Source organism: Streptomyces bicolor (assembly GCF_000719285.1).
GTDB lineage: Bacteria > Actinomycetota > Actinomycetes > Streptomycetales > Streptomycetaceae > Streptomyces > Streptomyces bicolor.
In genome coordinates this window covers 1-55519 of record NZ_JOFS01000038.1, presented here as the reverse complement: position 1 = coordinate 55519, position 55519 = coordinate 1, and the positions used below count along the sequence as shown (strand labels likewise).

Genomic DNA, 55519 nt, shown 5'->3' with positions numbered 1-55519 from the left:
CACGGAGTGGCAGCAGTACGGCGCAGGGAGCACAGACAGCAGTGGCAGTTCAGCAGGCGGCGGGCGCGGACCCGTACTTCCCGGAGCACGGCGACCCCCGGTACCGGGTGCACCGGTATGAGCTGGTGCTGGACTACCGCCCCGGCCCCAACCGGCTGTCGGGGATGGCCCGGATCAACGCCATAGCGGGGCGCTCGCCGCTCACCGAGTTCGTGCTGAACCTGGCCGACTTCAAGATCGGGCGGGTCCGCGTCGACGGGCGGCAGCCGCACTACACCCACCGCGGCGGGCGGCTGCGCGTGCGCCCCGCCAAGCCGGTCCGCGCCGGGGCGGCCTTCACGGTCGAGGTGCACTGGTCGGGCAATCCCAAGCCGGTGAACAGCCCCTGGGGCGGTCTCGGTTGGGAGGAGCTGGAGGACGGGGCGCTGGTGGCGAGCCAGCCGATCGGGGCGCCGTCGTGGTACCCGTGCAACGACCGGCCCGCCGACAAGGCGTCGTACCAGATCTCGATCACCACACCGTCGGCGTACGCGGTGGTGGCGGGCGGGCGGCTGCTGACGCGGACGACGAAGGCTTCGACCACGACCTGGGTGTACGAGCAGTCGGCGCCGACCTCCAGCTATCTGGTCGGGTTGGCGATCGGCAAGTACCAGACCGTGGTGCTGGCCGACCCGGGTCTGGGCGGGGTGCCGCAGCACGCGCACATTCCGGCGCACCTGCTGCCGGAGTTCTCGCGGGACTTCGCGCGGCAGCCCCAGATGATGCATCTCTTCCAGCAGCTGTTCGGACCGTACCCCTTCGACGAGTACGCGGTCGTGGTGACCGAGGAGGAGCTCGATGTGCCCGTCGAGGCACAGGGGTTGTCGCTGTTCGGCGCCAACCACGTGGACGGGGCGCGCGGTTCGGAGCGGCTCGTCGCGCACGAGCTCGCCCACCAGTGGTTCGGCAACAGCGTCTCCATCGCTGACTGGCGGAACATCTGGCTGAACGAGGGGCTCGCGAAGTACGCCGAGTGGCTGTGGTCGGAGCGGTCCGGCGGCCGTAGCGCGCAGCAACTCGCCGCCTCCGCACACCGGTTGCTGTCCACTCTGCCGCAGGATCTGCGACTGGCTGATCCGGGGCGCAAGTCGATGTTCGACGACCGGCTGTACGAGCGCGGCGGACTCACCGTGCACGCGTTGCGCTGCGCGCTCGGCGACGACGCCTTCTTCCACATGCTGCGGGCCTGGGCGGGGCTGCACCGGAACGGGACGGTGACGACGTCGGCGTTCGTCTCGCATGTGGCGCGGTTCGCGGCCGAGCCCGTGGACGAGTTGTTCGAGGCGTGGGTGTACGGGGCGGCACTGCCGCCGCTGCCCGGGGCCGAGACGCGGGCGGCCGTCTAGCAGAATGGCGGGCATGAGCACGCGTTCCTGCCCGTGCGGGCTGCCCAAGGCGTACGGCGAGTGCTGCGGCCGCTATCACAGCGGCTCCGCCGCCGCGCCCACCGCCGAGGCGCTCATGCGGTCGCGTTACAGCGCCTTCGTCAAGGGCGACGTGGCATATCTGCTGCGCACCTGGCATCCGCGGACGCGGCCGGCGCGGCTGGACCTCGACCCGGGGATGCGGTGGACCGGGCTGGAGATCCTGGAGACGGCGGACGGTTCGGCGTTCCACGCCACGGGGTCGGTGACCTTCCGGGCCTCGTTCCGGGGCGGGTCGCTGCATGAGCGGAGCCGGTTCGAGCGGGTCGACGGGGCCTGGGTGTACGTCGACGGGGAGTTCCTGGACCAGTAGGTCTGCCAGGTCTACGGCGCCAGGATGTCCAGCTCCTGGAGGGCGCCGACCGTGATCTCCCGGGTCAGGTGTTCCGCCCGGGCCGCGTCGCCCGCGCGGACCGCCTCGGCGACCTGGACGTGCAGGGTGACGGCGGCCGGGTCGGGGTCCTCGAACATGACCTCGTGGTGGGTGCGGCCCGCGAGCACCTCGGCGACGACGTCGCCCAGGCGGGCGAACATCTCGTTGCCGGAGGCGTTCAGGATGACGCGGTGGAAGGCGATGTCGTGGACGAGGTAGCCCTCCAGCTGGTGGCCGCGTGAGTGGGCGACCATGCCGAGGGCGCACTCGGTGAGTTCGGCGCACTGCTCGGCGGTGGCGTGCTTGGCGGCCAGGGCTGCCGCCGCCGGCTCGATCGCCGAGCGCAGCACCGTGAGTGAGCGCAGCTGCTGGGGGCGGTCGGCGCCGGCCAGGCGCCAGCGGATGACTTGGGGGTCGTAGACGTTCCACTCGGACTTGGCGCGCACCGTCACGCCCACGCGGCGGCGGGACTCGACGAGGTGCATGGACTCCAGGACCCGCACCGCCTCGCGCATCACCGAACGCGACACGTCGAAGCGCTGCGCCAGCTCGTCCGTCCGTAGGACGCTGCCCGGCGGGTACTCACCCGCGGTGATCGCGGGGCCGAGGGTTTCCAGTACGTGGCCGTGCAGCCCCCGGCCCGGTGTGCTCATGCACTCAGCGTACGTGGCAGATCACGGGGACAAAAAGTCAGACTTATTCATCACAGAGTCTTGAATTCGTCGTATCTAATGAGCTTCAGTTGCGTCGACATCACGTGTCGACGAAGACAGCAGACAGTGAGGCAGCGATGAACACCCCCCATGTCGTCGTGGTCATGGGCGTCGCGGGCACCGGCAAGACCACCATCGGTCCCCTGCTCGCCGCCCGGCTCGGCGTCCCGTACGCCGAGGGCGACGACTTCCATCCGCAGGCCAACATCGCCAAGATGTCGGCCGGCACCCCGCTCGACGACGCGGACAGGTGGCCCTGGCTCGACGCCATCGGCGCCTGGGCGGACGGGCGGACCGGGCTCGGCGGGGTGGTCAGCTGCTCGGCGCTGAAGCGGTCGTACCGCGACCGGCTGCGGGCCGCCGCGCCCGGCGTGGTCTTCGTGCATCTCACGGGCGACCGCGCGCTCATCGAGGACCGGATGTCGCACCGGCAGGGGCACTTCATGCCCACGGCGCTGCTCGACTCCCAGTTCGCCACGCTCCAGCCGCTGGAGCCGGACGAGGCGGGCGTCGAGGTGGACGTCACGGGCAGCCCCGAGGAGATCACCGGTCGGGCCGCGACGGCCCTGAAGGCGCTCCCCGAGCCGACCCCCTGAGGCCTCCTGGCACCTTCCAGGGCCTTGTGCAGCCCCCCTTCCCCATCCCCGTATCTGCAAGGGAACCCCCGTGACCAGACTCAGCGTCGAGATGCTGGCAGCGGACACCGTCGAGCCCATCACCTCGGCCGGCCACGCTCAGCTGGGCATCGCCGTCCTGGCGGGCATCGCCGTCATCGTCCTGCTCATCACCCACTTCAAGCTCCACGCCTTCCTGTCGCTGACCCTCGGGTCGCTGGTGCTCGGCGCGATCGCCGGGGCGCCGCTCGACAAGGCCATCGCCAGTTTCTCCACCGGGCTCGGCACCACGGTCGCCGGCGTGGGCGTGCTCATCGCCCTCGGCGCGATCCTCGGCAAGATGCTCGCCGACTCCGGCGGCGCCGACCAGATCGTCGACACGATCCTCGCCAAGGCCGGCGGCCGTTCGATGCCGTGGGCGATGGTGCTGATCGCCTCGGTGATCGGGCTGCCGCTGTTCTTCGAGGTCGGCGTCGTGCTGCTGATCCCGGTCGTGCTGATGGTCGCCAAGCGCGGCAACTACTCGCTGATGCGCATCGGTATCCCGGCACTCGCCGGTCTGTCCGTGATGCACGGCCTGGTGCCGCCGCACCCCGGCCCGCTGGTCGCGATCGACGCGGTGGGGGCCAACCTGGGCGTGACCCTGGCGCTCGGCGTCCTCGTCGCCATACCGACGGTGATCATCGCCGGCCCGCTGTTCTCGCGGTACGCGGCCCGCTGGGTGGACGTCCCCGCACCCGAGCGCATGATCCCTCAGCGCGTCTCCGAGGACCTGGACAAGCGCCCCGGCTTCGGCCCGACGCTCGCCACCATCCTCCTCCCGGTCGTCCTGATGCTCTCCAAGGCGCTGGTCGACATCGTCATCGACGACCCCGAGAACACCGTCCAGCGGGTCTTCGACGTCATCGGCTCCCCGATGATCGCGCTCCTCGCCTCCGTACTCGTCGGCATCTTCACGCTGCTGCGACCCGCCGGGTTCGGCAAGGAGCGCATCTCGCCACTGGTCGAGAAGAGCCTCGCCCCGATCGCGGGCATCCTGCTGATCGTCGGCGCGGGCGGCGGGTTCAAGCAGACGCTGATCGACACGGGCGTGGGCCAGATGGTCCTCGACATCTCCGAGGACTGGTCGATCCCGGCACTCCTGCTGGCCTGGCTGATCGCGGTGGCGATCCGTCTCGCCACGGGTTCGGCGACGGTGGCCACGGTCTCGGCGGCCGGTCTGGTCGCCCCGCTCGCGGCCGACATGTCGACGACCCACGCGGCTCTGCTCGTCCTGGCCATCGGCGCCGGCTCGCTGTTCTTCAGCCACGTCAACGACGCCGGGTTCTGGATGGTGAAGGAGTACTTCGGCCTGAGCGTCGGCCAGAACATCAAGACCTGGTCGGTCATGGAGACGATCATCTCGGTCGTCGCCGGCGGTGTGGTCCTGCTGTTGTCCCTGGTCATATAGCGCCCACAGGAGTGGTACGACGATGACGGCTCACCCTCTCTTCGACATCGCCGGCCGCACGGCCCTGGTCACCGGCTCCAGCCGGGGCATCGGACTCGCCCTGGCCCGGGGCCTCGCCGAGGCCGGCTGCACGGTGGTCCTCAACGGACGGGACGGCGAACGCCTCGGCAAGGCCGCCGCCGAGTTCGAGGCCGCCGCCGAGGTGCCCGGTGACCGGATCCACACGGCCATGTTCGACGTGACCGACGGCGCCTCGGTGGCCGCCGGGATCGCGGAGGTCGAGGAGCGGGTGGGCCCGCTCGACATCCTGGTCAACAACGCGGGCATGCAACTGCGTGCCCCGCTCCTGGAGTTCACCGACTCCGACTGGCACCGCATCCTGGACACCAACCTGACCAGTGCCTTCCTGGTCGGCCGGGAGGCGGCCCGGCGGATGACGGAACGCGGCCACGGCAAGATCGTCAACATCTGCTCGCTGCAGAGCGAGGTGGTCCGCCCCGGCATCGCGCCCTACGCCGCCACCAAGGGCGCGCTGAAGATGCTCACCAAGGGCATGTGCGCGGACTGGGGCCCGTACGGCGTCCAGGTCAACGGTCTCGGCCCCGGCTACATCGAGACCGAGCTGACCCAACCCCTCGTCAAGGACGAGGAGTTCAGCGCGTGGGTGCGGCGGCGCACCCCGGCCGGCCGCTGGGGCCGTACCGAGGACCTGGTGGGCGGGGTGCTGTTCCTCGCCTCTCCGGCCGCGGACTTCGTCAGTGGGCAGGTGCTGTACGTCGACGGCGGCATGACGAGCGTGCTGTGAAGGAGGTCTCGCGGATGTTCGGTTGTGTGATCCACGGTCAGGGCGACCTGCGGGTCGAGGAGCTGGCCGCGCCGGTTCCCGGCCCCGGGCAGGCCCTGGTGGCCGTGCGGTACGGCGGGGTCTGCGGCTCCGATCTGCACTACTGGCGGCACGGCGGGGTCGGGGACTTCCGGCTGAAGGAGCCGATGGTGCTCGGGCACGAGGTGGTCGGGACGGTCGTCGGGTACGGTGACGGCGCTTCAGGTCCCCTTTCCGGTACTGCCGTCGCGGTGCACCCGGCCACGCCCTGCGGGGTGTGCCCCGAGTGCGCCGACGGGCGACGCAACGTCTGCCGGGACACCCGTTACCTCGGCAGCGCGGCGCGCTTCCCGCATGTGCAGGGTGGTTTCGCGGCCCAGGTGGCCGTCCCCGCGGACCAGTTGCGGCCCCTCCCGGCCGGCCTGGACCTGCGGCGGGCGGCGCTCGCCGAGCCGCTGTCCGTCGCGCTGCACGCGGTGCGGCGGGCCGGGGAGGTGGCCGGAAGGCACGTCCTGGTCACCGGTGCCGGGCCCATCGGGTGTCTGGTGGTCGCGGCGGCGAGGGCGGCGGGGGCCGCGTCGGTCACGGTGACCGACCTGCTGCCGGCAGCCCTGGAGTACGCGCGGATCGCCGGCGCCGACACCGTTGTACGGGCCGACGATCCGGAGGATGCCGGGTGGCCTGCCGAGGTGGACGTGGCGATCGAGGCGTCCGGGGTCGCCGCGGGGTTGGACACCTGTCTGCGGCTGGTGCGGCGCGGGAGTGTCGTCGTGCAGCTCGGGATGCTGCCGCCGGGGCACAGCCCGTTCGCGGGAAACCTCGTCGTGAGCCGGGAGATCGAGTTGCGCGGGGCGTTCCGCTTCGACACGGAGTTCGACGCCGCGCTGGAACTGCTCGCCGCCGAGGCGTCGTTCGACGGGTTGGTCAGCGCGGTGGTGCCGGTGCGGGAGGCGGAGTCGGCGCTCGCGCTGGCGGCGGACCGGAGCACGTCCTGCAAGGTGCTGCTGGACTTCGCAGGCTGAACAGCCGCCGTCCCGCCGGGATTCCGGTTCGCCGGGCGGGGCGGTTCCATGTGCCTGAACTCGCGCTGACGATCACACGAAGCGGCTTCCCCAAGAGGGCCGCGAGCCCGATGATGAGTGGGCCCCCGAAGGCTTCCGCGGCTCTCGGGGGCCGGAACATCGGGGGGCGTCATGGCGGTTTCCCTCGGGATGCGTATCTCGGGGCTGCTCGTCGCAGGGGCGGTGGCGGTGGCCGCCGTGGCCTTCACCAGTGACGGGGGTGGCTCTGTGGACGGCCGGGGCGGCGGGGGCACCGTCGTCACCGCCGAGCCCTCCGACGGCACCCGGAGTCTGCCGGCCGGACCGTCCGTCAACTCCGCTCCTCCGCTACGGCCGTCGCCCGACGGCCACATCGGCGCGCCGGCGGTCACCGACACACCGCGGGCATCCCGGAGCACAACGGTGAGCGAGCCCCCGGCCGCCCCCTCCCCCAGCCCCTCCATGAGCCGCAAGCTCCTCGAAGTCCCGGACTGGCTCCCGCCCGGCCCCGACTCACCGAACACCGACGGCATTCCCGACCCGTCGAGCGTGTACGACCTGCTCCGCTCCCCCGCCGAGTGCCGGAACGCCCTGAGCGCCGTCCCCCGTACGCCGGACAACCCCGAGTGGGCGCTGCTGCGCGGGCTGGCCACTGCCTGTCTGGCGGTGCAGGGCGAGGGTGGCGGCTGGCAGCAGGCGGTCCGGGACCATGCCGCGTCGGCGGGCAGGACCGACACCTGCAAGGGGCGTGCCGCGTACGCCGTCCTGGGCGGGCTGCTCGACTTCCATCGGCGGCATCCCGGCGCCACCGCACGGCTGAGGCCCACGTCGAGCGGCATACCGGCGGCCTGCGGTTTCCGGATCGCCGGGGTGGACACGGGCGGTGACGGGGAGGCCCGGCCCGGCGACACCGTCGGGATCGAGCTGGTGGACGCGTACGTCGACCATGCCGAGCTGGTGTCGGGCGCGAGCGTGAGCATCGGTGGGCAGGACGTGCCAGGGGTGCCCGTGCTGAAGCCTGGGTCGGGCGACCGGCTGGTGCTGTCCGTCGTCGTACCCGCTCTGGAGCCGGGCTCGGCCGACGTGACGGTCCGGTATGCCGATACCGAGGTCGGCCTGCCGGCCGCCTTCGGTGTGGCCGCTCCCGACGTGGTCCCGGATCCGGGCGCGGCCCCGGGGGCACCTGACGCATCGGCGTCAGTGCTGGACGCGTCGGTGTCAGTGCCGCCACAGCGAGTGCTCCCGGTCCGCCCACTCCCGGCTCACCACGCCGGTCCGCATCCCCCGGCGGGCCTCCGGATCCCCCAGCGCCATGCCGATGTGCCCGGCGAGGACGATCCCGATGGTGAGCGCCAGCCAGTCGTGGACGAAGGTCGCGCTGGTGCGCCACACCAGGGGTGTGAGATGGGTGAACCACATCATCAGGCCGGTCCCGAGCATCACCAGCGTCGCGCCGGCGATCCACGCCGCGTAGATCTTCTGCCCGGCGTTGAACTTGCCCGCGGGACGGGACGCGGCCCGCTTGTCACGGCGGAACGCGGCGCGCAGCCACACGCGGTCGTGCCGGCCGAAGCGGTTGAGGAAACCCAGGTCTGCGCGGAACGCACGGGAGGCGAGACCGGCCAGCACCGGAACGGGCAGGGCCAGACCGGCCCACTCGTGGATGCGGACCACCAACTCGCGGCGGCCGACGAGTTCGGCGAGCTGCGGGACGTACAGGCAGGCCGCCGTCACCACACACACGCCCATCAGCGCGGCCGTCGTACGGTGCACCCAGCGGGTGGCCGGGCCGAAGCGGCGCACGCTCGCGGCCCGGCCGGGGGCGTCAACTCGTAGGCTCATCGTCGCGTCCGTTCGAGCGGCCGACCCAGGCGTCCACGTCGTAGCCGCGTTCCTCCCAGTAGCCGGGCTTCACGTCCTCGGTGACGGTGATGCCGGAGAGCCACTTGGCGGACTTGTAGAAGTACATGGGTGCCACATAGAGCCGGGCCGGGCCGCCGTGGGCGTGGCTCAGGTCCTTGTCCTGCATGCGCAGGGCGACGAGGACGTCCGCGCGGCGGGCCTGGTCGAGGGTGAGGCTCTCGCTGTAGGTGCCGTCGAAGCAGGTGAAGCGGACCGCCCCGGCTCCTTGGCGCACTCCCGCGGCGTCGAGCAGCCGGGACAGGCGCACCCCTTCGAACGGGGTGTCGGGGACCCGCCAGCCGGTGACGCACTGCACGTCGCGCACCAGCCGGGTCTGCGGCAGGGAGCGCAGTTCGGCCAGCGAGTAGCTCGTGGGGCGGTCGACCAGGCCGTCGACGCTCAAGCGATAGTTCGTGGCGTTCTTGCGGGGTACGGAGGAGGCCACCGAGTAGTAGCGGAAGCCGCCGCCGTTGGGGAGCAGGCCGGTCAGGCCGGTGGGGTCCTTGTCGGAGGCGCTCGCGAGGAACGACTCCAGGCCGCGTTGCAGGGTGGGCGCGGTGACCACGCCGAGGGCGCCCAGGCCGAGGGTGCCGAGGAGGACGCGGCGGCCGATGGGTTTGCCCCGCTGCTCTTCCGGCTCTTCCTGCTCTTCCGGTTGTTCGGAGTTCACGTACTCATTCGAGCACCCGCGTCCCTCGCCGGGCCAGGGATCGCGGGTACTCGTCAGAGTTCGGTAACCCCTTACGACGCCTCCGTCGCCGCCTTCTCCAGCTGGAACGCCTCGTTGCCGAGCCCGATGCGTGCGTGCCGCTCGGGGGCGCGGGAGCGCAGGAGCAGGCCCTGGACCACGCCGGCGGCCAGGGCGAGGGCGATGACGGCGGGCAGCGCCCAGCTCAGGGCGGAGTCCGGGCCCGCCCCGATCAGGACGTCGAAGTCCTTGACGGTGTAGACGACGATGAAGAGCAGCGCGAGGACGGAGAGGCCTGAGGCGGCCAGTCGCCAGAACTGGGCGGCGACGGCCCCGCGGCGGACGAAGAAGACGATGACGGAGAGCGACGCCGCGGCCATCAGAGCGGCCACGCCGAGCGCGCCGAGGCTGCCCATCCAAGTGAACAGGTGCAGGACCGGTGCGGTCGGGTCGCCGGTCGGCTTGTCGTCGGTGAGCGCGAAGGCGGCGACGACCACGAGCGAGACGACGGTCTGCAGCAGCGAACCCGTGCCGGGGGCGCCGCTCGCGCCGCTGGTGCGGCCGAAGGCGCCGGGCAGCAGGCCCTCTCGGCCCATGGCGAAGGCGTAACGGGCGACGACGTTGTGGAAGCTGAGCATCGCGGCGAACATGCCGGTCACGAACAGCACGTGCAGGACGTCGGTGAAGCCGGTGCCGAGCAGGTCCTCGGTGAGGAAGAACAGCAGGCCGGCGCTCTGCTCCTGCGCGGTGCCGACGATCGCCGAGGGGCCGGCGGCGACGGTGTACGCCCAGCAGCTGATCGTGTAGAAGACGGCGATGCCGCCGATGGCCAGGTACATCACGCGGGGCACGAGGACATGCGGGCGGCTGGTCTCCTCGGCGTAGACGGGGGCCTGCTCGAAGCCGAGGAAGGCGGCCACGCAGAAGCACAGGGCGGTGCCTACACCCGCGCCGGTGAGCGTGTCCGGGTCGAAGGCGTGCAGCGACAGGCCCTCCTTGCCGGGGTCGGCGATCGCGGCGACGTCGAAGATGACCACGAGGGCGACCTCGATGATCAGCAGAACGCCGAGCACGCGCGCGTTGAGGTCGATCTTCAGCCAGCCGAGGGCGCCGACGAGGAGCACGGCCGCGAGCGCCGGTATCCACCAGGCGACCTCGGTGTCGAGGTAGGTGGCGAACAGCCCGGAGACCTCGAAGCCGAAGATGCCGTAGATGCCGACCTGGAGCGCGTTGTAGGCGACGAGCGCGACCATCGCGGCGCCGGCGCCGGCCGTGCCGCCGAGGCCGCGGGAGATGTACGCGTAGAAGGCGCCGGCGTTGTGGACGTGCCGGCTCATCTCGGCGTACCCGACGCTGAAGAGGGCGAGGACGAGGCCGAGGATCACGAAGAGCAGCGGCTGTCCCAGGACACCCATCACCCCGAAGGTCGTGGGCATGACACCCGCGACGACCATGAGGGGCGCGGTCGCGGCGAGCACGGACAGCAGCAGGCCCGTCGTGCCCAGCCGGTCGGCGCGCAGGGCGCGGTCCTGCCCCTTGAACGTACTGATACCGCCGCCGTCGGCGGTGGCCCTGCTCGTACTGGAACTGCCGGTCGTCATCGAAGGACCGTCCTTTGTCGGGTCGGGGGCGCTGGTGGTAGTCGAGTCGGGTCGGTCGGTGCTCCTACGCCGTGCCGAGTGCCGTGTCGCGTGCGGCGCTGAAGGCGGGGTACGGGTCGCGGTCCGGGTACGACCAGGGCGACGGGGTGGCGTGGTCGCCGATGCGGTGGAACAGGGCGGCCGCCTCGGCGCCCCGGCCCTCGCAGACCTTGGCGTGGGCGAGGAAGTTCAGGTCGACGAGGCGGCGTGGGTGGCCTTCCTGCTCCCACTCCAGCCACCAGTCGAAGGCGGCCCGCATCACCTGCCGGGCCCGCCGGCCGGTCCAGTGCGCGGAGGCGGCCGCGTCACGGGCCTCGTGCCCGGCCGCCGCGAGGACGCGATAGCGCTCGGCGTGGGCGACGACCGGGAGGACGGCGAGCGGGGAGTCGGCGGGGGCACGCTCGGCGGCCTGGTTGGCGAAGTCGTAGACCTCGTGGAGCGGGTCGGGGCCCGCGCCGGAGTGGCGCTCGGCGAGCCGGGCGACCATCAGATGGTGGGCGTGGTGATGGTCGGCGTACCGGGCACGGACCTCGGCGAAGACACGGCGCACCTCCTCCTCGGCGCCCAGCCGGCTCTCCAGCATGAGCAGGCCGAGCCAGGGCGTGGGGTCGGCGGGCGTGAGCGCGGCGGCGGCGTGGCAGGACTCGCGGGCGCGGACCGGCTTCTCCTTGCCGCGCAAGGCGCGCCACACCTGGGCGAGGGCGAGCAGCACGGCGGCGTCGGCGGAGTCGGGCTCGGCGAGCAGCCAGTCGCGGGTCCAGGGGACGCAGTACGGCTCCTGGGCGAGGACGGTGACGCGGTGCCCTCTGCGGTCCCAGTCGTCGCCGGTCCGGGCGAGCAGTGAGCGGGCCGTCTGCCATCTGCCCTGGGTCAGCGCGGTGCGGGCCGCGGCGAGCTCGGCGTCGTCGAGGGCCGCGTCGAAGGTGTGGGATGCGCGCTTTCGACCGCGGCCGAGGGGTGGCGGAGGTGGGGACACCGTTTTGGGTTCTGTCGGGGGGAGTGTGTGGACTGTCATCGAGTGATCACGCACAGCAAATCCGCAGCCAATGGTTCGCGTCAAGGGCCGCCGTCGCGTTACACGCGTCAACTCGCGTTACCGGTGAGGCAGTTGAGGTCCTCAACCAGCCCGAAATGTCGGAATTGTTCAGAGTGTGTGGCGTACGTCATGGCGCCGGCCGGTGAGCGCACCGCACGATGGCAGGACGCGCATGCCGGGCCCCGGGCCGCTACAGTCGGCCCTTACGCACTCCGTCCCCGGCAGGATGATCGAGGTACGCAGCGTGTCGCTTCAGATTCTGATACTCGCCGTCACCGCTGCGTGCTGCCTGGGCTTCGGCTTCGTACTGCAGCAGAACGCGGCCCAGAAAGCGCCGCTGAGCGACTTCCTCTCGCCGCGGATCCTCCTGGACCTGATGAAGGTGCCGCGCTGGCTCGGCGGCATCGGACTGATGGTGGTCGGCATGGCGCTCGGCGCGATGGCGCTGGGCCAGGGCGAGATCTCCCTGGTGGAACCGCTGCTGGCGACGAACCTGCTGTTCGCGCTCATGCTCTCCCGCCGTCAGACCAAGCAGCCACTGGGCCGCCAGGGCTGGACGGGCCTCGCGCTGCTGGCGGGCGGTGTGACGGCCTTCATCGTCGCCGGACAGCCGCACGGCGGCACGGCGACCGACAACCCCCTCCGGCACTGGCTGATCATCGGCCTCATGATCGGAGCGGCCCTGCTGCTCACCGGGTACGCCAAGCGCTCACGGCTCAGCTCGGGTCCGGCGCTGCTGGCGACCGCCGCCGGTCTCCTCTACGGCGTGCAGGACGCCCTGACCCGCGTGACCGGGCAGCGTTTCGCCGAGGGCGGCATCACGGAGGTCCTGACCGGCTGGCAGCCGTACGCCGTGGTCGCGATCGGCCTCACCGGGCTGATCCTCGTCCAGAGCGCGTTCGAGACCGCGTCCCTGCGCATGTCCCTGCCCGCCCTGACCGCGGCCCAGCCGCTGGCCGGCATCGCCTGCGGCGTGGGCTTCCTCGGCGACCGTCTGCGCACCGACGCGGGCGCGCTGGCGTGGGAAGCGGCCGGGCTCGCCGGCATCGTGGTCGGCATCATCCTGCTCGGGACGCATTCGGCGATGCCGTCCGGCGCGACGCAGCCGCGGCGGGTCGCGGCGGCACTGCAGACGTCCTGAGCGATACGGGTGCCGCGCCGCTCTGACCGGCAGGCGCCGTCCTGCTTGGATGACCCCATGAGCGCTGCTGACGAAATCCTCGACATCGTCGACGAGCAGGACCGGGTCATCGGACAGTCCCCGCGTGGCGAGGCCTACGCCAGGGGGCTGCGCCACCGCTGTGTCTTCATCGAGGCCCGGGATGCGCGGGGCCGCCTCTTCGTGCACCGTCGCACACCCACCAAGCTGGTGTTCCCCTCGCGGTACGACATGTTCGTCGGCGGAGTGGTCGGCGCGGGCGAGTCGTACGACGACGCCGCGCTGCGCGAGGCCGAGGAGGAACTCGGGGTGAGCGGGCTGCCCCGCCCGTCGTACCTCTTCAAGTTCCTGTACGACGACGGCGCCGGGCAGACCTGGTGGTCGGCGGTGTACGAGGTGCGCTGCGAACTGCCCGTGAGCCCGCAGGTGGAGGAGGTCGCCTGGCACGGCTTCCTGCCCGAGGCCGAGGTGGAGCGGCGGCTGCCGGAGTGGGCGTGGGTGCCGGACGGGCTCGCGGCGTACGAACGGCTCAGGGCGTACCGGTCGGCGGGCTGATCCGCTGATCCGCCCTCCCGGATAGGGTCGTGCATGTGATCGAGCTCGTACGAAACGTCCGGCTGTGGTTCGAACCCCAGCGGATCCGGCAGGAGGGCGGCACCCCCGACTACCGGTTCTCGCTGGCGAACGAGCGCACCTTCCTGGCCTGGCTGCGTACCGCGCTCGCGTTGATCGGCGGCGGTTTCGCGGTGGACCAGTTCCTGCCGGACCTGCGCTGGGGCTGGCGCGTCGGGCTGGCGCTCGCGCTGCTCGCGGCGGGCGTGCTGTGCTCCTTGCGCGCGGTCAATCACTGGGTGCGCTGCGAGCGGGCGATGCGCCGCGGCGAGGACCTGCCGGTGTCGCGGTTCCCGGCGGTGCTGAGCCTGGTGGTCGCGATCGTGGCCGTCGCGATGGTCGTCGTCGTGCTCGTCGGGTGGGAGGGGTGAGCGGGTCGGTCGCGGAGCCGGTGCGGGATCCGGGGCTGCAGCCCGAGCGGACGCGGCTGGCGTGGCGCCGTACGACACTCTCCGGGACCGTGGCGGCCGTACTCGCCATGAAGACCGCGCTGCACGGCGGGGTCTCGGTGGCCGGGATGGTCGTCTGCGCTGTGTGCTCCGGGCTGTGGCTGGGCTTCCTGGCCCTGGCCCACCGCCGTATCCGCGCCCTGGCCGCGTCGCCCGAGCCCCCGGCACTGGCTCCCCGGCAGGCCACGGCCACGGTCCTGATCACCGTGGCGCTGGCCGTGTGCGCGGCGGCCCTCCTCTTCTGAGGCCGACCCTCCTGGAGAGTCTCACTCCGCCCCCTGCCACAACCCCGCCGGCGCCACCCCCTCCTCCGCGTCCCAGTCCACCGTCACCACGATCTTGCCCCGCGTGTGGCCCTGCTGGCTGAGGCGGTGGGCGTCGGCCGCCCGCTCCAGCGGGAACGTCTGCGAGACGTGCACGGATACCACGCCCTCCTCCGCCAGCTCGGACAGCCGCAGCAGGTCCTGGGCGTCGGGACGGACGAAGTAGTAGCGGCCGCCGTAGTCGAAGACGTCCGGGTCGGCGATCGACACCAGACGGCCCTCGGGCGCCAGGAGGTTGGCCGAGACCTTCAGCGCCTCGCCGCCGATCGTGTCGAACACGGCGTCCACACCCTCGGGGGCCAGCCCTCGCACCCGATCGAACAGGCCGCCGTCGCCGTACTCGACCGGCTCCCCGCCGAGGCCGCGCACGAAGTCGTGGTTGTGCGCACTGGCCGTACCGATGACCCGGGCGCCCAGGTGCCGGGCGAGCTGGACGGCGATCGAGCCCACCCCGCCGGCCGCGGCGTGCACGAGAACGGTCTCGTCGCGCTTGACCTGGAGCACCCTGGACAGCACCTGATAGGCGGTCAGTCCCACCAGCGGCAGCCCGGCAGCCGCCTCCCAGGTGAGGTTGCGGGGCTTGCGCGCGAGGGTGCGCACCGGGGCCGCGACGTACTCGGCGAAGGTGCCGTGGGAGAGGAGGTCCTCGCGTACGTAGCCGATGACCTCGTCGCCGACGCCGAACTCCGTGACGGAAACGCCCGGTTGGACGACGACACCGGAGACGTCCCATCCCGGAACCACCGGGAAGACGGGCTCCAGCATCCGGTCCATGTGGCCCTCGCGGCACTTCCAGTCCACTGGGTTGACCGCCGCCGCCCGTACCTTGACCAGCACCGAGTCGGGGCCGACCCGCGGGTCGCGCACATCCCCGTATGCGAGCTCCTCGGGGCCGCCGTAGCGTGAGTAGCTGATGCCCTTCATGGGTCCGACCCTCTGGGGTGGCAGGACGCCACGCAAGCCCGAATGAGCCGATATGCGCCGTTCGCGTGGCAGCCTGTCGACGTCACAGCCCGCACGTTCGAAGGTGAGCAGCATGACCACCCTGCACGTGGAACACTCCTCCCACACTCACACCCACGGCCCCGACTGCGGCCACATCGCGGTGCCGCACGGTGACCACACCGACTACGCGCACGACGGCCACCTCCACCGCGAGCACGCGGGCCACTGGGACGAGTGCGAGACGGAGGGGCACGTCGCACACGAGGGCCACACCCATCAGCACGGCGCCGACTGCGGGCACGAGAGCGTCCTGCACGGCGACCACGTCGACTACGTCCACGACGGCCACCGGCACGCTCCGCACGACGGCCACTGGGACGACCACTGAGCGCCTGCCCCGACTCGGGCCGGCCCCCGTACTGGCTGAGAAGACACCGTCGACAGCTCCCCGGCGCACTGCCCGGGGAGCTGTCGGCCTATGGTGGCCCCGATCACGTTCGGCTCCCCCACTGGACGACATACCGACTGGTCGGCATCATGAGTCTGGTCCCGTTCACCTGCTTGAGGAGCCCCGTATGAGCCCCGACCATCCGCCCGGCCTCGATCTCGACCGCCTGCGCGGCCTGCTCGAGCGCGAGCGGCCCGGCCTGGCCCAGGGTCCGCTGACCGGCAGGCTGATCGAGGGCGGACGGTCGAACCTCACCTACGCGGTCTCCGACGGCACCTCGAAGTGGGTCGTACGGCGGCCCCCGCTCGGCCACGTCCTCGCCACGGCGCACGACATGAAGCGCGAGCACCGGGTCATCAGCGCGCTGCACCCGACGAACGTACCTGTGCCGCGACCGGTGCTGCTGTGCGAGGACGAGGAGGTGCTCGGGGCGCCGTTCTACGTCATGGAGTTCGCCGAGGGCACGCCCTACCGCACCGCCGACCAGCTGGCCCCGCTCGGCCCGGAGCGCACCCGGGACGCGGTGCTGTCGCTGGTGGACACGCTCGTCGAGCTGCACGCGGTGGACCCGGCGTCGGTGGGTCTCGCGGACTTCGGCCGCCCCGAGGGCTTCCTGGACCGGCAGCTGCGTCGCTGGGGCAAGCAGCTCGACGCCTCGCGCAACCGCGAACTGGCCGGCATCGACGAGCTGCACGCGACGCTCGGACGTCGGCTGCCCACCTCCCCCGCCCCGGCCGTCGTGCACGGCGACTACCGGCTCGACAACGTCCTGATCGGCGAGGACGACAAGATCAAGGCGATCCTCGACTGGGAGATGTCGACGCTCGGCGACCCGCTCACCGATCTGGGCCTGCTGGTGATGTACAGCATGCCGCTGGGCATGGCTGACTCCCCGGTCTCCACGACCGCCGAGGCTGCCGGGCACCCCGCCCCCGCCGAACTGATCGAGCGGTACGCCGCGCGCTCGGGGCGTGACGTGTCCGCGGTCTCCTGGTACACGGCGTTCGCCTGGTTCAAACTCGCGGTGATCCTGGAGGGCATCCACTACCGCTACACGCTGGGCCAGACGGTCGGCCGCGGCTTCGACCGCATCGGCGACCTGGTCCCGCTCTTCATCGAGCACGGCCTGACCACTCTTCGAGAAGGCACCCAGGAAGGCTGACGGACATGGACTTCGCGTTCGACGCACGCACCGAGGAACTGCGCGCCAAACTCCTGGCCTTCATGGACGAGTACGTCTATCCGGCCGAGGCGGTGGCGGAGGAGCAGCGGGCCGCGCTGGCGTCCCCGTGGGACACCCCTGCCGTGGTCGAGGAGCTCAAGGCGGAGGCCCGCAGGCAAGGCCTGTGGAACCTCTTCCTCCCCAACGCCGAGCACGGCGCCGGACTCACCAACCTCCAGTACGCCCCGCTCGCCGAGATCACCGGCCGCTCCCCGCACCTGGCACCCACCGCCACGAACTGCGCGGCGCCGGACACCGGCAACATGGAGGTGCTGGCGCAGTTCGGCGACGAGCAGCAGAAGAAGCAGTGGCTGGAGCCGCTGCTGGCCGGTGAGATCCGCTCGGCGTTCGCGATGACGGAGCCGGAGGTGGCCTCCTCCGACGCCACCAACATCACCACCCACATCGAGCGGGACGGCGACGAGTACGTCATCACCGGCCGCAAGTGGTACATCTCCGGGGCGATGAACCCGGACTGCAAGATCTTCATCGTGATGGGCAAGACGGACCCGGACGGGGCCGACATCCGCCGTCAGCAGTCGATGGTCCTCGTCCCCCGCGACACCCCGGGCGTCACCGTCAAGCGTGCCATGCAGGTCTTCGGCTACGAGGACCACTCCCACGGCGGCCACGCCGAGGTGATCTTCGACCACGCGCGCGTGCCGGTGTCCAACCTCATCGGCGAGGAGGGCGGCGGCTTCGCCATCGCCCAGGCCCGGCTCGGCCCCGGCCGCATCCACCACTGCATGCGGCTGATCGGCATGGCGGAGCGGGCGATCGAGCTGATGTGCCGGCGGGCCGTCTCCCGTACGGCGTTCGGCAAGGCGCTGGCCCAGCAGGGCGTGGTGCACAACTGGATCGCCGACGCGCGTGTGACGGTCGAGCAGCTGCGGCTGCTGGTGCTGAAGACGGCCTGGCTGATGGACACCGTCGGCAACAAGGGCGCCCACACCGAGATCCAGTCCATCAAGATCGCCACGCCGCGTGCGGTCGTCGACATCATCGACCGGGCGATCCAGCTGCACGGCGCGGGCGGCGTCAGCCAGGACTTCCCGCTGGCCGAGCTGTACGCGAGCGCGCGGACGCTGATGATCGCGGACGGGCCCGACGAGGTGCACCAGCGGTCGCTGGCGCGGCGGGAGTTGAAGAAGTACGTGTGACGCGGCCTCGGGCGGGGGCGGGTTGATTTCGCCCCGCCGCCCCTACCCGTCCCATCCCTGGGGGCCTGCGGCCCCCAGACCCCCGCTTTCGGCCCTTAAGGGGCCTCGTCCTCAAACGCCGGACGGGCTAAGTCAGCCCCTCCGGCGTTTGAGGAGCGGGGGTCCAGGGGGCAGAGCCCCCTGGGGGCGGGGTCGAAGGGGCGGAGCCCCTTCAGGATGGGACGGGTAGGGGCGGCGGGGGCGAGAAACCCCTGGACCGTCAGGGACGCAGCGCTCGCAGCAGCAAGTCCGCCAAGTGGTCCGCGACTTCCTGCGGGCTCATCGGGCCGTCCGGGCGGTACCACGTCGACAGATGGTGGACCGACCCGAAGTGGTAGTCGACGACCAGGTCGGCCGGCGTCGCCTTCGAGAAGACGCCCGCCTCCTGGCCCTCCTCGATCAGCGCACGGAAGCGTTCGTGGTAGCGCCGGCGCTCGGCGCGCACCTGCTTGTTCTTCTCCGGGCTCAGGTGGTGCATGGAGCGGAAGAAGATCATCGCGTCGTCGAGGTTCTCGATCGTCGTGACGACGACGTCGGCGGCCGCGCCTCTGAGCCGCTTCTCGATGGGCTCGTCGGCGTCCGCGAAGGCGTCGAGACGCTCCTGCTGAACGCGCAGCACGCGCGCGTACACCTCGTGCAGAAGGTCGTCCTTGGAGCCGAAGTAGTGGTACAGCGCCCCCTTGGTGACGCCGGCCGCCTCGACGATCTCCTGCACCGAGGTGCGGTCGTAGCCCCGCTCGGCGAAGAGCCGGGTGGCGGCGGCGAGCAGCCGCTGGGGGACGGGCGTACCGTCTCCGTCCGTCGTCCTGGCCACTGTGCCGCCACCTGCCCTTCCGAGATATCTGCTTGCTGTCTAGGCTTCGTTCACGCGAGAACGAAGTTCCCGACGGAGGATCTTCCCACTTGCCGTCTTGGGCAAGTCGGGCAGGATCTCCACCTGCCGCGGATATTTGTAGGCGGCCAGTCTCTCCTCGCAGTACGCGGCGAGTGCGTCGGGGTCCGTTTCCGCACCCGGACGGAGGCTGATGTACGCCTTGACGGTCTCCCCGCGGTACCCGTCGGGTACCCCCACGACGGCCGCCTCGCGCACCGCCGGGTGGGTGTAGAGCACGTCCTCGACCTCGCGCGGCCACACCTTGAAGCCGGACGCGTTGATCATGTCCTTCTTGCGGTCGACGACGTACAGCCAGCCGTCGGCGTCCATGAAGCCGATGTCGCCGGTGCGCAGCTCGCCGTCGGGGAAGGTCTCGGCGGTGGCCTCGGGGCGCCGCCAGTATCCGGGGACGACCTGCGGCCCGCGTACGACGATCTCGCCCTGTTCGCCGAAGGGGACCTCCTGGCCCTGCTCGTCGACGATCCGTACGACCGTCTCGGGGCCCGGCAGGCCCACGGCGAGCGTCCCGGAGACCGGGTCGACGGGTGCCTCCAGGCCGGGTGGGACGGAGGCGCAGGGGGCGGTGCACTCGGTGAGGCCGTAACCGTTGCGGATGTACAGCCCGAAGCCGGCCCGGAACTTCTCCACCAGGGCGGGCGGCAGCGGGGCGCCGCCGGAGGAGATCATCCGGAACGAGGCGAAGTGGTCGCGGGTGACGTCAGGGTGGGCGGCCAGCGCCATGAAGGCGGTCGACGGGCCGACGGTGTAGTGCGGCCCGTGCTCGGCGAACGCGTCGAGCACGACTCCCGCCTCGAACCGGTACGCCAGCACGAGGGTCCCCGCGCTGTCGAGACAGGCGCCGAGCTGGCAGACCATCCCGGTGATGTGGAACAGGGGCGCCAGCGCGAAGTAGACGGGCGCCTCGGGCAGTTCCAGTCCGGTCCGCTGCCGCTCGGCGTTGTACATGATGTTGCCGTGCGTGTTGGTGGCACCCTTGGGCGTGCCGCTGGTCCCGGAGGTGTAGCTGATCAGTGCGATGTCGGCGGGGCCCGCGTCGCGTCCCGCGGGCGCCTTGTGTCCGGCGCGGGCGACGGCCGCCAGGTCTTCGGCGTCGTCGGCCTGCGGGAGTCGCTCGAACGACAGCACGCGCGCGTCGTCGCGAGTCTGGAAATCCAACTCGCACCCGGTGAGCACGATCCGCACCGGCGAGTCGGCCGCCGTCTCGCGCAGATACGACTCCCAGGCCCGGTCGGAACAGATCAGCGCGGCCACCTCACCGTCCCGCAGGACGTGACCGACCTCCCCCGACTTGTACATCGGGTTGACGGGCACGACGACCGCGCCCGCCTTCCAGGCACCGAGCAGGGCGAGCACGAAGTGCGGGGAGTTCTGCAGCAGGATCGCCACCCGGTCGCCGCGCTCCAGGCCACGGGCGGCGAGATGCCCGGCGACGGAGTCGCTGAGCTCGTCGACCTCGCGGTAGGTGAGGCGGCCGTCGAAGTAGGCGAGGAAGACGCGCTCCGGGGTCGCGGCGGCGGCCCGGCGCAGGGCGTGCACGAGCGAGTCCTCGGGGTCAATGGGGGCGCGCTGGGCGTCGCCGAGCAGGGCCAGCCAGGGCTTGGCGGCGTAACGGGAAGTGTCGGTCACCGGGTTGCCTCCCACTTCTGCTGGATGTGGTTCATGCCGGCCAGCCAGCGGTCGGGCTCCCCGGCCCGCGCCTGGTAGAAGCCGGCGACCTCGGGGTGCGGCAGGATCAGGAACCGGTCCTCCTCCATCCCCTTGAACAGGGCGTCCGCCACGTCCTCCGGCGCGATGGCGGTGGGCTTGAGCACCAGGTCACCGGCGGCGCCGGTGGCGTCGAGCATGTCGGTGCGGACACCCTGCGGGCAGATGGCGTGCACCTTGATCCCCCGGTGCCGGTACGTCAGCGAGAGGTACTCGGCGAAGGCGTACGCGCCGTGCTTGGTGACGGCGTAGGGCGCGGCACCGATCATGGTGAGCAGCCCGGCGGCGGAGACGGTGGAGACGAACCGCCCGCTGCCACGCTCGAGCCAGTCGGGAAGCAGGGCGTGCGCCGCACGGACGTGGGCCATGACGTTGACGTCCCAGGACAGCGACCAGGCTTTCTCGTCGCCGAGATCGGTTACGTCCGGACCGCCGAAGGCGACACCGGCATTGGCGCAGTAGACGTCGACGGTGCCGCCGAGCGCGGCCCGGGCGTCGGTGACGATGGCGGAGGCGTCACCGGGGACTGCGATGCCCCCGATCTCGTCGGCGACCGCCTCGGCCTTCCTGGCATCCAGATCGTTGACGACGACGCGAGCTCCCTCGGCGGCGAAGCGCCGGGCAAGGGCCGCTCCGATGCCACCCCCAGCCCCGGTAACGACGACTCCGGCACCCTGCACGGCTTCCACCATCGGTCTCCTTCGCTGCGGCTCTTACTGGCCAGACTAACCGGTCGGTATGTATCAAGGAAGGGGTGCGGTCACCCACCCAGGGGCGCGGGGAACTGCGCGACAAGCCACGACTTACCGGCACCTTCCACACAACCTGCGGGAGCAATACCGTGCCCCCCATGCGCCTATCCAGACGAGCCCTACTCGCAGCGACAACGGCAGCAACCTCACTCACGGCGGCCTCCCCCGCACACGCGGCCGAGCGCCGCATGCGCACGGGTTTCGAGAATCTCGCCAACACCGGATACGCCCCCTTGCGCGGCCAGCGCGTCGGCATCGTCACCAACCCCACCGGCGTCACCCGAGACGTCCGCCACATCGTAGACGTCATGCACGCCGACGAAAGGGTGAACCTGGGGGCCGTCTTCGGCCCCGAACACGGCTTCCGCGGCACCGCCCAGGCAGGCGGCTCAGAAGGCCGCTACGACGACCCCGCGACCGGCCTCCCCGTCTACGACACGTACCTCAAGAGCGGTCAGCCCCTCGCCGACATCTTCACCGCCTCCGGCGTCGACACGGTCGTCTTCGACATCCAGGACGTGGGCGCCCGCTTCTACACCTACATCTGGACCCTCTACGACTGCATGGAGGCGGCCCGGCTGGCCGGCAAACGCTTCGTGGTCCTCGACCGCCCCAACCCGGTGACCGGACGAGCGGCCCAAGGACCGGTCCTGCACAAGGAGTTCGCCACCTTCGTGGGCCGGGAGCCCGTCTCGCAGGCGCACGGCATGACGGTCGCCGAGCTGGCGCGGCTGTTCAACGGGGAGTTCCTCACCACCCCGGTCCCCCTGGAGACCGTACGGATGACGGGCTGGCGGCGATCCGACTTCTTCGACGCCTCGGGCCTGCCCTGGGTGCCGCCCAGCCCGAACATGCCCACCCCGGACACCGCCCTCGTGTACTCCGGCAGCTGTCTCTTCGAGGGCACGAACCTCTCGGAGGGCCGCGGCACCACCCGCCCCTTCGAACTGCTGGGCGCGGAGGGCATCGACGGACGCTGGGCCGACGAGGCCAACCAACTCGGCCTGCCCGGCGTGCACTTCAGGGAGGCCTACTTCGCTCCCACCTTCTCGAAGTTCCAGGGCAAGACCATCGGCGGCGTACAGATCCACGTCCACGACCGCACCGCGTACGACCCGGTCCGCACCGGAATCGCCCTGCTGGTGACCGCCAAGAAGGTCTGGAGCGGCTTCAGTTGGCGAGCGGACAACTGGATCGACAAGCTCACCGGCTCCACCCGGGTGCGCACGATGATCGACGCGGGAGCGAGTGCCGACGAGGTGGTGGCGGGCTGGCAGCAGGAGCTGGCGGCGTTCCGGCGGATGCGTGGGAAGTACCTGCTGTACAAATGAGCGCCTCACTGATGGGTGACGACGTATGGCCATTCCCGCCCGTCGGCAGGACGATGCGCCCGTATCGCACCACAATCGGGGGCTGAGGGAGCCTGACATGGCGGATCCGGCAGTGAGCGTGACTCCCTACTGGGAGCTGACCTTCGACGCGGACGGCGATCCGGACGCCGGCAGGCGGGACCGGCTGCTGGCCGGCGTGGCGCGGCACGAGGTCCGTGATCTGATCGTCTTCGCGCACGGCTGGAACAACGACCGCTCGGGGGCGACCCGGCTGTACGACGGGTTCTTCTCGCCGGTCCCCCGCCTCGTACCGAAGGCGAAGGTCGGGTTCGTGGGCGTGGTCTGGCCGTCGATGCGGTTCTCGGACGAGCCGATCCCGGACTTTCCGCGGGCCGTCGCGGCGGATATGCCCCGTCGGCCGGCGCTCGACAAGGACACGCGGCACGCCCTGCTGGAGACGTTCCCGGGGCGGGCGACCGTGATCGACCAGATCGCGCGGATGCTGGACCAGCAGCCGCGCGAGGAGGCCGAGTTGGAGGAGTTCGGGCGGCTGGTGCGGATGCTGGTGGACGTGGTGCCGCCGGGGCCGCAGGCGCTGTTCGCGGCGGACACGCTGTGCGAGGGGGTGCCGCAGGACTCGCCGGACATGCTCTCGGGATCCGTCGCGGCCGTGTGCGAGGAGTTCGGCCAGGCGCTGACGCAGTTGGAGGCGTCCGGCGGGGTGCCGGACGGCGCGGCCTCCTTCTCGTTGCCGAACCCGTGGGAGGGCGCGCACGAGCTGCTGCGGCAGGCGACGTACTACGCCATGAAGCGGCGCGCGGGGACGGTCGGTGAGCGCGGACTCGGCCCGGTGATCGGGCAACTGGCCGCGCGGGAGCCCGAGGTGCGGGTGCATCTCGTGGGGCACAGCTTCGGCGCGCGGCTGGTGTCGTTCGCGTTGCGCGGGCTGCCGAAGGGCGTGCGCACGGTGAAGTCCGTGACCCTGCTCCAAGGCGCCTTCTCGCACTACGCGTTCGCGTCCCGGCTGCCGCACGACGCCCGTGCGGGCGGTGTGCTGGAGGGCCAGCACAACCGTATCGACGGACCGCTGGTGTGCTGCTACTCGCGGCACGACTCGGCGCTGTCCACGATGTACCCGCTGGCCTCCCGTATGGCGGGGGATGCACGAGGGGTCGCCGCTTTGGACATCGGCCGGATGCTGGGCGCCAAGTGGGGTGCGATGGGGCACGACGGAGTGCAGGCGGTGCCCGGGACGAAGTCGCTGAAGCTGGCTGACGCGCTGAAGGCGACGCTGCCGGCCTCGGGGTGTGTGAACGTCGACGCGGGGGCGGTGGTCAGGCGTGGCGGGCCGCCGGCGGGGGCGCACGGCGACATCGTGCACCGGGAACTCGCGCAGCTCGTGTTGGCGGCGGGCCGCATCAAGTGACCCGCCGCCGGATACCGACCTGTCACGCGTGACCGGTCACTGCCCCGTCACCGATGTGACGTGAACTCCACGACCTGCTGGTACGTCGGCCGGTTCTGCCAGCTGATCCTGCCGTGCTTGATGCCGCCCAGGGTGCGCTGGGCGATCGAGTCGGCGCACCACTGGTCACCCGCCGAGCACTGGTCGTCCCCGGGGTAGACCTGGGCCGCGGTCTTGCCGGCCGCTTCCTTCAGGGTGCTGATCAGTATGTCCCGGCAGGCGCTGAGGCTGCCGCCACCGCAGTACTCGCGGTCGAGCGGGCCCTGTACCGACTCACCGAGCACGGCCCGGATGTCCTTGTCGACATAGCTCCACCAGCCGTACTGGAAGGAGCTTCCGGCGTGCGAGCCGGTCGGGCCGTGGGCGGCGGACGGGGACTCGTCGATGGGCAGGTTGTTCGTCATCGCGGTGTACAGCTCGCTGCCGAGGCCCGGTTCGAACTCGGCCTTGACCAGCAGCGGCCACCACGCGTCCAGGATGCGGATCGCGTCGGCGTGGGCGTACGTCTTCGAACCGGCCGACGTCTCGGTGCGCTTGCCGCCCGCCGACAGCCACGTCCGCAGCTTGCTCACCGCCGCGGCGACCGTGGAGTCGGTCACCGGGGAACCGCCCACGACCTTGAGCAGGTCCGGCACCACGTCCTCGGCCCGCAGGTCGGCGAGGCCCGCGTCGGCCATCGCCTTGACCAGCGAGGCCCTGGTCACACCGCCCGCGTCGACCAGCTTCCGCACCCGGTTCTCCAGCAGGTTGCCGCGGTGGACCGAGCCGTCGCCCCAGGGGGCGGTGGTGTAGTCCTTGGCCTGCTTGTTGTTCCAGGAGATGTAGTAGTCCTGGTCGACGGAGTTGGGGTGGGCCGAGGGCGGGGTGTACTGCGCCGTGTTCGTCACCGGGTCCCAGCCCCGCCACTCGTACGCCGGCTGCGCCCAGACCGGGAACTCCGCGTCGACGCCGGACGCCCGCACCGGGTTGTCGCCGCTGTTGTAGTAGGCGGTGTGCTCGGAGTCGACGTAGAACCAGTTGAACGTGTAGTTGATGTGCTGCACCGCCTTCTGGAAGTCCTCCGGGCCCTTGACGTAGTCCGGGTCGTTCAGCATCTGGAAGCCGATGATCGAGTCGGCCTCGTGCATGAAGGACGAGCGCAGGGTGGTGTACGCGACCTTCTTGCCGCCGACCGTCGCGCGGTGCGTCACGGGACCGTACTTCGTCCGCCAGACCCGCATCGTGTACGAGCCCTCGGGGGTGCTGTCGGCGGTCGTCGGCTTCCAGGCGTTCTTCTGCTCGACCTTCTCCATCGCCGTGCAGGTGCCGCGGTAGAGGTAGTGGTGGTCGTCCTGGCACAGCTCGACGGCGTAGGTGTCGATGATGTCCTGGCCGGAGGTCGTGGCGCTCCACGAGTAGTCCTGGCCGCGGCCCAGCTCGACGTACATGCTGAGGCCGGCGAAGGAGGCGCCGCGGGCGCTGATGCCCGGGCCCTGGATCTCCTGGAGCAGGAGGAGCTGGGGCGCGAAGTATCCGGTCTGCGGGCCGAAGACGGCGACCGGATGGCCGCTCGCGGTGTGCTCGCCGCTGACGACGAGGGCGTTGGACATGCCGCGCTTGGCCGAGGTCATGGCGGTCCGGGCGGCGGTCGTCGAGGCGCCGGTCGCGGCGGATCCGGCCGCGCTGCCCGTACGGTCGTACACGAGTTGCTCCTCGGTCACCGAGCCGGCGTCGGGCAGGGCCTCGCCCTGCGGGTCGGCCGGCTTGGAGGCGTACGGGAAGCTCTTGTCGTGGACGGTGACGACCGCCTCGGGGTCGTTGCGCTCGCGGAACGACTCCCACAGCTCGGTGCCCTCGACCACGCCGTACTTCTCCTGGGCGGCCAGGAGGGAGATCGCGTTGTTGACCTCGCCACCGCCTCCGGAGCCGAACAGGGCGCCGATGACCGAACCCAGCGCGACCAGGTCGGTGATCTTGAAGTGTTCGATGGTGCCGGCGTTGGTGACGGAGTCCTTGTGGCCGGTCAGGACGTACTCGCCGGGGAAGTAGCGGCCACTGTCGGATGCGTCGATATACGCGTTGATGCCGTCCAGATACGCCTTTGCGTCGGCGAGGGCCTGCTGCCCGCGTTCACCGTTCGAGGCGACGGCGTTGTCGATCTGGGCCTGCAGATCGGCCTCGGTGTACGGCGCGTTGCGCCAGAACTGCTGCTCAAGGCCCTGGTTGGAAGGCGCACCGCCCGCGAAGGAGGTCAGCTGACCGCGTCCGACGTGCCGGAAGACGTCCATCAGCCACAGCCGGTCCTGGGCGGCCGCATAGCCGGCGCCGAACTCCGTGCCGTATCTGGTGGTACCGGTGATGTGCGGCACACCCGTCTTCTTGTCCCGAACGATCGTCACGTCGCTGCGTCCGGCGGGTTTCACGGTGGAGGCGACTTGATCGGAAGGAACGCCGAACGAGGCGTCGTTGAAGAAGTTGGTGATCGTCGCGTTGGTGAGGCCGGAGTAGCCGGTGGCCAGGTTGGCGTAGGGGCCCAGCTGGTCGGAGGCGTGTTCCGGCATGCTTCCGAAGGCCTGGTTGAGCAGGATCTGGGCCAGCGTGGCGTTGCCGTTCTGGCCCGGCGGCAGGATGTCGGAGCACTGGTTCCCGCAGTGGTCGGTCGCGGCCGTGACCTCGGCCGCGACCGCCTCGGTCGCGGTCACCGCTTGGGAAAGTGGCGACAAAAGACCGGCAATCAACACGCATACGGATGCGGTCTTCAGGAACCCGGGGAATCTGCCGGGAGTTCTCAGTCTGTCCGGGGCGTTGCGGGAGTGGCGCCGTGGCATGGCAGCTCCTACCGACGAGGGTGGGCCGAGAGTGTTACCGGCGGTATCCCCGGGATTGAAGATGAACATGCGTCAATTTTTTTGGAGTCATATGGGCCGGCTACGGAGTCACCAGGACGCGCTATGGAGGTCATCGGAAATCGGATGGAGCCGAATCGCTTGTCGATACGTCTACTCGTCAACGTCGCGCGAAGTCCGTGCGACGACGCCGAAGTGACCGAAGTACAGGTGCAGGTGTGACGGAGGTGCAGGGCGATGGCCGGTTTCCGGAGTCTGGCGAGACAGGTGCGCGACGCACGGTGCGATCTGGCGCTACGGCGCTACTCGCTGCGTAAGTGCCTTGAGCGGTTCGCTCCTTACGGGCACAGGGCGACCTGGGACCACTTGTGCTCCCGGGCGGGATTCGGTCCGGAGGACCGGTCCCCCGATCCTGCGCGGCTCGTGGCCGCGTTGGACGAGCTGGAAGAGGCGCGTTCGGTCTGGCTGGCCTACGAGGTCGAGTTCGCCGAGCGGCGCAAGAAGGAGAAGCACGACGGACTGCGCAGGCCGGGCAGCGTGGACGACTGGCACCGGCTGACCTGGGGCGGCTTCGGAGTCGCCTGGTGCGACAACCCCCGGGTCCACCCGCATGAACCGCTGGCCGAGGTGCTGCGCCGGCTGATCTCCGCGCTGGAGCGCGAACCGGGCTCGGAGTGCCCGGTGTGCGGCGGGGACCGGCTGATCTGGAAGTACGACCTGGCCCATGAACCGTCGTCGGGTCCGGTCTGCACGGACTGCGGAATCGTGGTGCCGCGTCCGGTTCTCACGCCCGAAGCGCTGGCGGCGTCGCGGCGTGAACGGCGACTGCTGATGTCCGCCTAGTACGACGGGGGTGCGCCGGGGATGCCGCACCCCCCTTGCCGAAGGTTCCGTTCACTGGCGGTTCCCTGTCCGGCGTCCGCCGTTGTCAGTGGTGACTGGCACGATCGGGACATGATCCAGGTGTGTCTGAACGGGCCCCGAGGAGCGGGCGACGGTGCGCGGGTGCCTCTGTCACCGGAGGCGATGGCTGAGTCCGCCGCCGCTGCCGTCGCGGCCGGGGCCACGGACATCCATGTCCACCCGAAGACCCCCTGCGGGCAGGACAGTCTGTCGCCGCGCGTGCTCGCGCCGGTGCTCGAGGCGATACGGGCCCGGGTGCCGGTGCCGGTCGGGGTGACCACGGGCGCCTGGGCGGAACCCGATCCGGTGGCTCGGCTGGAGCGCGTACGGAGCTGGACCGTGCTGCCGGACCACGCCTCGGTCAACTGGCACGAGGAGGGCGCCGAGGACGTGGCCGCGGCGCTGATCGAGCGAGGCGTCGGCGTCGAGGCCGGCATCTGGTCCGGCACGGACGGCGCGGCACGGTTCGCCGCCTCCCCGTCGGCGCCGAAGGTGCTGCGGGTGCTGGCGGAGGTGACGGACACGTCGGCGGAGACCGCCGAGGAGACCGCGCGCGCCCTCCTGGCCGAGCTGGGCTCGGCGTTCGGCCGTCCGGTACTGCTGCACGGGCAGGACGGGGGTGCCTGGCCGGTGCTGCGGCTGGCGGGGCGACTGGGGCTGGCGACGCGCATCGGACTGGAGGACACGCTGGTCCTGCCGGACGGGGAAGGTGCCCTGTCCAACGCTCAGTTGGTGGCCGAGGGGTTGAACCAGTACGGGTGGGCCCAGCGCTCGTCGTAGGGCAGGGCGAGAGCCGAAGATCGCGACGATACCAGCGGGTAAACCGGTCGCTCCAGCCCTTTCCCGTACGGACAGTTGGGGGCGATGAAACGCAACCCGAGCCCTTGAAGGAGCCCCTGATGTCGACGCTGCGCGTCACCGCCGAAGTGCTGACCGTCCACGAGCATCCGAATGCCGACGCCCTCGAACTGGCCCAGGTGGGCCTGTACCGGGCCGTCGTCGCCAAGGGCGCGTACCGCACCGGTGAGGCCGCCGTGTACATCCCCGAGCAGTCCGTGCTGCCGGCCGAGCTGATCGAGGAGCTGGGGCTGACCGGGCGGCTGGCGGGGAGCGGGGCCGACCGGGTCAAGGCGGTGCGGCTGCGCGGCGAGTTGTCGCAGGGGATCGTGTGCCGCCCCAAGGCGCTGGACGGCGTGGATCTGGCGCGGGCGGTGGTGGAGGGCACCGACTTCGCCGAGCGGCTGGGGATCACCAAGTGGGTGCCGCCGATACCGCCCACCATGTCCGGTGACGTGGAGTCGGCGCCGGATCTGCTGCCGTGGGTCGACATCGAGAACATCCAGCGGTATCCGGACATCTTCACGCCGGGCGAGCCGGTGGTGCTGACCGAGAAGCTGCACGGGTCGGCGTGCCTGTTGACGTATGTCGCCGACGAGGAGCGGGTGTACGTGTCCTCCAAGGGCTTCGGGGCGAAGTCGCTGGCACTGAAGGAGGAGGCGCGGAACCTGTACTGGCGGGCGGTGCGGGGGCACGGTGTCGCCGAGGCGGCGGCTCGGGTCGCCGAGCGGCTCGGGGCCCGGCGGGTCGGGATCTTCGGGGAGGTGTTCGGGGCGGGGGTGCAGGACCTGACGTACGGGGCCGACGGGCGTAGGGAGAGCTTGGGGTACGCCGCGTTCGACGTGTCCGCGGAGATCGACGGGCAGGTGCGGTGGCTGGATGCGGCTGAGGTGCTCCAGGGGGAACTGCCTTTGGTGCCACGGCTGTTCGAAGGGCCGTTCGACATCGAGCGGGTGCTTGAGGTTGCGAGCGGGCGGGAGACCGTGTCCGGGCGGGGGTTGCATCTGCGGGAGGGCGTGGTGATCCGTCCGGCCGTTGAGCGGTACAGCGCGGTGACCGGGGGGCGGGCGATCGCCAAGGCGGTCAGTCCGGCGTATCTGACGCGGAAGGGTGGGACCGAGTACGAGTGACGCGTGGCTCCGCCGGCCGGGCGGGAGCGGCACGGGCGTCGGGGCGAGGTGCTACGGCAGTACACCCTCAGTGCCCCTCCGCCTCCTACCCCTGCCTTTTCCCCCTGTCGGCGCCCCTCACCTTCCGTCCGCCTCCCCCTTGTTCCACCATCAGGCGGGACCCCGTGAGCCGTTCGCCGAAGACATCGTCCGGGTTGGACAGGACGCAGGTGTCCAGGGAGAGGCAGCCGCAGCCGATGCAGTCGGTCAAGTGGTCGCGGAGGCGGTTCAGTTGCTGTATGCGTTCGTCCAACTCCGCGCGCCAGGCCTCCGACAGACGTGACCAGTCCTCGTGCGTGGGGGTGCGTTCCTCGGGCAGTTCGGCGAGGGCGTCGCGGATCGTGGCCAGGGGGATGCCCACGCGTTGCGCGGCGCGGACGAAGGCGACCCGTCGCAGGGTGTCACGGGTGTAGCGGCGCTGGTTGCCGGAGGTGCGGCGGCTGCTGATCAATCCCTTGGACTCGTAGAAGTGCAGGGCGGAGACGGCGGCGCCGCTACGGGCGGCGAGCTGGCCGACCGTGAGCTCGTGGATCTTCTCGGGGATCTGGGGCACGCGACAAACCTACCTACCCGTCACCGTGCCGGTCCGTTGACAGGAGCTTCCCGCGCTAGCATGCTAAGCAGTTGCTTAGGCATGGTTCCTTTGAGATACGCGACGCGAGAGGCCGGGACATGGCAGAACCGAGGATCTTCACGTTCGCCGACGACCTGAAGGCGGCGGTGGGTGAGCAGCTGGGGTACACGGACTGGCTGGAGGTCGACCAGAAGCGGATCGATCTGTTCGCGGAGGCCACCGGTGACCACCAGTGGATCCACATCGATCCGGAGAAGGCCGCCGCGGGGCCCTTCGGGACCACCATCGCCCACGGGTATCTCACGCTGTCGCTGCTTCCGCTCTTCGGCCCTCAGCTCATCAAGGTCGAAGGCGTGAAGATGGGCGTCAACTACGGAACGAACAAGGTCCGCTTCCCCGCACCGGTGCCGGTCGGTTCGCGACTGCGCGCCACCGCCACCATCACCGGCGTCGAGGATGTGGCGGGCGGCATCCAGGTGGCCGTCGCCTTCACCGTGGAGCGCGAGGGCGGTGACAAGCCGGTGTGCGTCGCCGAGTCGGTGGCCCGCTACTACCTCTGAGCCGGACCGCCTCCGGACCGGGCCGCCTCCGGACCGGATCGCCTCCGAGGCCGGGCGGGGGCTACTTCGCCCCCACCATCCGCAGCACGAGGTCGGCGTAGAGCGCGCCGACCTCGTCGGGCGTCCACGGGCCGTCGACGTTGAACCAGCGGGCAACGTCGATGCAGAGCGACAGGACGGCGAGGGTCGTGCCCTTCACGTCCAGTACGTCGAAGTCACCGGCCGCCACGCCGTCCTCGATGATCGCGCGCACCTCGGCGTCGCACTGCCGGCGCAGCGCGAGGATCTCGGCGCGGGCGTCGGGGCCGAGGGAGTCGAGTTCGTACTGCACGACGCGGGCAGTGGTGCGCCCCCCGGCGTGCCAGCGGACGAAGGAGCTGACGGCGTCGGCGAGCCGCTCGGCCGGGGTGCCCTCGCGGCGGGCCGCGGTCCGCAGGATGTCGAGGGCCTTCTCGTGGCCGATCCTGCTGATGCGGTGGAGGAGCTCTTCCTTGGTCTTGTAGTGGATGTAGAGCGCGGCCGGGCTCATGCCGGCGCGACCCGCGATGTCACGGGTCGTCGTGGCGTGGTAGCCGCGCTCGGCGAAGGCCTCCACGGCGGCGATCAGCAGCCGCCGGGCCGCGTCGGGCGTGACCTCACCCCACGCCGACGTCTCGCCGCCGGCCGTCTCCTCCGCCGTACTCATCGCTCACTCGCCCCTCTCGCTGACCGAACCACCACCATACCGCCGATGCTGAGCGAGCGCTTAGCGAGCCGGGCCGGAGGGGGGGGTCGGTCAGATCCGTCCGAAGTCGGTCAGATCTTCTCGAAGGGGTCGTGTTCCGCGAGCAGCTTCTCCAGCCGTGCCTGGTCGACCCGGCTGACGATCTGCCCCGCCTCCTGGCGGTCCCGGATGACCTTGGCCAGGGTGAACGCCGAGGTGACCAGATAAAGGACGGCGATGGCGAGAAACCCGCGCACCCAGGCGTCGGCGTTCAGCTGATAGATACCGATGCCGGTGGCGGCCATGGCTACCGCGAAGGAGGCCACGGCCTGACCGTAGAACGCCGCCGTGCTCTGCTGCTTGACCGGTGTGTCACTCATGGGGAACAGGGTCGGCTGCGGCGGCACCCGGCACATCCGCCGAAGTACTCAGACGCCTACTCAGACCGCCGGCTGCCGCCCGCGCTTCCGCGCGCCCGCGCGTCATCCGCCGAAGGTCTCGTCGATGGCAGGCATGGGAGCTCCCTCCGGATCCCATGTGCCGAGGAAGCCTGCCTGGCGACCGACGTCGACGAGTTCTATGCGCGCGCCGATGCTGTCCACGCGGTGATACACGAACGGACGGCCGTAGGGACAACCGGAGAAGTCCAAGGCGAAGCCCTCCCGTTCCATGCGTCGGGAGCCTTCGTCGACATCGCTCGACCAGAAGCCGAGGTGGTCGAACCTGGCTCCCTCCACCGCATGCCAGGGGCTGCCGGGAGCCCCCTCGATGAGCTCGATGAACGGTGGTCCACCGGTGGTGAACACGATCCGGTAGTCCCACTCGCCGAGCCGGTCGGACACGGGTTCGCTCCACTCGACCCCGGCAGCGCGCTGAAAGTCACGCATCGCTTGATCGAGATCCTGCACCGCGAAGCACACGTGGTAGAAGGCAACCATCTGCCCATGATCCGCAATGCGCCGCCGCAGAACCAGGGGTCACTTGTACCGGCTCACAGCACCCGGTACGACCCTCAGAACGCCGAAACCCCCGTCAGCGCCCGGCCGATGACCAGCTTCTGGATCTGGCTCGTGCCCTCGTAGAGGGTCATCACGCGGGCGTCGCGCAGCAGCTTGCCCGCCGGGTACTCGTCGATGTAGCCGTAACCGCCGAAGACCTGGAGGGCGTTGTTGGCGGCGCGGACGGCGGCCTCCGAGGCGAAGAGCTTGGCCTTGGAGGACTCGATGGCGAAGGGCAGCCCCCGGTCGATCAGGTCGGCGACCCGCCAGGTCAGCAGGCGGGCGGCGTCCACGTCGACGGCGATGTCGCTGATCAGCTCCTGGACCAGCTGGTGGTGGGCGATCGACTTGCCGAACTGCTCGCGTTCCCCGGCGTATCGGACGGCCGCGTCCAGCGCGGCCTGGGCTATGCCGACGCACCCCGCGGCCACCGACATCCGCCCCTTGGCCAGGGCGGACATCGCGACCGAGAAGCCCTTGCCCTCCTCCCCCAGCATGGCCGCCGCGGGCACCCGTACGTCGTCCAGGACCAGTTCGGCGGTGGCCTGGCCGCGCAGGCCGAGCTTGCCGTGGATGGTGCGGCGGGTCAGGCCGGGGGTGTCGGTGGGGACCAGGAAGGCGGAGACGCCCTTGTGGCCGGGCGCGTCGGTGGAGCGGGCGAAGAGCAGGACGACGTCGGCCCAGGTGCCGTTCGTGATGAACATCTTGGTGCCGTTGATGACGTAGTCGTCGCCGTCGCGCACCGCCCGCGTGGTGAGGTTGCCGGCGTCGGAGCCGGTGCCCGGCTCGGTGAGGCCGAAGCAGCCGACCAGCTCGCCCGCGGTGAGGCCCGGCAGCCAGCGGCGCTTGTGCTCCTCGCTCCCCCAGGCGGCGATCGTCTTGGCGACCAGGCCCAGCGAGACCGACACGATCCCGCGCACCGAGGAGTCGCCCCGGCCCAGCTCCTCCGTGACCAGGCAGTACGCGAGGTGGTCGCCGCCCGAGCCGCCGTACTCCTCGTCGATCGTCAGCCCCAGGAAGCCGACCTCGCCGAGCTTCTTGACGACTCCGCGGTCCACTTCCTCCGCCCGGTCCCACGCGACGACGTGCGGGGCGATCTCGCGGTCCACGAAATCCCGGGCGAGCTGCCGGACGGCGGTCTGTTCCTCGCTGAGCTCCAGGTTCATGCCGAGTCACCCCACAGAGAACGGACGTCGACGGCCGTACATTGAAAGCCGTACATTTAAATTAGCACTGCTAGTTTCCATTCGGCAGCCCTACTATGTGCGCCATGGCCCGACCGCGCAAGCCCCTCCTCAGCTACGACCGGATCGTCGAGACGGCGCGCGAACTCGTGGACGGGGAGGGCCTCGCGGCCGTCTCCACCCGCCGGCTCGCCGCCGAACTGGGCGTGAGCGGGCCGTCCCTCTACAACCACTTCCGCACCAAGGACGAGATCCTGGAGGCGGTCGCCGACTCGGTGAGCGCGCAGGTCGATCTGTCGATGTTCCAGGACGGCCGGGACTGGCGCACCGCACTGCACGACTGGGCCGTCTCCTACCGGGCCGCCCTGCGCGACCACCCGAACATCGTCCCGGTCCTCGCCCGCGGCCCCGGCCGCCGCCCCGCCGCGCTGCGGCTCGCCGACGCGGTCTACGGCGCGATGGTCGAGGCGGGGTGGCCACCGGCGCAGGCCACGTCCATCGGCGCGCTGATGCGGTACTTCATCATGGGCTCCGCGCTCGGCTCGTTCGCGGGGGGCTTCGTGGACGACGCGAGCGCGTACGACCCCGCCGACTATCCCCACCTCGGGCAGGCCCACCTCCTCGCCGACCAGCAGGAGAAGATCGACGAGCGAGCGTTCGAGACGGGGCTGACGGCGCTGCTGGACGGGCTTGCCCGGCAGTACGAGCAGGTCGGGCGGGCCGGGTAGCCACGGTTCGGTGACCGCCGAAGTGTCCGTACCGCATGCTGGGAGGCATGAGCAGCCGGGACCCGCAAGCGTCGCAGCTGGCCCGACTCGCCGGACTCATCGCCGACGAGACCCGGGCCGCCTGTCTGCTGGCGCTGCTCGACGGACGGGCGTGGACCGCGGGTGAGCTCGCGCGGCATGCCGGGGTCGCCGCATCGACGCTGAGCGAGCATCTGGGCAAGCTCGTCGCGGGCGGCCTGCTCGCCGAGGAGCGGCAGGGGCGGCACCGGTACGTGCGGCTCGCGGACGCGCGGGTCGCCCAGCTGGTGGAGGATCTGGCCGGGCAGGTGTCGCCGCATGCGGTGGTACGGCCGCGGAATCTACGGGAGTCCAGCGCGGGGTCCGCGATGGCGCGGGGGCGCACCTGCTACGACCATCTGGCGGGACGGCTCGGCATCACGGTCACCGATGCGCTGACCGTGCGGGGGCTGCTGCGGCAGGACACGGGGTTCGCGCTGACGGACGCGGGACTGCGATGGTTCGAGAACACCGGCATCCCCCTCGCCCGCACCGGCCGCCGCCCGCTGGCCCGAGCCTGCCTCGACTGGACCGAGCGCCGCCCCCACCTGGCGGGCATCGCGGGGGCGGCTTTGTGTCGGCATGCTCTGGACTCGGGATGGTGCGTGCGCATCGGTACCGAGCGTGCAGTGAAGGTAACCGCAACCGGCGAGCAAGCGCTGTCGGAGCTGTTGGGCATCAACCGGGCAACGCTGCGCTGAGCGCCCCGTCAGGGGCGCGGGGCTGTATCGATGTGCGGCTCCGCCGCGTGGGCGCGATCAACCACAACGCACCCGCGGACGGCCAACAACCCGTCCGAAATCCGCAAGCTTCCGAACCCCCAATTTCCTAACCTCAGGAGCATGATGAACCCCCGCCGCACCGAACTCCTCGCAACCGGAGCAGCCACCGTCACCGTCGTCCTGTGGGCCTCGGCCTTCGTCTCCATCCGCAGTGCGGGTGAGGAGTACTCGCCGGGCGCGCTCGCTCTGGGGCGGCTGCTGGTGGGGGCCCTGGTGCTGGGGGCCATCTGCCTTGTACGGCGGGAGGGGTTGCCCCCTCGGGCCGCCTGGCCCGGGATCGCGATATCGGGGCTGCTGTGGTTCGGGTTCTACAGCGTCGTGCTGAACTGGGGCGAGCAGCAGGTGGACGCCGGTACGGCGGCTCTCGTGGTGAACATCGGGCCCATCCTCATCGCGCTGTTGGGTGCACGCCTGCTCGGCGATCCGATGCCGCCGCGGCTGCTGGCCGGGATGGCGGTGTCGTTCGCCGGTGCGGTGACCGTGGGGCTGTCGATGTCGGGCGGGGGCGGATCATCGGTGCTCGGGGTGGTGCTGTGCCTGTTGGCCGCGGTCGGGTACGCGGGCGGTGTCGTCGCGCAGAAGCCGGCGCTCGGCCGTGCGAGCGCGCTCCAGGTGACGACGTACGGGTGTCTGGTCGGCGCGGTTCTGTGTCTGCCCTTCGCCGGGCAGCTGATCGGCGAGGTGGCCGAGGCGCCCCTGTCGGCCACGCTCAACATGGTCTACCTGGGCGTCTTCTCGCTGGCGCTCGCCTTCACGACCTGGGCGTACGCCCTGGCCCGTACGACCGCCAGCCGCATGGGCGCGACCACGTACGCGGTGCCCGCGCTGGTCGTGCTGATGTCGTGGCTGGCGCTGGGCGAGGTGCCGGGGCTGCTCACGCTGGCGGGCGGGGCGCTGTGTCTGGCGGGCGTCGCCGTGTCGCGGTCCGGGAAGCGGGCCGCTCGGATCGTGGCGGCCGCGCCGCAACCCGAGCAGACCCGCGAATCAGCGTGAGTCAGCGTGAACGCGCCCTGTCCGCAAGGACCTTGATGGACAGCAGCGCGATCACCGCGAGGGCGATGATGTAGCCGGAGACGGCCATCGAGGTGCCCGTGGCCTCCAGCAGCAGCACCATGACGAACGGGGCGAGGCCACCGCCCAGCACGGCCGCGATCTGGTAGCCGAGGGAGGCACCCGTGTAGCGCATCTCGGGCGTGAACAGCTCGGCGAACAGGGCGGCCTGGGGGCCGTACATGATGCTGAGGAAGCAGCTGGCGACGAACGTGCCGACGGCCAGCCACAGCAGCGAGCCGGTGTCGATCAGCAGGAACAGCGGTACGGCCCACAGGCCGATGCCGGCCGCGCCGAGCGCGTAGATGCGGATGCGGCCGATCTTGTCCGAGAGCGCGGCGGCGGCCGGGATCAGCACGAGCTGGGTGAGGCTGATGCAGAGCGAGACGGTGAGGACGGCGCTCTTCTTCATGCCGAGTTCGCGGGTCGTGTAGTCGAGCACGCCGGTGATGATGATGTAGAAGGTCGCGGTGTTCACGGCGAAGGAGCCGCCGGCGAGGAGCACCGTGCCGAGGTGGTCCTTCAGGATCGTGCGCAGGGGGGAGGACTGTTCGGCCTTCTCCTGCTCGGCCAGCTTCTTCTCCGCCTCCCGGAATTCGGGTGTCTCCTCGACGCGCGTGTGGATGTACCAGGCGAGCACGAGGACGAACAGGCCGACGAGGAACGGCACGCGCCAGGCCCAGGCCGCGAACTGGGCGTCGGTCGTGAAGGCTCCGGCCAGCAGGAACACCGTGTTGGCGGTCACCACGCCGATGGGCACGCCGAGTTGGACGAAGCTGCCGTAGACACCGCGCTTGCCCTCGGGGGCGTACTCGGTGGCCATCAGCATCGCGCCGCCCCACTGGGCGCCGACGGCGATGCCCTGCAGCACGCGGAAGGCGACCAGCAGGATCGGCGCGGCGACGCCGATCGTCTCGTACGTCGGGAGCAGGCCGATGCCGGTGGTGGCGAGGCCCATGAGGGTCAGCGCGAGGACCAGCATCGGCTTGCGGCCGCGCTTGTCCCCGAGCTGCCCGGCGACGATGCCGCCGAGGGGGCGGGCCAGGAAGCCGACGGCGAAGGTGGCGAAGGAGGCGAGTACCCCGGCGGTGGGGCTGCCGGCCGGGAAGTAGAGATCGCCGAGCACCAGGGCGGCGGCGATGCCGAAGACGAAGTAGTCGTACCACTCGACGGCGGAGGCGAGGGCTGCGGCGGTGGCTACGCGGCGGCGGTTGCCCGCGGCGGGAGCGGTGGTGGTGAGCGGCTGGGCGGAAGGTGCCGTGTCCATGCGTGCACACTCCGATGGGTGCGGGGACGGAACGGGGACAGAACCGGGGGGTGGCTCGGGTTCCGGGGAACGTACTGACCGGACGGTATGGACGTCAACGGGTCGTACCGCAGAAGTTTTGCCTGTACAGGGCACGCAGAGTGGGATCCGGGCATGCCGAAGGCCCCGGCCTCGTGCGGAGACCGGGGCATGTCCGAGCGGGCGTTAGAAGACCACCAGGGCCCGCCCGCCCTTCCCCGCGATCATGTTCTCGAACGCGGCCGGGATGCCCTCAAGGGCGATCCTTTCCGTCACCAGTGCGCCGAGGTCCAGGCGGCCCGCCCGCACGTGCTCGGCCAGTACCGGCACGTCCCGCGCCGGGTCGGAGTTGCCGTAGACGCAGCCGGAGAGGGTGCGGCCCCAGTGGAAGATCTCCAGGGCGTTGAAGGTGACCTGCTGGTCCTTGCCGCCGATGCCGACGACCGTGGTGCGGCCGCCGCGGCGGGTGGAGTCCCAGGCCGTGCGGATCGTGGCCGCGCGGCCCACGCACTCGACGGCGACGTCCACGCCCTGCTTGTCCGTCAGGCCCCGGATCTCGCGGGCCGTGTTCTCGGAGGCGATGACGAAGTCGGTGGCTCCCGCAGCGCGCGCCAGCTCCTCCTTCGCCGGGGAGACGTCGACTGCGACGATCTTCGCCGCGCCCGCGATCCGGGCCGACTGGAGGGCGGCAAGACCCACACCGCCGACGCCGAACACCGCGACCGTCTCGCCCTGTCGGACCCGCGCCGAGTGATGCACGGCGCCGTAGCCGGTGAGGACGGCGCAGCCCAGCAGGGCGGCGTCGGTGAGCGGGATGCCGTCGGGAAGCGGCAGGACGCAGCCCGCCGAGACGACCGTCTCCTCGGCGAACGCGGCGACGTTCAGGCCGGGGTGGAGGTCGGTGCCCTCGGCGGTACGGGCGTACACGTCGGCGGCGCCGTTCAGCGCGTTGGCGCACAGCCAGACCTCGCCGAGCCCACAGGCGTGGCAACGTCCGCAGGACGGCGCCCAGTTGAGGACGACGCCGTCGCCGGGCACGACATGGGTGACGCCCTCCCCCACGGCCACCACCGTGCCGGCGCCCTCGTGGCCGAGGACCGCGGGGACCGGGACGCGCATGGTGCCGTTGGACAGGGACAGGTCGGAGTGACAGACGCCGGCGGCGGCGAGGCGGACGTGGACCTGGCCGGGGCCGGGGGCCGGGAGGTCGATGTGGGCGACCTCCAGAGGAGCGCCCACGGCGGGAAGAACTGCTGCGCGAACCACGTGAAGGCTCCTCAGAACTGCAGGGACTTGGTCTGGAGGTACTCGGTCAGGCCGTGCGCGCCGAGTTCGCGCCCGACACCCGACTGCTTGTACCCGCCGAAGGGGGCGAGGGGGTTGAAGCGGCCGCCGTTGATGTCGACCTGCCCGGTGTCCATACGGCGGGCGAAGGCGACCGCCTCCGCCTCCTCGCCCGCCCAGACGGCACCCGCGAGGCCGTAGACCGTGCCGTTGGCGATCCGCAGGGCGTCCGCCTCGTCCTCGTACCGCAGGATCGACAGGACGGGGCCGAAGATCTCCTCCTGCGCGATGGTCATCTCGGGTGTCACGTCGGCGAAGACGGTCGGGCTGACGAAGCAGCCCTGCTCGCGCGGTGCTTCGGTACCGCCCGCGACCAGCCGCGCTCCTTCGGCGACGCCCTTCTCGATGTAGCCGAGCACCCGCTCCTGCTGCTTGGCGCTCACCACCGGCCCGATGCGCTCGCCGTACTTCGCGGCGGCGGCCGCGGCCAGCTCCACGGCCTCGTCGTACTGGTCCCGGTGCACGAGCATCCGCGTCCAGGCGCTGCAGGTCTGCCCGGAGTTGGACATGACGTTGGCGACGCCGACGTTGACCGCCTTGGCCAGGTCGGCGCTCGGCAGGATGACGTTGGCGGACTTGCCGCCCAGCTCCAGGGCGACCTTCTTGACGGCCGCGCCGGCCACCATGGCGATCTGCCGGCCGACGGCCGTGGAGCCGGTGAAGGAGACCAGGTCGACGTCCGGGTGCTCGGCGAGCGCCTGGCCCGCGACCGGACCGCGCCCGGTGACCAGGTTGAAGACACCCGCGGGGACACCCGCCTCGTGCACCGCCTCGGCGAAGAGCTGGGCGACCAGCGGGGTGTCCTCGGCCGGCTTCAGGACGACCGTGCAGCCGGCGGCCAGCGCCGGGGCGGCCTTGGCGACGATCTGGTGGAGCGGGTAGTTCCAGGGCGTGATGGCGCCGACCACACCGATCGGCTCGTGATACACGGTCGAGTTGCCGACCTTCTCCTCGAAGGCGTACGTCGCCGCCAGCTCGGCGTACGAGCCCGCGACCGCGATCGGCACGCCCGCGTGGACCGCCTGCGAGAAGTTCAGCGGCGAGCCGAGCTCGGCGGTGACCGTCTCGGCGATCTCGTCCTTGCGGGCCGCCAGGACGTCCCGGAGGGCGGCCAGCCGCGCGGCCCGTTCGGCGGGCGGGGTCGCGGCCCAGCCCGGGAGGGCGGCGCGGGCGGCCCGTACGGCGGTGTCGACGTCGGCGGCGGTACCGGCCGGGACCCGGCCGATGACCTGCTCGTCGGCCGGGTTGACCACCTCGATCACATCCCCGCCGGCCGCGGGGCGCCAGGCGCCGTCGATGTACATGCCGTCGTGTGCCTTCATCGCGCTTCCTCCTGGGCGGGGCGCCTCGTGGTACGGCTGTCGTCGTCCGGCTCACAAACTAGCGGCGTTAGTTTTTGTGCGCCAGCCACCCCATGACATCAGAAGCCGACGCGCGTCTCGCATTGACGTGCGATTCGGCAGCGCCCTGAAGGGGCGCGGGCTGTCTCGATATGCGGCACTTCCCATCCTGGCCTCACCGGCGGAGCCCCTGTCACTCCTCCAGATCCGGCAGCCGGTCCGGGGCCGGGCAGATGCGGTCGCCGTGCTGGTCGAAGACGAACAGATGGGCGAGGTCGACGAGGAGCGGGACGTGCATGCCGTGCCGGAGTTCGATGTCGGGCGTGGTGCGGACGATGAGATCGCCGGGGAGGCGGCCCTCGGGCGGTGCCTGCTCGGACCCGGTGTCGGCCGGGTCGTCGAGGGCCACCACCGGGCCGGCTCGCAGGGCGCCCGCGCGTTCCCTGAGGCGATTCAGGACCGTGCCGCCCTCGCGTCGACGGCGGCGCGTGGGGCGGGCGGCCGGACGCGGGGCCTCCAGTTCCGGTACGAGGGCCGGACGGGAGCCGGTGTTGAAGTGGACGAGGACCTCGTGGCCCTGGAACTCCACATGCTCGACCAGGCCGGTGATGTGCACCTCGCCGGGGCGGGCGGCGGCGGGCTTGGCGATGCGGATCGCCTCCGAGCGCAGGCCCACGATGACCTCGCGGCCCTGCTGCACGCGCAGTAACTGGTGGTCCAGGCACAGGGGTTCGGGCAGCCTGAGGTACTGCTTGCCGAGACTGATGGTCATCGCCCCGTCGAGCGGGGCGCGTACGACGCCGCGCAGGAGGTTGATGCGCGGGGTGCCGATGAAGGCGGCGATGAAGACGTTGCGGGGCAGGGCGTACACCGAGCGCGGGGTGCCGACCTGCTGCAGGACGCCGCCGCGCAGGACGGCGACCCGGTCGCCGAGCGACATCGCCTCGGCCTGGTCATGGGTGACGTAGACCGTGGTGACGCCCAGCTTCCGGGTGAGGCCGGAGATTTCGGCGCGCAGGTGGTTGCGGAGCTTGGCGTCGAGGTTGGACAGCGGCTCGTCCATCAGGAACGCGGCGGGGTGGCGGGCGATGGCCCGGCCCATGGCGACGCGCTGGCGTTCGCCGCCGGAGAGCTGGGCGGGGAAGCGGTCGAGGAGGTCCTCGATGCCCAGCATGCGGGCGGTGGCGTCCACGCGGGGGCGCGGGTCCGCGCCGGGCGACTCGATGCGCAGCGGGAAACCTATGTTGTCGCGGCTGGTCATGCTCGGGTAGAGGGCGAAGTTCTGGAAGACCATCGCCATCTGCCGGTCGGCGGGCAGCAGGTCGTTGGCGTACTCGCCGTCCAGCAGCAGCTCGCCCTCGTCGATCTCCTCCAGTCCGGCGATCATTCTGAGCACGGTGGACTTGCCGCACCCGGAGGGCCCGAGGAGGACGAGGAACTCGCCGGGCTCGATGTCCAACGAGAGCCGGTCCACGACGCGGACACCTCGTGTGTAGGACTTGCTCACGTCGTGCAGGGAGATGGCGCGTGTCATGACTGCTGCCCCCGGGGGCCGGCCGGAGCGCCGCTGCTCCGTGGGTCCGAAGGCCCCGTGCGGGTCGTACGGGGCCTGTGAGTCACGGAAGTTAACGGAATGTACCCGGAGTGGGGAAGACATCGGTCACTTCGCCGCGGTCAGGGCATCGGTCACTTCGTCGCGGTCAGGTGGGCGAAGACCACCACGTTGCTGGTGTATCCGTTCTGTCGGTCGAAGAGGCCGCCGCAGGTGAGCACGCGGATCTCCGGGCGCCGGGTCGGGCCGTAGACCTCCTTGTCGGGGAAGTTCGCCTTGTCGTAGACCTTGACCCGGTCCACGGTGTAGACGGCCGTACGGCCGTCCTCGCGCCGCGCCTCGATCTTCTTGCCGCGCTTCACCGAGGCGAGTCCGGCGAAGACGGCACGGCCGGTTGTCGTGTCACGGTGGCCCACGGCGATCGCGACGCCCCGCTCACCGGGCGTGGCACCGCCCCGGTACCAGCCGATGAGATTCGGGTCGTCGACCGGCGGCGTCTCCAACTCCCGGCTGCCGGTGAGACCGATGCCGGTGATCGGGGCGTCGATGCCCAGGGACGGGATGCGGACGGACGTCGGCCGCGAGCGCGGCAGCGGGCGGGGCGGGGGTGTGGGCTCGGCGGCCGCCACGGCATGCCGTCCGTCGGGTCCGTCCGGCGCGATCGCGTCGTGGTCGCCCCCGCACCGGACCACCACCGTCACGAGGACCACCGTCAGCACGGCCGTCCTGGCGAGGCGGTAGGCGCGGGTCCGGTACCAGGGCCTGCGTCTGCGCCTACGCGGCACCATCGGGCTGCCGGCGGGTCCTCCGGAAGTACACGGTGCCGCCGACCGCTGTCAGGCCCACCACCGCCGCGCCCGCCACCGGCGCGTACGCGGCCACGGTGTCGACGAGCCCGCCACCGCCCGCGTGCACACCGCCCCTCGGACCGTGGTCGTCACCGCGCCCCCAGCCTTCCTCGCCCCGCTCGTTGTCCTCGATCCGCCCGCGCGGACCGTCCTCCCTGCCGTCCTCCCTGCCGTCACCCCTGCCGTCACCCCTGCCGTCACCCCGGCCGTCCCCCCTGCCGTCGCCGTCCCGTCGGTCGTCGTGGCACCTGACGCGGAAGACCTTCTCCCTCGGGGGGATGCCCGTCACGACCCAGGTGAGCTTGTACTGCCCTTCCGCGAGCCCCAGCACATCACTGTGCCCGGCACCCCCGGCGAGTTGAATGGCGCCGGTGACGGTGGCACCGGTGGGCAGCGGAGGCTGCGGCGAGATGGTGTAGGTGATCGACGCGAGGATGTCGAAGTTGACGGCGTCCAGGTAGAACCGGCAGACCACCGCGTCGTCCTTCGGGACCCCGAAGGGCACGCCCTCGCGGTGGATCCGGATGTCGCCGTTCTCCCCTTGGGCCGACGCGGTCGGCGCCGCCACCCACGACATACCGGCCGCGGCGAGGGCGGTGAGGACGACTGTGGCGCCCGCGCGGGCGCGGAAGGTACGTGAGGGTGTCAGGGTGGGCATACACGCTCCTCGAATCAGACGATTTTCATACAAATCGTTCTTTCGCCTGACTCTCCGTCACGCGCACCGCGACGCGCCGCACGACGTCCGGCGCGTCGTCAGATTTCGCTCGTCCGGCGCAGTCCGGGACGCTTCGGCCGCTCCGTGGTGTCCGTTCCGGGCCCTCCGGGCCGCTTCGGCGTGCGCACCGCGACCCCCGCCGACAGCAGCAGCAACGCCGCCAGCATCAGGAACGGCGCCGCCGCCCCCGCGACGCCCGCGACCAGGCCCGCCGACGCCGGGGCGGCGACCTGGCCGAGGCGGTTGCCGGTCAGGCGCAGGGCGAGGGCGGTGGACCGGGCGCCCTCAGGGGCGGCCTGGACGACCGTCGTCATGGACAGCGGCTGTCCGACACCGAGGCAGAAGCCCAGCACCGCCAGCATCAGGGCCAGCGCCCACACGGGCACCGGCAGCGCGATCCCGGCGCACAGCAGGGCGGCCAGCAGACACGTCACCGTCAGCAGCGTGGTGCGGCCGAGCAGCCGCAGCAGGGGCGTCAGGACCAGGCGGCACGCGATGGTGGCCGCCGCGCGCAGGCTGAGCAGGAGGCCGATCACGGACGGCGCGATGCCCCGGTGCTCACCGACCACCGGGAGGTAGGCGGTGAGGATGTCGGTCGCGGACAGCACGGCGAGGCTGATGAAGATGCCGGCGGGCACACCGCGGGCGCGCAGTATGCGCCGTACGGCCACGCGTCCGCCTTGTTCCTCACGGGACTTGGCCGTCGTACGGCTCTCTATGCGCCACAGCGAGGTGAGCGCGACCGCGCCGCCCGCCCCCGCCACCACCAGGGCGAGGGCGCTGGTGCCCGCCATGTCCCGGCCGCCGATCAGCGCGCCCGCGGCGATCGGGCCGACCAGCTGGCCGAGGGAGGCGCCGATGGTGAAGTGGCCGAAGTTGCGGTCCTGTTCGTGCGGGGCGGACTGGCGGGCGACCAGCGACTGGGCGCCGATGACGAAGCAGAGGTGGCCGAGGCCCATCACCCCGCTCCAGACCGCCATCGCCCAGAGGGTGTCCGCGAGGCCGCTCATCGCGCAGCCGCCCGAGATGAGGACGACTCCGACGGGCAGCAGCGGCGCGCAGCGGCCGTGGTCGGTACGGCGGCCCAGCGGGACCGCGGCGAACAGCGGGAGCAGGGCGTACACGCCCGCGATCACGCCGATCGCCCGCTCGTCCGCACCCAACGCCAGCGCCCGGTAGGAGACGGCGGGCCGGGCCATCGACACCGCCCCCTGCGCGAAGCTGAAGGCGATGACGAGGCGGAGCAGCCAGCCGCGGTTCCCACCGGGCGCCATGATCAGATCCTCCGTGGAAAGGTCAGATGATTCCGAAGAGCATCCCTGCCCCGAGGATGACGAGGCATGTGAGGGCGGCCCACTTCACGACGAACTTGGTGTGGTCTCCGAACTCCACCTTGGCCATGCCGACCAGGACGTACACGGCAGGAACGAGCGGGCTCGACATGTGCAGCGGCTGGCCGACCAGGGAGGCGCGGGCCATCTCCAGCGGGGAGACACCGTGGGCGGCACCGGCCTCGGCGAGCACCGGAAGGACACCGAAGTAGAAGCCGTCGTTGGACATGAAGTAGGTGAGCGGGAGGCTCAGCAGACCGGTGACCAGGGCCATGTGCGGGCCCATGCCCTCGGGGATGACGTCCACCATCCAGCGGGCCATGTGGTCGACCATGCCGGTGCCCTGGAGGACGCCGGTGAAGACGGCGGCGGCGAAGACCATGCCGGAGACGTTGAGGACGTTGTCGGCGTGGGCGGCGAGGCGGGCCTTCTGGTCCGGGATGTGCGGGAAGTTCACGGTGAGCACGAGGGCGGCGCCCAGCAGGAACAGCACCGGGATCGGCAGCCACTCCATGATCATGGCGGTCAGCAGGGTTGCCGTGACCAGCGCGTTGAACCAGTACAGCTTGGGGCGCAGGGTGGCGCGGTTCGGGTCGAGGACCGCGAAACGCTCCTCCTCGCCGTCCTCCGCGTCGGTGCCGGAGCCGGTGCCGCCGGTGGTCACGGGGGTCTTCGGGTCACCGGAGCCGCCGGCACCCACGAGAACCGTCTCGGACTCCTTCTCCTCGACCTTCTCCTCCACCAGGACCTCGTCGAGCGTCAGCACACCCAGGCGCTTGCGCTCGCGCAGGCCGAGGAAGTACGAGAGGACGAAGACGGCCAGCAGGCCGACGAGCAGGGCCGGGATCATCGGGACGAAGATCTCGCTGGCGTCGAGCTTGAGCGCGGTGGCGGCACGGGCGGTCGGGCCGCCCCACGGCAGGGTGTTCATCACGCCGTTGGCCATGGCGGCGACACCGGTCATCACGACCAGGCTCATCTTCAGGCGCTTGTAAAGCGGGTACATCGCCGAGACCGTGATCATGAAGGTGGTCGAGCCGTCGCCGTCGAGCGAGACGATCGCGGCGAGGATCGCCGTGCCGACGACGATCCGCATCGGGTCGGCCTTGGCGAACTTCAGGATCCCCCGGACGATCGGGTCGAAGAGGCCGACATCGATCATCACTCCGAAGTAGACGATCGCGAACATCAGCATCGCCGCCGTGGGGGCGAGGCTGGTGACGCCGTCGATGACGTAGTCACCGAGTTTGGCGCCCTTTCCGACGAACACGCAGAACAAAGCCGGAATCAGCACGAGCGCCGCGATCGGCGACATCTTCTTCATCATGATCAGGACCAGGAAGGTCGCGATCATGGCGAAGCCAAGGATGGTCAGCATGAGTGGATACCTAACGTTCGCCCTTGAACGACCCACCAGGGCCGGCGGTGCGTTGACGTTAGGTCCCGTCAAGCGACGTTAACAAGACGTTGACACGCGAGCAATAAGCGCAAAACTCCAGGTCAGCGCTTTGCTCAGGTCAGAGGCGTGATCCTTTCGGCCACCGGTACCACCTCGACGGACACCCCGTTGAGGACCGCGTTGCCCGACAGCGGGTCGAGCAGGCTGCCGTCGAGGAGCTGGTTGACGTTGACGCCGGGCTCTTTCAGCGCATGGTTCAGCCGGGTGCCGGGCCGGTCGTGGCCCCAGCCGTGCGGCAGGCTGACGACGCCGGGACGCACGCCGTCGGTGACCTCCGCCGGGGCGGTGACCTCTCCCCCGGCGCCCTTGATCCGCACCGGCGCCCCGTTCGCGACGCCGAGCCGTTCGGCGTCCTCCGGGTGGATGTGCAGGGTGCATCGGTTGGTCCCGCCGGTGAGGGCGGGGACGTTGTGCATCCAGCTGTTGTTGGACCGCAGATGCCGGCGCCCGACGAGGACGAGCCCCTCGGGACGCTCGTGCAGGGCCTGCCTCAGGCGCGGCAGATCGTCGACGATCGGCCGCGGCAGCAGCTCGACCTTGCCGCTCGGCGTCTTCAGCGGCTGCGGCAGCCGGGGGCGGAGCGGGCCGAGGTCGATGCCGTGCGGATACGCCAGCAGCCGCTCCAGGTTCAGCCCGTCCGGCCGTACGCCGAAGCCGTCACCGTAAGGGCCGAGGCGCAGCATCATGTCGAGCCGGCGCTCGGGGCCGGTGTCACCGTGGAGCTGCGCGGCGAGCTCCTGCGGGTCGCGGCCGTGCACCGGGGAGTGCGCTTCCTGCACCGACTTGCCGAGGGTCTGCCCGATGACCAGGTCGTCGACGGCCGACGGGTCGGCGCCATGCATGCCGGTCGCGGCGAGGATCAGCCGGGCCAGGATCTCCGTCTCGGCCATGCGGCCGGGCTCCAGTGGGACGGCGGGCCGGCTGTAGCGGACCTGGTTGCGCACCGCGAGGGTGTTGAAGGCGAAGTCGTGGTGCGGGCTCTGCGAGGGCGGGGGCGGCGGCAGTACGACGTGGGCGTGGCGCGAGGTCTCGTTGAGGTAGGGGTCGACGCTGACCATGAAGTCGAGCGAGTCGAGGGCCTTGTCGAGCCGGTCGCCGTCGGGCACCGACAGGACGGGGTTGGCGGCGACCGCGATGACGGCCCGGACCGGCTCGCCCTCCTCGGTCGCGGTGTCGATCTCCTCGGCCAGCGCGGAGATCGGCAGCTCGCCCTTGGCCTCGGGGTGGCGGCTGACCCTGGAGTGCCAGCGCCCGAGCGCGAAACCGTGGCTGGGCCCGGCGGGGCGGGGTGTCCTGTCGGTGGCCGCCTGCGGGAAGAGGGCGCCGCCGGGGCGGTCGAGGTTGCCGGTCAGGATGTTCAGTACGTCGACCAGCCAGCTGGCGAGGGTGCCGTGCGGGACGGTGCAGCTGCCGATGCGGGCGTAGACGGCGGCGGTGGGCGCGGCGGCGAGTTCGCGGGCGAGGGTGCGGATGGTGCCGGCGTCGATGTCACAGGCGGCGGCCACGGCCTCGGGGGTGAAGTCCCTTACTTCCGCGCGGAGTTCGTCCAACCCGAGGAGATGCGGGGCCAGCTCGCCGGTGTCCACCAGGTCTTCTTCGAAGAGCACATACGCCATCGCTGCGAGGAGCAGCGCATCCGTCCCGGGGCGGATGGCGAGGTGCCGGTCGGCGAGTTTGGCGGTGCGGGTGCGGCGCGGGTCGATGACGGTGAGGGTGCCGCCGCGGGCCTTGAGCGCCTTGAGCTTGCCCGGGAAGTCGGGCGCGGTGCACAGGCTGCCGTTGGACTCCAGCGGGTTGGCGCCGATCAGCAGCAGGTGGTCGGTGTGGTCGAGGTCGGGTACGGGGATCGCGTGGGCGTCACCGAAGAGCAGTCCGCTGGAGACGTGCTTGGGCATCTGGTCGACGGTGGATGCGGTGAAGATGCTGCGGGTGCGCAGTCCGGCGAGCAACACCGGCGGGTAGAGGGCGCCGGCCATGGTGTGCACGTTGGGGTTGCCGAGGACCACGCCCACCGAGTTGGGCCCGTACCGCTCGATGACGGGCCGGATCCCGGCGGCCACCGCGTCGAAGGCCTCCTCCCAGGTGGCCTCGCGCAGTTCGCCGTCCCTGCGCACGAGCGGGGTGCGCAGCCGGTCCGGATCACCGTCCACGGCGCCGAAGGAGGCGCCCTTGGGGCAGATGAACCCTTGGCTGAACACGTCGTCGCGATCGCCGCGGGCACCGGTGACCTGGGTTCCCTCGATGGTGAGGGTCAGGCCGCAGGTGGCCTCGCACAGGGGGCAGATGCGCAGTGCGGTGCGGGACACGGGTCCTCCCGAGGTGGCGGCGGCGGTGACGCGATTTCGGGACCGAGCATACCGACCGGTATGGACGGTGGGGAGCCCTCGCGCCTCAAAGGGGCGCGAGGCTGTTTGAATATGCGGCTCCGCCGCGATGGGGGTCCCCCCTGCTCGAGCGAAGCCGAGAGCTTGGGGGAGCGACCGGCCACAACAGGCCCGCGGACGACAGACGGCCTACCGCGGCACCTCCCGCGGAGCGTCCAGCACTCGTGCCAGATACGCCCGCAGCATCTCCCGCGCCTCCTCGATGATCCGCTCGTCGCCCTCCGGTGCCATCCGGAAGGCGAGATGGACGAGCGTGTCGGCGGTCTCGACGGCGATGAGGAAGGTGCGGCGCAGATCGTCGTCCGGCTCGCGCTCGAGGTAGCCGGAGAGCAGTTCGGTGAGCCGGTCGGCGACACGGTGGTTGGGTTCGCTGCGCGCGCCGACCGGGATCTGGTTGCCGAAGTCGACGAGGGAGAAGCCGGGCGCGGTCCGCTTCATGGCCAGGTACTCGTCGAGTACGACGTCCATGGCCGCCCGCCAGCCTCCGTCCCCCCTCTCCTTGAGGCGCTCGGTGACGCGGGCGGTGAAGCGCTCGAGGTTGCGCTGGGCGAGGGCGTCGGCCATCTGCCGCTTGTTGCCGAAGAAGCGGTAGACCGAGCCGATGGGGACGCCGGCACGCTGGGCGACGGCCCGGGTGCTCAGGTCGTCGTAGCCGACCTCGTCGAGGAGGTCGGCGCACGCGTCGAGAATCCTGGTGAGCCGTTCGGCACTGCGCCGCTGCACGGGCGCCCGGCGAAGCGATGCTGGGTGGGGCACGGTGTTCATGATGCCTTTCCGGCTCGATCCGGTGAACCCTGCCCCCCGGTACGGGAGCGGGCACCGGGCGCACTCAGTGCCGTGGGGGACGCACTCGACGTCGGCGTCGCGGTCGTCTCCGCCTCCGACGCCGTGAGGGCGGCCGTGCTCTCCACGGGGTCGCCGTCCACTGCCCACACCGTGCCGTCGTCGGCGTACAGCCGCACGGTGACCTGGTGCGTGCCGCGCGGGACGAGCCCCGGCGCGAGGCGGCACTCGGGGGCACGCAGCCTGGTGACGAGCCGGCCGTCCACGAAGAGGTACGCCAGCCCGCGGCCGGCCACCGCCCGCGCCTGCGTGCCGACGGGCGAGAGGCGGAAGCCGCGCAGGGTCAGCCGTACGTCCCAGCTGCCGTGGCCGACCGGATCCGGCTGCACCTCTATGCCGACCTCGGGGGCGTCGCCCTCGTCCACCTCGCGGTAGTGCCGCCCCGCGTCGTCGGTTTCGTCGAGGACCTCGCCCACCGGGGAGGACGACACCCCGTTCTCGCCCTGTTCCCGCGCATCACCGGCCCCGCAGCCCGCGGTTCCGGTCAGCAGCAGGACACAGACCGCGAGCGCGGCGAGCAGGGTCCGCGTCCACGACATGACCGGGAGACTAGAACACCGGTCCGACAGTCGGATCCCCCTGAAGTCTGGTTCTGGTCGTCCCTCCAGAGGAGGTCCGGCCGATCTCTTGCGCCCGGACAACCGCAATCCTACGGTGAAGCATAGGAATCAGATACTCGAGGGAGCGATCATGAGCGATGGGGGCACCTCCCACGCGAGCGTGTTCGAGCGTGGGCGAGCGCGGAAGACCGCGGAAGGGCTGACCTACCTCTCCGGTTTCGGCAACGAGCACACCTCGGAGGCGGTGCCCGGCGCCCTCCCCGAGGGCCGCAACTCACCGCAGCGGGCCCCGCTGGGCCTGTACGCGGAGCAGTTGAGCGGTACGGCCTTCACCGAGCCGAGGGCCCACAACCGCCGCTCGTGGCTGTACCGCATCCGCCCGTCGGCCGCGCACCCGGAGTTCACCCGCACGGACAACGGCGCGATCCGTACGGCCCCCTTCACCGAGTCGGTGCCCGACCCCAACCGCCTGCGCTGGAACCCCCTGCCCGAGCCCGCACCCGGGACCGATTTCCTCGCGGGTCTGTGGACCCTGGGCGGCAACGGCGACGCGACCCAGCGCGCCGGCATGGCCGTGCACCTGTACCACGCCAACTCCTCGATGGCCCGCGTCTTCAGCGACGCCGACGGCGAGCTGCTGATCGTGCCGGAGCACGGCGGACTGCTGCTGCACACGGAGTTCGGGCTGCTGCATGTAGAGCCGGCACATGTCGCACTGATTCCGCGTGGGGTGCGCTTCCGTGTGGAGCTGCTGGATGCTTCCGCGCGCGGTTATGTGTGCGAGAACTACGGGGCGCCCTTCCACCTCCCCGACCTCGGGCCGATCGGCGCCAACGGCCTGGCTAACGCGCGGGACTTCATGGCGCCCGTGGCGGCGTACGAGGAGGTCGAGGGCCCGGTGGAGGTGGTGAACAAGTTCTGCGGCAACCTCTGGACGGCCACGTACGACCACTCACCGCTCGACGTGGTCGCCTGGCACGGCAACCATGTGCCGTACGTCTACGACCTTCGCCGCTTCAATGTGATCGGCACGATCTCCTACGACCACCCCGACCCGTCGATCTTCACGGTGCTGACGTCCCCGTCGGACACGCCGGGCCTCGCGGGCGTCGACTTCGTCGTGTTCGCCCCACGCTGGCTGGTGGGCGAGGACACCTTCCGGCCGCCGTACTTCCACCGGAACGTGATGAGCGAGTACATGGGCCTCATCGAGGGCGCCTACGACGCGAAAGCGGAGGGTTTCGTGCCGGGCGGCGGCTCGCTGCACAACATGATGTCGGCGCACGGACCGGACCGGGAGACGTTCGACCGCGCGAGCGCGGCGGAGCTGAGGCCGCAGCGGATCGACGACGGCCTGGCCTTCATGTTCGAGACCCGCTGGCCGGTGACGCTGACCCCGCAGGCCGCAGGGGCGAAGCACCTGCAGCGACGCTACGACGACGTCTGGCAGGGCCTGGAGCGCCACTTCCGCCCGTTGCACTGACCGATCCGCGAAAGGTACGGATAGCCCGTGACCTCCTTCGCCCCGGACTCGATCGTCCTGAACCGCAAGCTGCCGCTCTGGTACCAGGTGTCGCAGTCGCTGCGCGCCTCGATACTGGGCCGCCACCCGCACGACCCGCTGCGCCTGCCCACCGAGGAGCAACTGGCGGAGCACTACGGCGTGAGCGTGCTGACCATGCGGCAGGCGCTGAAGGAGCTGGAGGACGAGGGCCTGATCACGCGCCACCGCAGACGCGGCACGTTCATCGAGCCGGACGCCCGCCGGGGTGCCCCCGTGCGGCTGCTCGGCTCGGTGGACGCGATCGTGGCACAGCAGTCCGGCATGACGACCGAGCTGCTGGACCACGGCCACGCGCCGGTGCCGGCCGAACTCGCGGAGTACTTCCCGGACGTCGACGAGGTGGCGACGTATCACCGCCTGCGCAGCGACGAGAAGACGGGCGAGCCGACCAACCACGCCCGCAACTACGTGCGCCCCGAACTGGCCGCGCGCATCGACCTGGACGACCTGGTCCGCTGGCCGATGACCAAGGTGCTGCGGGACTCCGTCGGGGCGGACATCAGCCGCATCACGGACACGGTCGAGGCCCGCCTGGCCGACCCGGAGACGGCACGGTTGCTCCAAGTCCCGCTGCTGAGCCCGATCCTGCACTACACGGGCGTGACCTACGACACGGACGGCCGGGTTCTCGACGCGGCGGTCATCCACTACCGGGGCGACCGCTTCTCCTTCACGGTGACCCTGGAGGCCAACTGACCCCGGTGTCGCACCCAGGTCGTACGATGCCCAGCGTGACGCACGACGACGCTCCGCTGCTCGCGGACCTCATGCCGTGGTCCGTCGCACCGCCGCGGCTGGGCCGGGCGTGGCCGACGGGCCCCGACGCGGCGTCCCTGAAGGCCCGCTGGGACGCACTCGTGAAGGCCGAGGGCCCCGACCGGGAGGCCCTGCTGGAGCCGACGCGCTCGCGGACCCTGCACTCGGCGGTCGGGCAGTTGCCCGGCCAGTCCACCGGCACCGAGAAGCTGCTCCGCGCCTCGGGCCCCTGCCCTGAGCCGGTACGCGTCCTGCTGGCCCCCTTCGACGAGCAGTGGCTGATCCCCGACCACCGTCTGATCGACGCCGCCCGCCCCGAGCTGTGGCGGGTGGCGGACGAGCACCAGATCTTCGTCCTGGAGACGCCCGACTCCGCCCTGCTGGCGACATCGCTGCTCCCGCTGCTCCGCCCGGGCCGCGTCCGCCCCCTCTACCGCCGCCCCGGCGCCGAGGAACCCAATCTCGCCCCGGGCCTGCTGCGGCACCTGGCCGCCCGGCTGGGCCACGCCCCCGCACCGGTCGACGTCCTCGCCTGGATCCTGGCAGCGACCCGCCCCGACCTCACCGTGCCCCTCACCGACGACTCCGAACTGTGGTCACAGGGCGTCGAGTTGGGCCACCGCATGCTCTGGCTGATGCGCCGCGACGGCAACCGCCCCAAGCTCCCGGGCGGCCGCCGCCCCTACGTCCGCGCCCCGCTCCCGACCCGCCCGCTGACCCTCGACTACGACCGCGACGAGGAGACCCTCCACCTCGACGAGGGCCGCATCTCCCCCGTGCCGCAGGAAGCGTGGGACTTCGAGGTGGGCGGAGTACGGGTCCTGGAGCAGTGGTTCACCACGCGCACGACAGCCCCGGAGGCAGGCACTCTGTCGGCGATCCGCCCGGCAACCTGGCAGCAGGCATGGACGTCGGAGCTACTGGAACTGATCACGGTCCTCGCGTTGCTGGCGGAACTACGGCCGCAGCGGGACGAGTTGACGGTGAAGGATCCGATCACGACAGCGGAGCTGCGCGAGGCAGGAGTCCTCCCGGCACCGGAGTCCGCCCGCCGCCCGGCATCGGTCTTGGACCACCACGAGGAAGGCCCGGAAGGCCAGTTCGCGCTGGTCTAGTTCCTGGGCTCAAAGGCGTCGAGCATCCGGCTCACCATCAACTCGAAGGCCGCGTCCAGATCGATCGGCCCCTGATCCTCCGCGAACGCCGCCGCCATCCTCGGATACGCCCCGGTAGCCACCTGACTCCCGAGATACGCGATCCGCACCGCGTTCTCCTCCTCCGCCGACCACGGCAACGACCGCGTCCGCTCGGCGGTGGCCAGCTCGGTCGCGACGTACGAGGTCACACATCCGTTCAGCATCCCGACGAGCTGCATCTTCATGCCGTAGGTCGTCTCCAGCGGATCCAGGCAGGCCAGACAGTGCTCCAGATACCGCAGGGCGTTCGGAGAGAACCCGTAGATCGGTGACATCAGCCGCGTCAGCCACGGATGCCGGTGCATCAGCGCCCGCGTCTGCCCGGCGACCCGGCGCATGTCCGCCCGCCAGTCCCCGCCCGGCTCCCACACCTCGTGCTCCGCGCTGACCGCGTCCACCATCAGCTCGTACAGGTCCTCCTTGCGGGGGACGTAGTTGTACAGCGACATCGTCCCGCACCCCAGCTCGCCCGCGACATGCCGCATGGAGACCGCGTCAAGGCCCCCGGCGTCCGCCAGCCGCACGGCCACGGCCGCGATGTCGGCCCGGGTGAACGCCGGTTTCGGCCCACGCCCGGTCCGCTCGGGTCGCGCCCAGATCACTCCGGGTTCGGCCGTCCTGCCCGCCATCGATCATCACCTCGACCACCATCCTAGTTACGTACAGCGTACGTAGTGCGCTATGGTCGGGACATGACTTCTACGTACGCTGTACTTAGTGAAGGTCTGGAGAAGCGATTCGGCGAGGTCCATGCTTTGCGCGGGCTCGATCTGGCCGTCGCGCAGGGCACCGTGTGCGGACTCCTCGGGCCCAACGGCGCCGGGAAGACCACGGCGTTGAGGCTCCTCACCACCCTCCTGCGTCCGGACGCGGGCTCGGCACGTGTCGCCGGGCACGACCTGCTCCGGGAGCCGGCGGCCGTGCGCCGCCGCATCGGCGTCACCGGCCAGTACGCCTCGGTCGACGGCGACCTCACCGGACGCGAGAACCTCCGGCTGTTCGCCCGGCTGCACCGGGTGCGCGGGCCGGCCGAGCGGGCCGGCGAGCTCCTGGACCGTTTCGGCCTGACCGAGGCGGCCGACCGGCCGGCGTCCACCTACTCGGGCGGCATGCGGCGCCGGCTCGACCTGGCGGCGAGTCTCGTCCGCCGCCCCGACGTGCTGTTCCTCGACGAGCCCACGACCGGTCTGGACCCCGCCAGCCGCAACCGGATCTGGGACGCCGTACGGGAGCTGACCTCCGAGGGCACCACCGTGCTGCTGACCACGCAGTACCTGGAGGAGGCCGACCAACTCGCCGACGACATCGCCCTGCTGGACCGGGGGCGGGTCGCGCACACGGGTTCACCGGCCCAGTTCAAGGCGGTCATCGGTGCGCACGTCGAGGTCGTCGTCACCGACGCCGACGACATGAGGAGGACCGCGGCCGTGCTGGATCAACTCACCGGAGCGGAACCGTCGTTCGACCACGAGCGGCGCGCCGTCGGCGCGGTCACCCGGGACGCCACGCTCACGCTGCCCCGCCTGGTGCGCGAACTGGACGCGGCGGGCGTGCCGTTGCTCGATGTGAGCATCCAACCCCCCACCCTCGACGACGCGTTCCTGCGACTCACCGAGGAGCGTGCGGCATGAGTTCCCTGAGTCAACCTCTAGGCAGGCTGGGGTGCGCTGTCCGTGTTTCTGGTCTTGCTGTTGGTTTGGTGGATCGTGGGGTCGTAGCACGT

At 71.0% G+C, this 55519-nt stretch carries 53 protein-coding genes; 26 read left to right on the top strand and 27 right to left on the bottom strand.

Annotation, left to right across the window (positions count from 1 at the left end; translation table 11 throughout):
* Positions 1-41 precede the first annotated feature (41 nt).
* Both IF78_RS0136390 and IF78_RS0136385 read left to right on the top strand, forming a co-directional pair.
* The gene (locus IF78_RS0136390) at positions 42-1385 is read left to right on the top strand and encodes a M1 family metallopeptidase (RefSeq protein ID WP_031486999.1); all 1344 of its coding nucleotides are present in this window, start codon (positions 42-44) and stop codon (positions 1383-1385) included.
* A gap of 13 nt (positions 1386-1398) precedes the next feature.
* Entirely contained in the window at positions 1399-1776 is a 378-nt protein-coding gene (locus IF78_RS0136385) for a YchJ family protein (protein WP_031486998.1), read from the top strand.
* Between the two features lie 11 nt (positions 1777-1787).
* On the opposite strand, the gene IF78_RS0136380 is transcribed toward IF78_RS0136385, so the two are convergent.
* Positions 1788-2489: a FadR/GntR family transcriptional regulator gene (locus tag IF78_RS0136380; RefSeq protein ID WP_031486997.1), complete on the bottom strand. Its 702-nt coding sequence runs from the start codon at positions 2487-2489 to the stop codon at positions 1788-1790.
* 137 nt (positions 2490-2626) lie between these two features.
* On the opposite strand from IF78_RS0136380, the gene IF78_RS0136375 reads away from it, so the two are divergent.
* The 4 genes from IF78_RS0136375 (at position 2627) to IF78_RS0136360 (ending at position 6458) form a co-directional block, all read left to right on the top strand.
* Positions 2627-3145: a gluconokinase gene (locus IF78_RS0136375; RefSeq protein WP_031486996.1), complete on the top strand. Its 519-nt coding sequence runs from the start codon at positions 2627-2629 to the stop codon at positions 3143-3145.
* Positions 3146-3215: 70 nt separating this feature from the next.
* Positions 3216-4613, top strand: a complete 1398-nt coding sequence (locus tag IF78_RS0136370) for a GntP family permease (RefSeq protein ID WP_031486995.1) — start codon at positions 3216-3218, stop codon at positions 4611-4613.
* Positions 4614-4635: 22 nt separating this feature from the next.
* Positions 4636-5418 carry an SDR family oxidoreductase gene (locus IF78_RS0136365; protein WP_031486994.1) on the top strand — a complete coding sequence of 261 codons (783 nt, stop codon included), beginning with the start codon at positions 4636-4638 and terminating at the stop codon, positions 5416-5418.
* Between the two features lie 14 nt (positions 5419-5432).
* Complete coding sequence (locus IF78_RS0136360; protein ID WP_031486993.1) at positions 5433-6458, top strand: L-idonate 5-dehydrogenase; 1026 nt, start codon at positions 5433-5435, stop codon at positions 6456-6458.
* A 1236-nt stretch (positions 6459-7694) separates the two neighbouring features.
* Here IF78_RS0136360 and IF78_RS0136355 read toward each other — a convergent pair.
* From IF78_RS0136355 to IF78_RS0136340, 4 genes are all read right to left on the bottom strand, one after another.
* Complete coding sequence (locus tag IF78_RS0136355; protein WP_031486992.1) at positions 7695-8318, bottom strand: cytochrome b/b6 domain-containing protein; 624 nt, start codon at positions 8316-8318, stop codon at positions 7695-7697.
* Complete coding sequence (locus IF78_RS0136350) at positions 8302-9048, bottom strand: molybdopterin-dependent oxidoreductase (RefSeq protein ID WP_031486991.1); 747 nt, start codon at positions 9046-9048, stop codon at positions 8302-8304. The genes IF78_RS0136355 and IF78_RS0136350 overlap by 17 nt, the downstream gene beginning before the upstream one ends.
* A 71-nt stretch (positions 9049-9119) precedes the next feature.
* On the bottom strand, positions 9120-10667 hold the full coding sequence (locus IF78_RS0136345) for an APC family permease (RefSeq protein ID WP_031486990.1): 1548 nt from the start codon (positions 10665-10667) through the stop codon (positions 9120-9122).
* Between the two features lie 64 nt (positions 10668-10731).
* Positions 10732-11682, bottom strand: a complete 951-nt coding sequence (locus IF78_RS0136340; protein WP_031486989.1) for a hypothetical protein — start codon at positions 11680-11682, stop codon at positions 10732-10734.
* Positions 11683-11986: 304 nt separating this feature from the next.
* Here IF78_RS0136340 and IF78_RS0136335 point away from each other — a divergent pair, with 304 nt between their 5' ends.
* The 4 genes from IF78_RS0136335 to IF78_RS0136320 are packed head-to-tail and all read left to right on the top strand — an operon-like array spanning position 11987 to position 14207.
* Positions 11987-12883 (top strand): DMT family transporter, encoded by an 897-nt coding sequence (locus tag IF78_RS0136335; protein WP_031486988.1) that lies wholly within the window; start codon positions 11987-11989, stop codon positions 12881-12883.
* Positions 12884-12940: 57 nt separating this feature from the next.
* A complete protein-coding gene (locus IF78_RS0136330; protein WP_031486987.1) occupies positions 12941-13456 on the top strand; it encodes an NUDIX hydrolase in 516 nt (171 codons plus the stop codon).
* A 35-nt stretch (positions 13457-13491) separates the two neighbouring features.
* Positions 13492-13884: a YidH family protein gene (locus tag IF78_RS0136325; RefSeq protein WP_031486986.1), complete on the top strand. Its 393-nt coding sequence runs from the start codon at positions 13492-13494 to the stop codon at positions 13882-13884.
* Complete coding sequence (locus IF78_RS0136320; protein ID WP_031486985.1) at positions 13881-14207, top strand: DUF202 domain-containing protein; 327 nt, start codon at positions 13881-13883, stop codon at positions 14205-14207. Before IF78_RS0136325 ends, IF78_RS0136320 begins: the two co-directional genes overlap by 4 nt.
* Positions 14208-14228: 21 nt before the next feature.
* On the opposite strand, the gene IF78_RS0136315 is transcribed toward IF78_RS0136320, so the two are convergent.
* On the bottom strand, positions 14229-15209 hold the full coding sequence (locus IF78_RS0136315; RefSeq protein ID WP_031486984.1) for an NADP-dependent oxidoreductase: 981 nt from the start codon (positions 15207-15209) through the stop codon (positions 14229-14231).
* Positions 15210-15321: 112 nt separating this feature from the next.
* On the opposite strand from IF78_RS0136315, the gene IF78_RS0136310 reads away from it, so the two are divergent.
* The 3 genes from IF78_RS0136310 (at position 15322) to IF78_RS0136300 (ending at position 18060) form a co-directional block, all read left to right on the top strand.
* The gene (locus IF78_RS0136310; protein ID WP_031486983.1) at positions 15322-15618 is read left to right on the top strand and encodes a hypothetical protein; all 297 of its coding nucleotides are present in this window, start codon (positions 15322-15324) and stop codon (positions 15616-15618) included.
* A gap of 187 nt (positions 15619-15805) precedes the next feature.
* Positions 15806-16840 carry a phosphotransferase family protein gene (locus tag IF78_RS0136305; protein ID WP_031486982.1) on the top strand — a complete coding sequence of 345 codons (1035 nt, stop codon included), beginning with the start codon at positions 15806-15808 and terminating at the stop codon, positions 16838-16840.
* Positions 16841-16845: 5 nt separating this feature from the next.
* Entirely contained in the window at positions 16846-18060 is a 1215-nt protein-coding gene (locus IF78_RS0136300; protein WP_031486981.1) for an acyl-CoA dehydrogenase, read from the top strand.
* 259 nt (positions 18061-18319) lie between these two features.
* Here the strand turns inward: IF78_RS0136300 and IF78_RS0136295 are convergent, their stop codons facing one another.
* From IF78_RS0136295 to IF78_RS0136285, 3 genes are read right to left on the bottom strand one after another with little or no spacing between them, the layout of a single operon-like run.
* A complete protein-coding gene (locus IF78_RS0136295) occupies positions 18320-18913 on the bottom strand; it encodes a TetR/AcrR family transcriptional regulator (protein WP_031486980.1) in 594 nt (197 codons plus the stop codon).
* 39 nt (positions 18914-18952) lie between these two features.
* A complete protein-coding gene (locus IF78_RS0136290) occupies positions 18953-20620 on the bottom strand; it encodes a class I adenylate-forming enzyme family protein (RefSeq protein WP_031486979.1) in 1668 nt (555 codons plus the stop codon).
* A complete protein-coding gene (locus IF78_RS0136285) occupies positions 20617-21390 on the bottom strand; it encodes an SDR family oxidoreductase (RefSeq protein WP_031486978.1) in 774 nt (257 codons plus the stop codon). Before IF78_RS0136285 ends, IF78_RS0136290 begins: the two co-directional genes overlap by 4 nt.
* Positions 21391-21548: 158 nt before the next feature.
* Between IF78_RS0136285 and IF78_RS0136280 the strand changes: the two genes are divergently transcribed.
* Entirely contained in the window at positions 21549-22781 is a 1233-nt protein-coding gene (locus tag IF78_RS0136280; protein WP_031486977.1) for an exo-beta-N-acetylmuramidase NamZ family protein, read from the top strand.
* Between the two features lie 97 nt (positions 22782-22878).
* A complete protein-coding gene (locus IF78_RS0136275; RefSeq protein ID WP_031486976.1) occupies positions 22879-24207 on the top strand; it encodes a hypothetical protein in 1329 nt (442 codons plus the stop codon).
* 47 nt (positions 24208-24254) lie between these two features.
* On the opposite strand, the gene IF78_RS0136270 is transcribed toward IF78_RS0136275, so the two are convergent.
* A complete protein-coding gene (locus IF78_RS0136270) occupies positions 24255-27053 on the bottom strand; it encodes a penicillin acylase family protein (protein ID WP_031486975.1) in 2799 nt (932 codons plus the stop codon).
* 255 nt (positions 27054-27308) lie between these two features.
* On the opposite strand from IF78_RS0136270, the gene IF78_RS0136265 reads away from it, so the two are divergent.
* The 3 genes from IF78_RS0136265 to IF78_RS0136255 all read left to right on the top strand — a co-directional run bounded on the left by IF78_RS0136265 (position 27309) and on the right by IF78_RS0136255 (position 29941).
* Positions 27309-27914, top strand: a complete 606-nt coding sequence (locus tag IF78_RS0136265) for a hypothetical protein (protein WP_031486974.1) — start codon at positions 27309-27311, stop codon at positions 27912-27914.
* 111 nt (positions 27915-28025) lie between these two features.
* A complete protein-coding gene (locus IF78_RS0136260; RefSeq protein ID WP_031486973.1) occupies positions 28026-28754 on the top strand; it encodes a 3-keto-5-aminohexanoate cleavage protein in 729 nt (242 codons plus the stop codon).
* A 119-nt stretch (positions 28755-28873) separates the two neighbouring features.
* Positions 28874-29941, top strand: coding sequence for an RNA ligase (ATP) (locus IF78_RS0136255; RefSeq protein ID WP_031486972.1), 1068 nt, complete (start codon positions 28874-28876; stop codon positions 29939-29941).
* A gap of 85 nt (positions 29942-30026) precedes the next feature.
* On the opposite strand, the gene soxR is transcribed toward IF78_RS0136255, so the two are convergent.
* Positions 30027-30533: a redox-sensitive transcriptional activator SoxR gene (soxR, locus tag IF78_RS0136250; protein WP_031486971.1), complete on the bottom strand. Its 507-nt coding sequence runs from the start codon at positions 30531-30533 to the stop codon at positions 30027-30029.
* A 119-nt stretch (positions 30534-30652) separates the two neighbouring features.
* On the opposite strand from soxR, the gene IF78_RS0136245 reads away from it, so the two are divergent.
* Complete coding sequence (locus tag IF78_RS0136245; RefSeq protein ID WP_031486970.1) at positions 30653-31114, top strand: MaoC family dehydratase; 462 nt, start codon at positions 30653-30655, stop codon at positions 31112-31114.
* Positions 31115-31175: 61 nt separating this feature from the next.
* Here the strand turns inward: IF78_RS0136245 and IF78_RS0136240 are convergent, their stop codons facing one another.
* The 4 genes from IF78_RS0136240 to IF78_RS0136225 form a co-directional block, all read right to left on the bottom strand.
* Positions 31176-31799, bottom strand: coding sequence for a TetR/AcrR family transcriptional regulator (locus IF78_RS0136240; RefSeq protein WP_031486969.1), 624 nt, complete (start codon positions 31797-31799; stop codon positions 31176-31178).
* A 110-nt stretch (positions 31800-31909) separates the two neighbouring features.
* The gene (locus IF78_RS0136235) at positions 31910-32197 is read right to left on the bottom strand and encodes a YiaA/YiaB family inner membrane protein (protein ID WP_019756158.1); all 288 of its coding nucleotides are present in this window, start codon (positions 32195-32197) and stop codon (positions 31910-31912) included.
* Between the two features lie 102 nt (positions 32198-32299).
* Positions 32300-32755, bottom strand: coding sequence for a VOC family protein (locus IF78_RS0136230; protein ID WP_031486968.1), 456 nt, complete (start codon positions 32753-32755; stop codon positions 32300-32302).
* Between the two features lie 74 nt (positions 32756-32829).
* Positions 32830-33981 (bottom strand): acyl-CoA dehydrogenase family protein, encoded by a 1152-nt coding sequence (locus IF78_RS0136225; RefSeq protein ID WP_031486967.1) that lies wholly within the window; start codon positions 33979-33981, stop codon positions 32830-32832.
* Between the two features lie 104 nt (positions 33982-34085).
* Here IF78_RS0136225 and IF78_RS0136220 point away from each other — a divergent pair, with 104 nt between their 5' ends.
* The 3 genes from IF78_RS0136220 (at position 34086) to IF78_RS0136210 (ending at position 36559) form a co-directional block, all read left to right on the top strand.
* Positions 34086-34727 (top strand): TetR/AcrR family transcriptional regulator, encoded by a 642-nt coding sequence (locus tag IF78_RS0136220; protein WP_031486966.1) that lies wholly within the window; start codon positions 34086-34088, stop codon positions 34725-34727.
* Between the two features lie 35 nt (positions 34728-34762).
* Positions 34763-35485: an ArsR/SmtB family transcription factor gene (locus tag IF78_RS0136215; RefSeq protein WP_031486965.1), complete on the top strand. Its 723-nt coding sequence runs from the start codon at positions 34763-34765 to the stop codon at positions 35483-35485.
* 144 nt (positions 35486-35629) lie between these two features.
* Positions 35630-36559 (top strand): DMT family transporter, encoded by a 930-nt coding sequence (locus IF78_RS0136210; protein WP_031486964.1) that lies wholly within the window; start codon positions 35630-35632, stop codon positions 36557-36559.
* A 1-nt stretch (position 36560) separates the two neighbouring features.
* Here the strand turns inward: IF78_RS0136210 and IF78_RS0136205 are convergent, their stop codons facing one another.
* The 11 genes from IF78_RS0136205 to IF78_RS0136155 all read right to left on the bottom strand — a co-directional run bounded on the left by IF78_RS0136205 (position 36561) and on the right by IF78_RS0136155 (position 50259).
* Positions 36561-37883: an MFS transporter gene (locus IF78_RS0136205; protein ID WP_031486963.1), complete on the bottom strand. Its 1323-nt coding sequence runs from the start codon at positions 37881-37883 to the stop codon at positions 36561-36563.
* Positions 37884-38087: 204 nt separating this feature from the next.
* Positions 38088-39167, bottom strand: coding sequence for a Zn-dependent alcohol dehydrogenase (locus IF78_RS0136200; RefSeq protein WP_031486962.1), 1080 nt, complete (start codon positions 39165-39167; stop codon positions 38088-38090).
* Between the two features lie 11 nt (positions 39168-39178).
* Positions 39179-40567, bottom strand: coding sequence for an aldehyde dehydrogenase family protein (locus IF78_RS0136195; RefSeq protein ID WP_031486961.1), 1389 nt, complete (start codon positions 40565-40567; stop codon positions 39179-39181).
* Between the two features lie 211 nt (positions 40568-40778).
* Positions 40779-42119, bottom strand: a complete 1341-nt coding sequence (locus IF78_RS0136190; RefSeq protein ID WP_031486960.1) for an ABC transporter ATP-binding protein — start codon at positions 42117-42119, stop codon at positions 40779-40781.
* Between the two features lie 152 nt (positions 42120-42271).
* Positions 42272-42925 (bottom strand): class F sortase, encoded by a 654-nt coding sequence (locus IF78_RS0136185; RefSeq protein WP_031486959.1) that lies wholly within the window; start codon positions 42923-42925, stop codon positions 42272-42274.
* Positions 42912-43643 (bottom strand): hypothetical protein, encoded by a 732-nt coding sequence (locus IF78_RS0136180; RefSeq protein WP_031486958.1) that lies wholly within the window; start codon positions 43641-43643, stop codon positions 42912-42914. Before IF78_RS0136180 ends, IF78_RS0136185 begins: the two co-directional genes overlap by 14 nt.
* 98 nt (positions 43644-43741) lie before the next feature.
* Complete coding sequence (locus IF78_RS0136175) at positions 43742-44977, bottom strand: MFS transporter (RefSeq protein ID WP_031486957.1); 1236 nt, start codon at positions 44975-44977, stop codon at positions 43742-43744.
* A gap of 22 nt (positions 44978-44999) precedes the next feature.
* Positions 45000-46448, bottom strand: coding sequence for a CitMHS family transporter (locus IF78_RS0136170; protein ID WP_324617300.1), 1449 nt, complete (start codon positions 46446-46448; stop codon positions 45000-45002).
* 98 nt (positions 46449-46546) lie between these two features.
* Complete coding sequence (locus IF78_RS0136165) at positions 46547-48799, bottom strand: molybdopterin oxidoreductase family protein (protein WP_031486955.1); 2253 nt, start codon at positions 48797-48799, stop codon at positions 46547-46549.
* A gap of 207 nt (positions 48800-49006) precedes the next feature.
* Positions 49007-49642, bottom strand: coding sequence for a TetR/AcrR family transcriptional regulator (locus tag IF78_RS0136160; RefSeq protein WP_031486954.1), 636 nt, complete (start codon positions 49640-49642; stop codon positions 49007-49009).
* Positions 49639-50259 (bottom strand): hypothetical protein, encoded by a 621-nt coding sequence (locus IF78_RS0136155; protein WP_031486953.1) that lies wholly within the window; start codon positions 50257-50259, stop codon positions 49639-49641. The genes IF78_RS0136160 and IF78_RS0136155 overlap by 4 nt, the downstream gene beginning before the upstream one ends.
* Before the next feature lie 151 nt (positions 50260-50410).
* Here IF78_RS0136155 and hmgA point away from each other — a divergent pair, with 151 nt between their 5' ends.
* From hmgA to IF78_RS0136140, 3 genes are read left to right on the top strand one after another with little or no spacing between them, the layout of a single operon-like run.
* A complete protein-coding gene (gene hmgA / locus IF78_RS0136150) occupies positions 50411-51763 on the top strand; it encodes a homogentisate 1,2-dioxygenase (protein WP_031486952.1) in 1353 nt (450 codons plus the stop codon).
* Positions 51764-51790: 27 nt separating this feature from the next.
* Positions 51791-52540 (top strand): GntR family transcriptional regulator, encoded by a 750-nt coding sequence (locus IF78_RS0136145; RefSeq protein WP_031486951.1) that lies wholly within the window; start codon positions 51791-51793, stop codon positions 52538-52540.
* A gap of 26 nt (positions 52541-52566) precedes the next feature.
* Entirely contained in the window at positions 52567-53715 is a 1149-nt protein-coding gene (locus tag IF78_RS0136140) for a type ISP restriction/modification enzyme (RefSeq protein ID WP_031486950.1), read from the top strand.
* Here IF78_RS0136140 and IF78_RS0136135 read toward each other — a convergent pair.
* Positions 53712-54425, bottom strand: coding sequence for a TetR/AcrR family transcriptional regulator (locus IF78_RS0136135; protein ID WP_031486949.1), 714 nt, complete (start codon positions 54423-54425; stop codon positions 53712-53714). The two genes, IF78_RS0136140 and IF78_RS0136135, sit on opposite strands and share 4 nt — an antisense overlap.
* Before the next feature lie 63 nt (positions 54426-54488).
* Here IF78_RS0136135 and IF78_RS0136130 point away from each other — a divergent pair, with 63 nt between their 5' ends.
* Entirely contained in the window at positions 54489-55427 is a 939-nt protein-coding gene (locus IF78_RS0136130) for a daunorubicin resistance protein DrrA family ABC transporter ATP-binding protein (RefSeq protein ID WP_031486948.1), read from the top strand.
* The last annotated feature ends 92 nt before the right edge of the window (positions 55428-55519 follow it).

Excerpts from the sequence above, each read along its gene's own strand:
- IF78_RS0136180 (WP_031486958.1), bottom strand. The coding sequence starts at position 43,643 with ATGCCCACCCTGACACCCTCACGTACCTTCCGCGCCCGCGCGGGCGCC.
- IF78_RS0136280 (WP_031486977.1), top strand. The coding sequence starts at position 21,549 with ATGCGCCTATCCAGACGAGCCCTACTCGCAGCGACAACGGCAGCAACC.
- IF78_RS0136315 (WP_031486984.1), bottom strand. The coding sequence starts at position 15,209 with ATGAAGGGCATCAGCTACTCACGCTACGGCGGCCCCGAGGAGCTCGCA.
- IF78_RS0136155 (WP_031486953.1), bottom strand. The coding sequence starts at position 50,259 with ATGTCGTGGACGCGGACCCTGCTCGCCGCGCTCGCGGTCTGTGTCCTG.
- IF78_RS0136240 (WP_031486969.1), bottom strand. The coding sequence starts at position 31,799 with ATGAGTACGGCGGAGGAGACGGCCGGCGGCGAGACGTCGGCGTGGGGT.
- IF78_RS0136260 (WP_031486973.1), top strand. The coding sequence starts at position 28,026 with ATGATCCAGGTGTGTCTGAACGGGCCCCGAGGAGCGGGCGACGGTGCG.
- IF78_RS0136365 (WP_031486994.1), top strand. The coding sequence starts at position 4,636 with ATGACGGCTCACCCTCTCTTCGACATCGCCGGCCGCACGGCCCTGGTC.
- IF78_RS0136385 (WP_031486998.1), top strand. The coding sequence starts at position 1,399 with ATGAGCACGCGTTCCTGCCCGTGCGGGCTGCCCAAGGCGTACGGCGAG.
- IF78_RS0136210 (WP_031486964.1), top strand. The coding sequence starts at position 35,630 with ATGAACCCCCGCCGCACCGAACTCCTCGCAACCGGAGCAGCCACCGTC.
- IF78_RS0136310 (WP_031486983.1), top strand. The coding sequence starts at position 15,322 with ATGACCACCCTGCACGTGGAACACTCCTCCCACACTCACACCCACGGC.
- IF78_RS0136130 (WP_031486948.1), top strand. The coding sequence starts at position 54,489 with ATGACTTCTACGTACGCTGTACTTAGTGAAGGTCTGGAGAAGCGATTC.
- IF78_RS0136225 (WP_031486967.1), bottom strand. The coding sequence starts at position 33,981 with ATGAACCTGGAGCTCAGCGAGGAACAGACCGCCGTCCGGCAGCTCGCC.
- hmgA (WP_031486952.1), top strand. The coding sequence starts at position 50,411 with ATGAGCGATGGGGGCACCTCCCACGCGAGCGTGTTCGAGCGTGGGCGA.
- IF78_RS0136190 (WP_031486960.1), bottom strand. The coding sequence starts at position 42,119 with ATGACACGCGCCATCTCCCTGCACGACGTGAGCAAGTCCTACACACGA.
- IF78_RS0136245 (WP_031486970.1), top strand. The coding sequence starts at position 30,653 with ATGGCAGAACCGAGGATCTTCACGTTCGCCGACGACCTGAAGGCGGCG.
- IF78_RS0136235 (WP_019756158.1), bottom strand. The coding sequence starts at position 32,197 with ATGAGTGACACACCGGTCAAGCAGCAGAGCACGGCGGCGTTCTACGGT.
- IF78_RS0136270 (WP_031486975.1), bottom strand. The coding sequence starts at position 27,053 with ATGCCACGGCGCCACTCCCGCAACGCCCCGGACAGACTGAGAACTCCC.
- IF78_RS0136300 (WP_031486981.1), top strand. The coding sequence starts at position 16,846 with ATGGACTTCGCGTTCGACGCACGCACCGAGGAACTGCGCGCCAAACTC.
- IF78_RS0136345 (WP_031486990.1), bottom strand. The coding sequence starts at position 10,667 with ATGACGACCGGCAGTTCCAGTACGAGCAGGGCCACCGCCGACGGCGGC.
- IF78_RS0136140 (WP_031486950.1), top strand. The coding sequence starts at position 52,567 with ATGCCCAGCGTGACGCACGACGACGCTCCGCTGCTCGCGGACCTCATG.
- IF78_RS0136230 (WP_031486968.1), bottom strand. The coding sequence starts at position 32,755 with ATGGTTGCCTTCTACCACGTGTGCTTCGCGGTGCAGGATCTCGATCAA.
- IF78_RS0136285 (WP_031486978.1), bottom strand. The coding sequence starts at position 21,390 with ATGGTGGAAGCCGTGCAGGGTGCCGGAGTCGTCGTTACCGGGGCTGGG.
- IF78_RS0136360 (WP_031486993.1), top strand. The coding sequence starts at position 5,433 with ATGTTCGGTTGTGTGATCCACGGTCAGGGCGACCTGCGGGTCGAGGAG.
- IF78_RS0136135 (WP_031486949.1), bottom strand. The coding sequence starts at position 54,425 with ATGGCGGGCAGGACGGCCGAACCCGGAGTGATCTGGGCGCGACCCGAG.
- IF78_RS0136375 (WP_031486996.1), top strand. The coding sequence starts at position 2,627 with ATGAACACCCCCCATGTCGTCGTGGTCATGGGCGTCGCGGGCACCGGC.
- IF78_RS0136215 (WP_031486965.1), top strand. The coding sequence starts at position 34,763 with ATGCTGGGAGGCATGAGCAGCCGGGACCCGCAAGCGTCGCAGCTGGCC.
- IF78_RS0136205 (WP_031486963.1), bottom strand. The coding sequence starts at position 37,883 with ATGGACACGGCACCTTCCGCCCAGCCGCTCACCACCACCGCTCCCGCC.
- IF78_RS0136265 (WP_031486974.1), top strand. The coding sequence starts at position 27,309 with ATGGCCGGTTTCCGGAGTCTGGCGAGACAGGTGCGCGACGCACGGTGC.
- IF78_RS0136355 (WP_031486992.1), bottom strand. The coding sequence starts at position 8,318 with ATGAGCCTACGAGTTGACGCCCCCGGCCGGGCCGCGAGCGTGCGCCGC.
- IF78_RS0136275 (WP_031486976.1), top strand. The coding sequence starts at position 22,879 with ATGGCGGATCCGGCAGTGAGCGTGACTCCCTACTGGGAGCTGACCTTC.
- IF78_RS0136175 (WP_031486957.1), bottom strand. The coding sequence starts at position 44,977 with ATGGCGCCCGGTGGGAACCGCGGCTGGCTGCTCCGCCTCGTCATCGCC.
- IF78_RS0136305 (WP_031486982.1), top strand. The coding sequence starts at position 15,806 with ATGAGCCCCGACCATCCGCCCGGCCTCGATCTCGACCGCCTGCGCGGC.
- IF78_RS0136330 (WP_031486987.1), top strand. The coding sequence starts at position 12,941 with ATGAGCGCTGCTGACGAAATCCTCGACATCGTCGACGAGCAGGACCGG.
- IF78_RS0136185 (WP_031486959.1), bottom strand. The coding sequence starts at position 42,925 with ATGGTGCCGCGTAGGCGCAGACGCAGGCCCTGGTACCGGACCCGCGCC.
- IF78_RS0136195 (WP_031486961.1), bottom strand. The coding sequence starts at position 40,567 with ATGAAGGCACACGACGGCATGTACATCGACGGCGCCTGGCGCCCCGCG.
- IF78_RS0136220 (WP_031486966.1), top strand. The coding sequence starts at position 34,086 with ATGGCCCGACCGCGCAAGCCCCTCCTCAGCTACGACCGGATCGTCGAG.
- IF78_RS0136255 (WP_031486972.1), top strand. The coding sequence starts at position 28,874 with ATGTCGACGCTGCGCGTCACCGCCGAAGTGCTGACCGTCCACGAGCAT.
- IF78_RS0136380 (WP_031486997.1), bottom strand. The coding sequence starts at position 2,489 with ATGAGCACACCGGGCCGGGGGCTGCACGGCCACGTACTGGAAACCCTC.
- IF78_RS0136160 (WP_031486954.1), bottom strand. The coding sequence starts at position 49,642 with ATGAACACCGTGCCCCACCCAGCATCGCTTCGCCGGGCGCCCGTGCAG.